Origin of the sequence: Streptomyces sp. cf386, assembly GCF_900103585.1 — a bacterium.
Taxonomy (GTDB): Bacteria; Actinomycetota; Actinomycetes; order Streptomycetales; family Streptomycetaceae; genus Streptomyces.
Window position 1 is genome coordinate 171515 of record NZ_FNHV01000004.1, and the last position, 57671, is coordinate 229185.

The window sequence follows — 57671 nt, forward strand, 5'->3', positions numbered from 1 at the left end:
TCACCATCGAACGCAACTGGTTCGCGGGTCTGTTCGCGACAGAGGACCGCGAGCGGGGGATGCGCAGCTTCGTCGAGGAAGGCCCTGGCAGGGCGACGTTTCTCTGAATGCTCCTTGGAACGGTTGGCGATGGGGCCGAGCCCGGCCGCCTGTTCGCCTCACTACAGGACTTCAACCAGCAGCTGCGCGAGTGGCTGGTGAGGGCGAACACGCGGACCGTCCGGGCGTTCCAGGGCCGTCCGGTGCAGGTCATCACCGACCCAGTCCACGCGGACACCGCCGCGAAGATGCGCGAGGGCCTCGCGACGGACCGCCACCGCCGTCAGGCAACCGTCCGCCAGCACACCGACGGTCACACCATCGCGCCGCGGGCAGTGGCTTGCGGATCGCCTCTCGCTGCCGGAACCGGTCTGCCTACCGCACGGTCCGTGCGCACGCGGACCTGGACTCCGGGCACGTCGCCGCTCTCCACGACCTTCTCGACACGCTTCCCCTGACCCCCGCCCAGCAGGGCGCGGTCCCTGTTCACCGCCAAGGGCCGTGTGGTGCCGGCCGCCGCGGCCGTGCTCCCGGCAGCCGAATACGTGTACAGATACGTGTTTCCACTGAGGTCCGTTTCGTCCCAGCCGTCTAGGTTCGACGAGTTGGACGGATCGAACGGTGTCGAGTACGCCGACGACTCCGTGCTCGAAGCAGGACAGTTCACCGAGGACGGGGGCGCCGCACAGCAGTACCTCTGGATGGTCGCCCGGCTGGGCACCGTGGTCGTGGCCGCCTCCGTGACCGGCGGCGCCGGACACACCCAGGAGGAACTCCAGCAGCTGGGCGGCAAGGCCCTGGCTCGGCGCGGGCGGCATGGGTGTGGTGTATCTGGCCCGCTCGGCCGGCGGGCAACTGGTCGCGCTGAAGGTGATCCACGCACCTCCAAGATCCCGACAGAGTCAAGCTCAGGAGGCTGGAGGTATAGCGGGGCATGCGACCGATAACCACGCTCGGCCCGGCGGCAGTTGGTGCGTACCGACTGCTCGCCGAGCTGGGACAAGGGGGGATGGGGCGGGTCCTGCTCGGCACCGGCCCCGACGGACGGCTCGTGGCCGTCAAGCAGATCCACGCCGAGTACGCCGACGAGGACGGCTTCCGGGCACGGTTCCGGCGGGAGGTGACCGCCTCCCGGAAGGTGTCCGGTGCCTGCACCGCGCCGGTCCTGGATGCCGATCCGGACGCCGAAACGCCCTGGCTGGCCTCGGTGTTCGTACCGGGGCCCTCGTTGAGCGACGCCCTGGACGCCTGCGGCGGGACCCTGCCCCAGGACACCGTACGGCGGCTGGCGGCCGGGCTGGCCACCGCGCTCGCCGACATCCACCGGGCCGGCCTGGTGCACCGGGACCTCAAGCCCTCCAACGTGCTGCTCGCGGAGGACGGCGTACGCGTCATCGACTTCGGCATCGCGCGCGCCGTGGAGGGCGCCACCAGGATCACGCACACCGGATCGCTCATCGGCTCGCCGTCCTTCATGGCTCCCGAGCAGGCCCTGGGGCAGGAAGCCACCCCGGCCGCCGACGTGTTCGCGCTCGGGTCCACCCTGGTCGTGGCCGCCACCGGGCGTCCGCCGTTCGCCGCCGAGTCCGTACCGCGCCTGCTGCACGAGATCGTGCACGCGGAGCCCGACCTGACCGGCGTACCGGACGCGCTGCGCGCCGTCATCGAGCCCTGCCTCGCCAAGGAACCGGCCGCACGGCCCGCCCCGGAGCAGCTGCTCGCCCTGATCGGGCCGGTCGAGCCGACGGCACGGCCCTGGCCCGGGGCCGTGGCGAGGCTGATTGCCGGCCAGCGGACCGAGGTGGAGCAGCTGACCTCGACCCTGCCGCTCGCTGCGGGTCCTGGGGCGCCCCCACCCCGGCGAAAGCGGATGTGGCCGCGGGCGGTGGCGTTGACCGTGGCCCTGGTCGCCCTGCACTTCGCGACCCTGGGCAGGTCGCAGGCGGCGTGGCTGTACTCCACCGCCTTCCTGGACAACGCGCCGCTGTCGTGGGTCGACGACGTGTACCAGGCGCGGGCGAGGACCTGCTACGACATCCGCGAGGAGGTCCGGATGCCGTCCGGCTTCGAGGTGGAGGACTTCGACGAGGTCGTCCTGAACGCGGCGGAGATCGTGCACCCCGGGACGTGCACGTGGGAGCGGGCCAACGGTGACCGGATCACCGTCACCTGGAAGGTGCACACGACCTCCCCGGCCTTCGGCACCGGCGCGGAGCGCGCCGCCCAAGACCACGAGTCGGACCTGCCCGAGGGAGAGACCGGTCGCGAGGCCGACCTCGACTTCGCCGACGAGGGGCTGTGGCTGCCGCTGAAGAGCGATGACACCGACAACTGCCTCCTGTCGCTGCGGGACGTGAACCTGCGGATGACGGTCGGGGTGAGCGGTACCGCCTACGCCGGGCGGGGCGCTTGCGAGGCGGAGGCCGTGAAGGCGGCCGGGGCCGCCATCAAGATCGTGGAGAAGAAGTGAGGGAGCTCAGGGCGACCGATCCGGTCGCGGTCGGGCCGTACCGGCTGCTCGCCGAGCTCGGCCGCGGAGGCATGGGCCGGGTGCTGCTGGGGGCCGGGCCGGACGGCCGGCTGGCCGCGGTCAAGCAGGTGCACGCGCGGATCGCGTCCGACGAGGAGTTCCGGGCCCGGTTCCGGCGGGAGGTGGCCGCCTCGCGGCGGGTGTCCGGTGCCTTCACCGCCGCCGTGACCGACGCCGACACCGAGGCCGAGACCCCGTGGCTGGCCTCGGTGTTCGTGACCGGGCCCTCGCTCGGCACGGTGGTCGACCGTACCGGCCCGCTGCCGGAGGAGACCGTACGGCGGATCGCCGCCGGACTGGCCACCGCCCTGGTGGAGATCCACCGGGCGGGGCTGGTGCACCGGGACCTCAAGCCGGACAACGTGCTGCTCGCCGATGACGGCGTACGCGTCATCGACTTCGGCATCGCCCGGGCCACCGAGGGGGCCGGGGCCACCGAGCTGACCGAGAGCGGGGTGGTCGTCGGCTCGCCCGCCTTCATGTCGCCGGAGCAGGCCGAGGCGAAGGAACTGACGGCGGCGAGCGACGTGTTCTCGTTCGGCTCGGTGCTCGCCATGGCGGCCACCGGGCGGAGTCCGTTCGCGCGGGAGTCCACGCTCGTGACGCTGTACGACCTGGTGCACGCCGAGCCGGACCTGTCGGACGTGCCGAGCGGACTGCGGGAGGTGGTCGCGGCCTGCCTGGCCAAGGACCCGGCCGAGCGGCCGGACCCGGAGCGACTGCTGGAGCTGCTCGGGCCGGTGGCGCCCGGGGGTGGCGGACGGTGGCCGGAAACTGTGCGCGGGCTGATCGCCGACCAGCAGGCGGAGGTCGACCGGGTGCTGGGCGCGCCGGAGCGCACCGTCCTCGACCTGGCGAGCCGCCCCGCGTCGGGTGGGACCGGGGCGTGGGTGGAGCCCACGGTGGCGACCACCGCGGTCGACGCCGTCGCGGCGGCCGCCGCCGACCCCGTACGGCGCCGGCTCCTGCGGCTGCTGGTGGCGGCGTCCGTCGTGCTCCTGGCGGGCATGATCCCCGGGATCTACACCCTGTGGCCCGAGGGGGAGGAAGGACCGAAGGGCGACGTGTACGCCATCGTGCCGACCTGCGAGGAGATGGCGGAGAAGCTGCCGCTGCCCACGTCGGACCTCGCGGAAAAGCACGACCTTGGCAGCGATTCCTGGATGTCCGATACCGGCGACTGTCTGTACACCGACGCCGCGGACGAGGAACACGCGTGGGTGAGCTGGTGGCTGTACCGCCCGGACACGTCGACCACCGGACCCCGGCCGAGCGCGACCACCGGGCTGTCCCCGGGCGCGGCGGCCGCCAAGGCGGATCTCCTGGACACCGTGAAGAAGGTCGGGGGCACCGCCGGACCCGGACCGGGTGAGGAGTCGTACTGGGACACCGCGTGGTCGGACGGCACGGGCTGCCGACTGGACCTGCGCGACGGCAACATGACGGTGCTGGTCAGACTCAGCGAACCGGAACACCCGGCGGACACGTGCAGGGACGAGGCCGAAAGGATCGCGGACGCTGTGCTGAGCGCGATGCCGCACTGAGCCGGCAGGGCGGTGGCCGGTCCCGGGTGGCGGCATCGGGAGTGGCCGGGGAGCGGTACCGTCTGGCCGGTCTCAGATCAGCGCCTGCTCGCCGGTACGGACCTCACCCACCAGCTGGGCCGGCTGCGTGAGCCCCGGCATCAGCACCCGGTTACGCAGCAGCCTCGTCACCGCCCGGTCGAACAACGCACGCGGCCCCCCGTTCGAAACGCGCACTCGCCCGGCGACGTACTCCCGCAGCGCCAGATCGCCGTCCTCGAATCCCGGACCTTCGGCAACTTCCGGATCCCCCGGCGTGCTCATGCTGGGTCGGCAGCCGCTCCGGATACAGCTTCAAACAGGACGGGCTCGGCGCTGTAAGGCCTCGCGACCCGCGCAGCCCCGGCCGGGGGTGCGTGACGAGGGAGTTCAGGCCGTGGCGTCCCGGTAGTCGCCCAGGCAGCGAAAGGCGCCCTCGGTCGCCTTGAACAGGTACATCGCCTCCGTGTAGCGGTAGGTGGAAGCGTCGTAGCGGAGCCGTTTGGTGATCCCCTGGTAGTCGGTCTCGCGCAACTGGCCCGCGATCGCGCCCCGTTCGGCGCGAGAGGCGCCCAGGGCCGTCATGGCACGGGCCACGAAGAGCGTCGCGTCGTAGGCCTCGGCCGCATACCAGGGCGGGGCGGTGCCGAAGCGCGCACGGTAGGCGGTGACGAACGACTTCGCGGCCGTCTCCCGGGCCGCGTCGCAGAAGGCGGTGGCGAACACCCAGCCCTCGGCGGCTTCGCCCGCCGAGCCGAGGAAACGTGCGTCGAGGGCGCGCTGGGCGGCCAGCCGCGCACCGGAGTAGCCAGCCGAGCGCAGCGCGCGGGCCAGCCGTGCGGCACGCGCGTACCCGCCGCCGAAGACCACCGCGTCCGCCCCCGCGTCCACCACCGACTCGGCGAGGGAACGGAAGGCCCCGTCGGAGTCGGCCCCGGCGGCGAGGGTGCGCCGGACGGTGCTGCTCTGTCCGGAACGCACGGCCTCGTCGACGCCCTCGCACAGCCGCCAGCTGACCTCGCCCTCGGCCGCGTCGTCGATCAGGACCGTCTTGCGCGCACCGGCGGTCCGCACGAGGTAGGCGACGACCGGCGCCGCCAGGACCGAGTCACCGGGGCGGGTGGCCGCGTACACCCGGTAGGAAGTGGGGGACACGTCGTCGAGCCCGACCGACACGGTGACCATCGCAAGGCGCGCCTGCTGGTAGATCCCGAGTGTGGCCTTCGCACAGGCGTCGGTGGTAGGCCCGAGCACCGCGCGGACCCGCTCGTCGGCGGCCAGCCGCTCGGCGACCTGCCGCGCGCCGGTCGCGGTGCCCCGGTCGTCGTGCACCTGGAGCGCGAGGTCGAAACCGCGCCCGGTACGGGAGTTGAAGCGGTCCACAGCGAGCCGTACACCGTTCTCCTGAGCCCGTCCTGTCGTACGACCGCTGCCGCTCAGGTCGGCGTGCAGGGCGACGGCCAGCCGGGGGCGCGCCCGGACCGGGGCCCCGCTGCCGCGAGCAGACCACCAGGAGGCCGCTCCGCCGACCGCCAGCACCCCGGCGACCGAGCTCAGGACCAGCAGACGGCGGCGCGTGGAACCCTGGCCGGCCTTGGGACCGGTGTCGACCGTCGTCGTGGCCCCGGACACCTCGGTGGCCTCGACGGCCGGCAGGGCCAGTGCGGCGGCTGAACGGCGGGCGATGAGCCGGGTCACGGGTTCCGGCAGCCAGCCCTCGCCCCCACCGTCCAGGGCCCGTCGTATCTCGGCCACGGCCGGCCGTGAGCCGGGCTCCTTCGCCAGGCACGCGCGCAGCAGCGGCAGCAACGACCCCGGTACGGTGCTCAGATACGGCTCGTCGTGGACGGTACGCACCAGCGTCTCGGCCGCGGAGCCCCACCCGAAGGGACGCTCGCCCGTCACGGCGTACGCCAGCAGGCAACCGAGGGAGAAGACGTCACTGGCCGGCCCGATCTCCCGGCCGCGGCCCTGTGCCTGCTCGGGGGAGAGGAACCCGGGGGAGCCGACCACCATCCCGCTGGCGGTGAGCGAGGTGTCCTCCGGTGTCCGGGCGATACCGAAGTCGATCATCCGGGGCCCGTCGACGGCGAGCAGGACATTGCCGGGCTTGACGTCCCGGTGCACCAGCCCCGCCCCGTGCACCGCGTCCAGCGCCTCGGCTAGCCGCGCCCCCAGGACGCGGACGCTCTCGTACGGCAGTGGCCCGCACTCCTCGACCGCCTCCGCGAGGGACGGCCCCGGCACGAACGCCGTGGCGAGCCACGGGGATTGCGCATCCGGGTCCGCGTCGAGCAGTGGCACCACCCAGGGGCTCGCGACCCGGCCCGCTGTCTCCACCTCCCGGCGGAAGCGGGCCCGGAACCCCACTTCGTCCGCGTACGCCGCCCGGATCACCTTCACCGCGGCGAGCGCGCCACCGGGGGAGCGAGCCAGATACACCACGCCCATGCCGCCCGCGCCCAGCCGCCGCAGCAGCCGGTGGCCCGCGATCCAGACCGGATCGCTGCCGCGCAACGGCTCCATCAGGCGGACACCTGATAGGGCGCCAGACCCTGGTACGCGAACCGGCCGCCGTCGACCTTCCACAGATAGACGCCGCTGCCGTCGACGACGAGGGCTCCGGTCTCCTTGTCGAACGCGAGGTTCCGGGCGATTCCCTTGTACGACCCGGAGCGCAGCGCCACCGTCAGGTTCCGCCGGCTGCGGCGCCCCGCACCCAGTCCACCGAGCGTCTTCGCGGCGAACCGCGCCACGTCGTACGTCTCGACGGCGTACCGCTCCGGCTCCGCACCGTAACGCTTGCGGTACACGGCCCTGAACGCCTTCGCCTCGGGCGCCACGGAGGCGTCCATCACCGGGGCGACGATCACCCACCCCTCGGCCGCGTCCCCGGCGGCGGACAGGAACCGGGCGTCCAGCACCCCGTGGGCGGCGGCCCGGGCGCCCGGGAAGCCACGGCTGGTCAGCTCACGGGCCAGCAGCGCGGCCCGGTCGTGATGGCCGGCGAAGACCACCGAGTCCGCACCCCCCTCCAGCAGGGCGTCCAGGGTCGGCCCGAAGTCGGTGCGCAGGGCGCTGACCACCTTCGGCACGGCCGGCTGCCGGACGTCCCGCAGGATGTTGACGAGGGTGCTGCTGATCTCCCAGGCGTACGCGTCCGCCGCCCGGTCGTCCACGATCCCGACCGTGCGCGACTTCGCGGTGCCCCGCAGATACGCGTCGAGATAGAACGGCAGGATCGTGTCCGTCACCCGGGCGTGGAGGAGGGACCGGCTGCCCATCACCGCCAGCGCGGTCGCGCCGGGCGACACCGCGATCAGGGGCAGTGAGACGGCGTCGTACGCCGCCAGCGAGGCGAGGGCGGTCGCGTCCGTGGTGGGCCCGATCACGGCCAGTACGGAACGGTCGGCGACCAGCTTCTTCGCCGCCTCCGGCGCACGGGCCGGATCGCCGCCGTCGTCCACCGTCTTCACGGCGAGCGTGAAGGGTCTGTCCGCACGGGAGTTGAACTCGTCGACCGCGAGCCGCAGCCCGCGCTCCTGAGCCCGGCCGACCGCCTTCTGATCGCCGGTCAGATCGGCGTGCAGACCGAGGGTGTACACGGGGCCCGTGGCCGTCGGGGCCGGGCTGTCGTCCTCCCCGTCACGGCCCAGCGCCGCCCAGGAGCCGAGTCCGCCCGCGGCCGCGACGACGGCCGCGCCCGCGGAGAGAAGAAGGAGACGGCGCCTGTTCACGGCAGCGGCGGGAGACTGCGCGGCCGTGGTGTCCACGGTCGCGGCGGGCACCTCGGTGTCCTCGACGGCGGGCAGCGCGAGCCCGGCCGCCGACCGCTCCGCGATCAATCGGACCAACGGCTCGGGCAGCCAGGCCTCCTCGTCACTGGCCCGCTCGTCGCCCTCGCGCGCCGGAGGACGTACGGCCATCAGGGCCTGCCGCGGATCGGGAGGCGAGGCGGGCGCGGCGGCCGTGAGGGCATCGGCCAGCGCCTCGGCGGTGGGGCGCGGCTCCGGATCCTTCCCCAGACAGCCGCCGACCACCCCGGCCAGCTCCGCCGGAACCCCCTCCAGGTCCGGCGCGTCGTGCACCGTCCGGTACAGCAGCGCGTCGAGCGAGCCGGTACCGAACGGAGGGCGGCCGGTCGCCGCGAAGGCCAGCACACAGCCCAACGAGAAGACGTCACCGGCAGGACCGGGAACCCCCGCACCCCGCGCCTGCTCAGGGGGCAGGAACCCGGGCGTGCCGACCACGACACCGGTCGAGGTCAGCGCCGTGTCCTCGCTGTCGCGGGCGATACCGAAGTCGATCAGCCGCGGACCGTCGAACGCCAGCAGCACATTGCCGGGCTTGACGTCCCGGTGCACGAGCCCGGCGGCATGGATCTCCCGCAGCGCCTCGGCGAGCCGTGCCCCCAGCACCCGCAGGCTCCGCACCGGCAGTGGCCCGTACTCGGCGACGGCCTCGCCGAGCGAGGGACCGGGAACGAACGCGGTCGCCAGCCACGGCTGCGCCGCCTCCGGATCCGCGTCCACCAGGGGCGCCACCCACGGGCTGGTCACCCGTCGAGCGGCATCCGCCTCCCGCCGGAACCGCTCCCGGAAACCGGAGTCCTCGGCGTACTCGGCGTGGATCACCTTCAGCGCGACCAGTTGCCCGCCGGCCGAGCGGGCCAGATACACCACACCCATGCCGCCCGCGCCGAGCCGTCCGAGCAGCCGGTGGCCCGCGAGCTTGGCGGGATCGGCGATACGCAGCGGTTCCATCACTTCCCCTTCAGCCGCTGCTCGACGCGCGTCAGCATCTGAGCCAGGGCCTTGCCGCCCAGCTGCTGGAGTTCCTCCTGGGTGTGTCCGGCGCCGCCGGTCACGGAGGCGGCCACGACCACGGTGCCCAGCCGGGCGACCATCCAGAGGTACTGCTGTGCGGCACCCCCGTCCTCGGTGAACTGTCCTGCTTCGAGCACGGAGTCGTCGGCGTACTCCTGCTCACGGGCGCCGAAGGGGGTACCCAGCGACATCAGACCCGTGATCCGCTCGTTCGACCGGGGCCGCTGCTCCGGGCAGCGCAGCACCTCCTCGAGCGTCGTGCTCAGCTGCTCGTCGGCGCCGAGGACCGAGGCGTGCACGGTGGCCACGGCGGTCACCTTGACCTCGCTCTTGCCAGAGCCTGCCAGCAGCCGGCTGTAGCGCGACGTGCTCGCCAGCACGCCACGCGGCAGCTTCTCACGCCGCCAACGGCAGCTCTCCTCCAGTACCGCCCAGGTTCCCGGGGCGCTCACGGCCGGAGACTGCGCGACGAAGCCTCGGCCCCAGTCGCCCGGCCCGAGCACGACGGACTCCGCCAGACGGGTCCCGTCCGTCGAGGATTCGGGGACGAGGGAGGGGTCGGGTGTGAAGACGGACGAAGCGGCGGACGAGCCGCTCGACGGTGTCGCCGCACCGCTCGCGCTCGGAGAGGCACCGGCCGAGGGCGAACCGCTCTGCCGGGAAGGCCCGGCGTCCGCCCCCTGCGCCGAACACCCGGTCAGTAGGACCCCCGCAGCCAGCAGGATCATCCAACTACCCCGTATTCCTTGGGCGTTGTCTGTCACTCGGTCCCCTCGACACCGTTCGATCCGTCCAACTCGTCGAACCTAGACGGCTGGGACGAAGCGGACCTCAGTGGAAACACGTATCTGCACACGTATTCGGCTGCCGGGCGCACGGTCACGGCGGCCGGACCTAAGTTCACAGGAGCTGGTCGAGGGCGATGGCGAAAGCGGTGCTCGCCACGCGCGTGGGGGCTTGTGAGCGTGCGTGACAGTGCTTCAGCGCGGATGCGATGGTGGACGAGATGTCCTCGAAGATCGACTCATCGGAGATGGTCAGGTTGCCCTGCATCAGGAGGGCGAAGGTGCGTGCCATGCCGCAGTTGGCGATGAAGTCCGGAACGACGGCGACGCTGTGGTCCGCGTGTTCGTAGACGGGGCCGTAGAAGATCTCGGGGTCGGCGAACGGCACGTTGGCGCCACTGGCGATGACTTCGAGGCCGTTCGCTGTCAGACGGTCGACGTGTTCGCGTGTGACCAGACGTGACGCCGCGCAGGGGAGGAAGACCTCCGCGCCGGTGTCCCAGATGGTGTCATTGACCTGGTCGAAGGGCACGAGGTCAGCGGCCTGCAGCGTGTTGCCCTGCTTGGCGAGGAACAGTTCGCGGACCTCGCCGGCGCTGTATCCGGCAGGGTTGATGAGCCCACCACTGCGGTCGATCACGCCGACCACGCGTGCACCGGACTGTGCCGCGTAGTAGGCGGCCGCGGCCCCGACGTTGCCCCATCCCTGGACGATGACGCGCTTGCCGGCGAGGTCACCGCCGTAGGTGGCGTAATAGTGTCGCGCCGATTCCGCCACGCCCCATCCCGTGATCAGGTCGGCGACGGTGTACTTGCCGTTCGGGTCGAGGGTGTAGCGGTGATCTTCCACGATCTTGGACACGCCCTGCCGGAGTTGTCCGACCCGCTGGACGAGATGCCTGTCGCCGGCATCACCGTAGTGGCCGTTGACCACGCCTTCCTGTGGATGCCACAGGCCGTGGCTCTCGGTGATGGGCGCGACCTCGTGCCTGTCGTCGATGTTGAGGTCACCACCGGTGCCGTAGTAGGACTTCAACAGTGGGGTGACCGCCTTGTACCAGCGGCGCAGCACCTCGTGTTTCCGGGGATCCCGGGGATCGAAGTCGATGCCGGACTTCGCCCCTCCGATGAGCGGGCCGGACACCGTGAACTTGATCTCCATGGTCTTCGCCAGCGACTCGACCTCGTTGCGGTCGAGTCCTTGGCGCATACGGGTTCCGCCGCCTGCGGCGCCTCCCCGCAGGGAGTTGATCACCACCCATCCCCTGGCGGACGTCTCCGTGTCGTTCCACTCGAAGACGATCTCCGGAGCCTTCTTCTCGAACTGGGCAAGCAGGGTTTTCATCGCGTTCCTTGAATGGGTTTTCGGTGCCAGGGCGACGCAAAGAGGGTGGGGCGGCCGTCAGACGAGGTCGACGGCGAAGTCCGGTTCCGTCCTCGCCCGCACCTGCTCCAGCGTCACGCCCGGTGCGAGTTCGCGCAGGACCAGGCCGGTTTCCGTGATGTCGAGGACAGCGAGGTCGGTGATGATCCGCTGGACCACTCGGCGTCCGGTGTAGGGAAGAGAGCACTTCCGCACGATCTTGCAGGCGCCGTCCTTGGCGTTGTGCTCCATGAGCACGATGACCTTCCTGGCTCCATGGACGAGGTCCATCGCGCCGCCCATGCCCTTGACCATCGAGCCGGGGATCATCCAGTTGGCGATGTCGCCATCGGCGGACACCTGCATCGCGCCGAGAATCGCCGCGTCGATCTTCCCGCCGCGGATCATCCCGAAGGACGTCGCGGAGTCGAAGAAGGAGGCGCCCTTGCGCACGGTCACGGTCTCTTTGCCGGCGTTGATGAGGTCCGGGTCCTCGTCCCCCACGGGGGGATATGCGCCGATGCCGAGGATGCCGTTCTCGGACTGCAGCACGATCTCGACGTCGTCGGGAATGTGGTTCGGCACCAGGGTGGGCAGTCCGATGCCGAGGTTGACGTAGTCGCCGTCGTACAGTTCCGCCGCGGCGCGGGCGGCCATCTGATCACGGGTCAGGGACATGGTTCACGCCTTGTGGTGTCAGCGGTCGCGGGGACCTTCCGGCCGTCGGCGGTTACCGCGTCGGGTCGGGGGCGGGTGGTGCGGCGTTCGATGCGTTTGGCGGAGGCCTGATCGGGGGGCAGGGGCAGCACGCGGTGGACGTAGATCCCGGGCACGTGGATCGCGTCCGGGTCGAGGTCGCCGGGCTCGACCAGGTGCTCGACCTCGGCGACCGCGATCCGCCCGGCCATGGCGCACAGTGGGTTGAAGTTCCGCGAGCTCCGGCGGAAGACCAGGTTGCCGTGCCGGTCGCCTTTCCAGGCTCGGACCAAGCCGTAGTCGGCGGTGATCGCTTCCTCGAGGATGTAGGTGCGGGTGACCCCGTCGACGTGGAAGTCTCTGGTCTTCTTCGGTGGCGAGGCCACCGCGACGCTGCCGTCCGGGTGGTAGCGCCAGGGCAGGCCGCCTTCGGCGACCTGTGTGCCGGTGCCCGCGAGGGTGTAGAAGCCCGGGATGCCGGCCCCGCCGGCCCGCAGCCGCTCGGCGAGGGTCCCCTGCGGGGTGAGCTCGACCTCCAGTTCGCCCGCCAGGTACTGCTGCGCGAACTCCTTGTTCTCACCCACGTACGAGGCGACGATCCGGCGGATCCGCCCGTCGTGCAGAAGGATTCCAAGACCCCAGTCGTCCACGCCGCAGTTGTTGGAGACGATCTCCAGATCGCTCACCCCCGCCTGGTGGAGCGCGGCGATCAGCACACTGGGGATGCCGCAGAGCCCGAATCCGCCGACCGCCACGCGCGCCCCGTCGCCGATACCGGCGATCGCTTCGGACGCGGAGGAGACAACCTTGTCCACTACCTCTGCCTTTCACCGTGTCGTGGTTCCCGCGGCGCGGCGCCCCGGCCAGCGCCCGGCGCCACCCTGCCTCTTACTTCGCCCAGACCCACGACCGTTCCGGCCGGGCCCGGGGCGGTCGCCGTGATGACCACCTCGTCGCCGTCTTCGAGGAAGGTGCGTCGACCGCCGTCGATCTCCAGCGGTTTCCGGCCGTTCCACGTGAGTTCGATGAGCGATCCCCGGCTCTGCTTGGTAGGACCGCTGATCGTTCCCGAGGCGAAGAGGTCCCCTGTTCGCAGACTCGCGCCGTTGAAGGTCATGTGGGCCAGTTGCTGGGCGGCGGTCCAGTACATGTCCGCGAAGCACGGCTCGCTGACCTCGGTGCCGTTGACGCTGACCCGGAGCCGTACATCCAGCCCCCAGGGGGCCTCACCGCTGTCGTCGAGATAGGCGACCGGTCGCGGATCGCGCGGCGGGGGTGCGGTACGTGCCTCCTGCAGGGCAGCGAGAGGCACGATCCACGGCGAGACGGAGGTGGCGAACGACTTGCCCAGGAACGGCCCGAGCGGGACGTACTCCCATGCCTGGATGTCGCGTGCGGACCAGTCGTTGACCAGGCAGACACCGAAGACGTGCTGGTCGAAGGCGCTGAGCGGGACCTGCTCGCCCAGGGTGGTGGGCACTCCTACGACGAAGCCGAGTTCGGCCTCGATGTCGAGCCGCAGGCTGGGACCGACCGTGACGGCGCCTTCCGCGGTGCGCCGCTGGCCTTGGGGCCGGGAGATGGGGGTTCCGGAGACGACGACGGTACCCGCGCGGCCGTGGTATCCGATCGGCATGTGCTTCCAGTTCGCCGTCAGGGGATCGGTCCCGGGCCGGAACATCCTCCCCAGGTTCGCGGCATGGTGCTCGGAGGCGTAGAAGTCGACGTAGTCGGCGACCGTGAAGGGCAGCAGCATCGTCGCTTCCGCTGCGGGCAGCAGGAAACCGTGGACGTGCTCACGTTCCCGCTCGTCGCCGAGCCACCCGGTGACGGTGGATCGGACGCGGTCCCACGACGAGGGTCCTGCGGCGAGGAACCGGTCCAGCGAGCCTGCGGAGAAGAGGTCCTCCTCAGCGGGGGCCAGCGCCGGCCAGGCCGCCGACAGGTCGAGGACGTGGTCGCCGATCGCGACACCAACCCGAGCGCGGCCGTCCGATCGCGTGAACGACCCGTAGGGCAGCGTCTGGATGCCGAAGGGGTGGTCCTGTCGCATCGGCACCCAGGACCGTGCGGGTCGCGGTGTGGAGTGAGATGGCATGTCAGTCCCTTCCCAGCAACCGCAGGGCGCTGAGGTCGGCCAGGGGTTCGTCGATACTGCAGGTTCCGAAAGAGGTGAACCAGGCTCGGGCCGCGGCCCGTTGGTGCGGCGTGCACCAACGCGCGACGCTCTCCGGTTCCCTGCAGGCCAGTACGGAGGCGAGGGCCTCCTCGCCCGCTCCGTCGTGAGCCGCGGCGACGGCGGCCAGCACGTTGAGGAAACCGTGGTGCTCGAAGCCGGTGCCCGACGCGGTGTGGCGGACGGCGTGGTGCAGACCGGCGGTGAGCTTGAACGGGACACCGAGCCGCAGAGCGCACACCAGTCCCTCGGCGAGCCGTGTCTCGTCGGGGAAGGCATCCGCCCGCGTTCCGCCCGTCCGGAACTTGACACGGAAACCGGCCCGGGCCACAGCCCGCACGGCCTCGTGCACACCCGGGCCGAGCCCCACCTCGGCGTAGACGGTCACGGTCCGGGGAACGGCCGCGGCGACGGTCTGGAGCAGTGCCTCCAGTCCACCGGGCGGGCTGCCTGTGACGGGCAGCTCCACCGCCCTGAGGCGGACGCGTGGGTGCGCCTGTGCGCGGGCCAGGCCGGCGGCAAGGGATTCCGGACCGCCGACGACGACCAGGGACAGGTCGAGCACGGGCCCCTCGGCGTCCAGTTGGCCGATGAGCTCGTCCCAGCGTCGATCGGGGCAGACGAAGGTCCCCACCGCCGGCCCGTACCACGCGTCGCGATGCTCCCAGTGACGGGCCACCGCCGTGACCATGGGGGCATTGCCTGGGGGGAACAGCGCGGCGTCGTCGAAGAATCCGCCGAACTCCTCCACCCACGGCATGCTCAGCCCGCCGGCGGCGGCGCCTGTGCCTGACGGCAGCACGGTCACGACGCGGCCCCCCGTCCGGCCCACGACCAGGCATACGTCCCGTCGTCGACCGCCCGTCCGCCTTCACCGAGTTCCAGCGGCCGGAAGGTGTCGACCATCACCGCCAGCTCATCGAAGAACTCCACCCCCAGACTGCGCTCGACAGCACCCGGCTGCGGCCCGTGCGCATGACCGCCGGGGTGAAGTGAGACCGAGCCCTGAGCGATACCGGAGCCCTTGCGTGCCTCGTAGTCACCGCCGACGTAGAACATGACCTCGTCGGAGTCCACATTGGCGTGGTAGTAGGGGACCGGTACGGCCAGGGGGTGGTAATCCACCTTGCGGGGAACGAAGTTGCAGATCACGAAGTTGTTGCCCTCGAACACCTGGTGTGCCGGCGGCGGTTGGTGGATACGCCCGGTGATCGGCTCGTAGTCGGAGATGTTGAAGACGTACGGGTACAGGCACCCGTCCCAACCCACCACGTCGAAGGGGTGCCGCGGCAGGACATGGACCGTACCCGCGAGCCCACCGGCACCATGGCCGCGGTGCTTGATGTAGACCTCGACGTCCTGCTCGTCGACCACCCGCGGTGCCGTCGGCACGCGCAGGTCACGCTCACAGTAGGGGGAGTGTTCCAGGAACTGCCCGTAGCGGGAGAGGAAGCGCCGGGGCGGGGTGATGTGGCTGTTCGCCTCGATGAAGTACAGCCGCAGCGGTACGTCGCCGCCCGGCACCCATCGGTGGGTGGTGGCCCGGGGCAGGACGACGTAGTCGCCCTGCCCCACCGTCAGATCACCGAAAACCGTCTCGACGACCCCTGAGCCGGATTCCACGTAGACGCACTCGTCGCCGGTGGCGTTCCGGTACAGCGGTGAGGGCCGGCCGACCGCGGCGTAGCCGAGCCGCACATCGGCGTTGCCCAGCACCAGACGCCGCCCGGTCACCGCATCGGTGGTCGTCCAGCTCTGGTCCGGGAACAGGTCGTGGAGCCTGAGGTGACGGGGCTTCAGGGGGTGGTTCGCCACGGTGCTCTGGTCCGGAAGCTCCCAGTGCCGCGCGCCCAGAATGGCCGACGGTATATGGGCGTGGTACAGCAGGGAGGAGTCCGAGGAGAACCCCTCCTCGCCCATCAACTCCTCGTAGTACAGCCCGCCCGTGGGAGTGCGGTGCTGGGTGTGACGCTTGGGTGGGACAGACCCGACGCTGAGGTAGTGAGCCATCTGTCGCTCCTTCGATGATGGTGGCCCGGGCGCAGGCGGCGGCTAGAGGTTGCCGCGCCGTTCCTGCTCGCGCTCCAGTGCCTCGAAGAGCGCCTTGAAGTTGCCCTTGCCGAAGCCGAGGGAGCCGTGACGCTCGATGAACTCGAAGAAGACGGTGGGACGGTCCCCGATCGGCTTGGTGAAGATCTGCAGGAGGTAGCCGTCCTCGTCACGGTCGACCAGGATGCCGCGCTTGTGCAGTTCCTCGATGGGGACGCGGACCTCACCGATGCGGGCGCGCAGCTCCGGGTCCTCGTAGTAGGAGTCCGGGGTGGCGAGGAACTCGATGCCTTCCTGCCGGAGGCAGTCCACGGTGCGCAGGATGTCGTTCGTCGCCAGGGCCAGGTGCTGCGCCCCCGGTCCCTGGTAGAACTCGAGGTACTCGTCGATCTGCGACTTCTTCTTGGCTACGGCCGGCTCGTTGAGCGGGAACTTCACCCGGTGGTTGCCGTTGGCCACCACCTTCGACATCAGGGCCGAGTAATCGGTCGCGATGTCGTCGCCGATGAACTCCGCCATGTTCGTGAAGCCCATGACGCGGCGGTAGAAGTCCACCCATTCGTCCATGCGGCCGAGTTCCACGTTGCCCACGACGTGGTCCAGAGCCTGGAACAGGCGCTTCGGCGCGCCCGGACGCTTGACGTACGACGAGGCCAGCTCGACATAGCCGGGCCGGTACACGCCTTCGTAGCGCGAGCGGTCCACCAGGCTGTGCCGGGTCTCGCCATAGGTGGCGATGGCCGCGACGCGAAGCACCCCGTGCTCGTCCGCGACGTCGTGGGGCTCCTCCAGCACCGTCGCACCCTGGCTGCGGGCGTGCTCGACGCAGCGATCCACATCCGGCACCTCCAGAGCGATGTCGACGACGCCGTCACCATGCCGGCGATGGTGGTCGTGCAGCGGGCTGTCGGGGGACACGCCACCCTTGACGACGAACCGGACGGCGCCGCTCCTGAGGACGTAGGCGTGGTGATCGCGATTGCCCTGCTCGGGGCCGGAGTAGGCCACGAGCTCCATTCCCAGGGCGGACTGGAAGAAGTGCGACGTCTGCTTGGCGTTGCCGACCACCCACTCGACGGCATCCCATCCGGTCACCGGAAAGGGGTCTGTGGTGTCGTCGTAGGAGACCAGGCCGACCAGCTGCTTCAGCTGCTCGAGGCCGAGGTCGGCCAGTCGTTCCTGGTCGGTGAGGGTGTGCTCGAGGCTCATGGTTCTCTCCGCTGGCTCGATGTCGCCGGGCGACACGGGTTGGCAAGCGGGAGTATGAGCGGGCGGCCCTGCAACTGCGCAACATACCCAGCATTCGCTAGTCGATCTGCCAAGCCAGCCTGGCAGTACGAAGCCTCTGCTATACGCTGCGCCTACTTACGGCGCTTGATCCTGGCACTGGGGAAAGGTAGCTGCATGAGTGGCCTCGACGAACTGGACGTCGCCCTGCTGAACGCCCTCCAGGGCCACCCCCGCGCGGGGCACCTGGAGCTGTCCCGACTGACCGGCGTAGCGCGAGCGACGGTCCAGTCCCGGATCGAGAAGATGGAATCCGCCGGCGTGATCACCGGATACGGGCCCGACATCGATCTGCATGCCGCGGGCTACACCGTCCAAGCCTTCGTGACGCTTGAGATCGCACAGGGCGCGCTGCACGAGGTCCGCGACGTACTCGAGCTCCATCCAGCCGTACTGGACGCCTTCGCGACCACCGGAACCGGCGATGTGCTCTGTCGCATGGCCGCCCGGAACCAGGAGGAACTGCAGGAGGCTCTCCTGGAAGTCACTCGCTCCCCGCACATCGCACGCTCGACCAGCGTCGTGGTCCTTTCCACGGTGGTGGAGCCCCGTACGCTGCCGCTGTTGGCGACGCACGCGCGCGGCGGCGGCAGGGCCCCGGCGTACCGCGACAGGAAGAGCAGCCGGCGGCAAAGCTGACAGCCCGCCTCTACTCGGTACAGGCCGCAGCGACGAGCCAGAGGGCTGGGCCGATGTGCAGACAGGCTGGCCCCCGTAGAGCGGCTCTGCAGCGAGAACCTCCTTTTCCGGACTAAGAAATGATCTCGCGTCGAGCCGCTCGACGAAGACGGCGACGTCGTCGGCGGCGGCGTCCACGATCGACAGTCCGCTCGGATCGAGATCACCGACACTCAAAACGGTGATGGGCACCTGGCGACGGGCGATGCGCTGCGCCGCGTCGTGCTTGGCCGCCACCGACTCGAACCCGCCGGAGCCGTAGACGGGCACGCCGTACTCCCTGGTGACGGCGGCGACCATCGGCATCATGCCCGTGGCCTCGATCCATACCTCGGCGACGCGGGGCTGCCCCTCGTCCAGCGGCCGGTGGTAGGTGCCGGCGCCCGCCTTCACCTCCGCCCAGAACGCGGCCGGGCCGGCGTAGCCCCCGACGTCGCCCATCGTCAGGGCGCGGTCATCGCGGATGGCTTCCATGGGGATCATCCCGGTCCTGCGGGCGCGGTTGAGGTACTCCTGCAGCCGGTCGTAGGCCTGTTCGTCCTTCGGGAAGCCGTAGCGGCCCACCAGCCGGTAGAACACCTGCCTGGCGGTCATCGGGAGGTGTTCGCGGTACTCGGCGAGCACGACCTGGACCTGCTCGATCACCCGGAGCGTCTTCGGCCTCGGCGACCAGGGCGCGAACCCCCGTACTCGGGTTCGGCGATAGGTGCGCCCGGAAACGGTGTCACGGCCTTGACCTCCTCGATCCCCGGCGCCTCTGCGGCCCCCGAGCCCCGCCGTACCGTGACCGCCGCCGTCGTCCAGGCAGCCGCCCCGCTGTTCGACACGCAGGCCGCGCCGTTCCGCGCCGGATGGCCGAGGAACCGAACCTTCCCCTCACGGACGTCCCATTCGTCCGGGGGCATGCGCAGCGGTCGGCTGTCTCCCGGAGAGCCTGGAGGTGCTGTTCGGGACTGGTGCCCGATGACCACCACGGTCGAGAACCACCCGCTCGCGGCATCGACACCAGCCACACCCGTCCGGCGTGCTACAGCGGCGTCGGCTTCACCCGGCCCTCCGGGCCGCAATCGCCCACGACGAGGTGATCCTCGTCGACCTGCAGCGGTTGTACGGCGGAGCGTGACGTCCTCGGACAGCGCTGCGGCATCACAGCGGCGAGGGACTGATCCTCACCGACCGCCGCCTGCCTTCTTGAGAACGGCCGCCAGCCGGATGTCGAGGAGCCCGCACACCGCAACGCCCGTCACCAGGAATCCGGCGAGGGCGGACAGCAGGGCCACCTCGTCGTACGACCTGGGGGTCAGTCGGACGGCCACGGCCGCGCCACCGGCTCCCGCCAGGATCGCGCATCCGATCCCGCCGGTCAGCAGCAGGGCAGACATCGGTCGCGCGGCTCCGCCTGGCGAGTCCCGCGTCTCGGTCAGCGTGTCGCGGCCGGCCTGCACGCACGCGACCGTGGCCGTCAGCCCGCCCGTCGCCAGAGCCAGTGACGGCGTCCCGAACAGCAGCCCGTAGCGCACCGCCAGGGCTGGCACGAAGAACAGGACCAACCAGCGCCGCAGGGCGTGGACCACGAACGACAGCGTCGGCGTGGACGTGGACCGGGCCCTCAGGCGGGACGCGGCCACGCGCAGACAGAGCAGGAGGCCCGCGGCCGCCAGGGCGAGCGGCAGACGGTCATCGAGCCGGCCCAAGTTGTACAGCAGCGCGGTGTCGTACACGACCAGGACCAGGCCGCCCAGCGCCCCCAGCGAGCCGATGAACACCAGCAGTCCCGCGACGGAGGCCGTCACCCGGGTCGTCCCCGTGTCACGCGCTGCCGCCCCAGCGATCAGCAGCGGGGTGATCACGGCCGAGAGGGCGCGGATCACCAGGTCGTCGGAGGTGTACGGATTGCGCAGGTCCCACTCGACCAGACAGAACACGGCCGTGTACGACATGGAGGCCAGGGGCAGCAGGACGGAGCGCGCGATCCGGCGGTACAGATCAGCGTCCAGCCAGCGCACCACCGTCGCGAACGCCAGCAGCACGAAGGGGAGTTCCAGGAAGGCCTGGATCCGCAGCACGCTCGGCGCAAGAAGCCCCGGCGCCGGGAAGTGCTCCGCCAGGCCGCGCAGGACGGGATGCGCCGACGCCATGTCGAACCACCCGGCGGGCAGATACCGCGCGATGAACGACGGGTCCCCGCCGCGCACGCGGAGCACATAGGCGGTGAACAGCACCTGGTTGACGTAGATCAGGCAGGTCACCAGCGCCAGCCAGACGGCCGGCGAGAAGACGCGGCGGTCCGCCGCCGCGACCGGGTCGGGGCGGCGGACGAGGACACGCGAGGCGATCGCGAGGTCCGGAACGACCGACGCGACCACCACGACATCCACAAGTACCCGCGTGTTCACCACGTGACTGGTACACCCCCCCAACTGGTACGCATGGGTCTGGTCCCCGACGAGCGCGCTCTGGTGCGCCGCAGACGCCGGGTGATCGCAGTGGAAGGCAAGTGCCTACGCGGCGCCAGGCGCCCACATTCGATGAAGGCATGACGTGGCCGCTCGCTCGCTGAGTTCACTTGGGTATGGCGTCGGGGAAGGATCTGTCGCCGAAGAGGACTCGGCTTGCCGCGGCCCGGCCGAACGGTGTGCGTAGCAGAGTGAATCCCGCTGCTGTGGTAGGCGTCCGTACCTGGGCCAATAGCCGGCGCAGCGTGAGTCGTCCGCGGAAGTGGGGGCGGAGTGCGGCTCCGTCGTAGTTGGTCATCGTGTTCGGTTCTCCGGTGCGCAGCGCATCCCCCACGAGAAGCCCGTCGGCGCAGCAGGCCACCGACGGGTATGGGGCCTGCGCGCCTTTCCACCGGGCCGTGGCCTGTTCGCTTTCGGTTCACCAAACACGTGGATCAACCGCACCCAATCAAACTACAGGGCGTACCGGTTGGCGTGGTGACTTGCAGTTTGGGACAGGACCCCTGGCGGAGCCCGAGCGCAACCTAGACCACGATCGCCGGTTAGCCAAACCGGCGATCGTGGCGACCATTGAGGGCGTCCGCACTCGGCTGTGCTTGGCGGTGGAGTCGTAGCGGACACAGCAGTAGGGCGGTAACACTGCGGCGTATTTGTCGAAACGGTTCTGCATCTCTGTGAATTTGACGTTCTCACGTCCTGAAGGAGAGTGAGTATTCCTGCCCGACCCGATCAAGAAGTTGCCACCGAACACAAAGGGGCAAGTCCGGTACCGGTTCGTGGTCGATGTGGGCATTGACCCCACCACCGGGAAGCGAAAGCAGCTAACCCGTACCTTCGGCACGCTGAAGGAAGCGAAGGCCGAATACGCGCGCATCACCAACCGTCGCCAGGAAGGGACGTTGGTACCGCCGAATAAGGTCACAGTGAATGAGTGGCTCGATCAGTGGCTGGCCATGGAGGCGGAGGACCTAGAAGAAACCACCATCTACAACTACCAGATCACCCTGGACCGGGTACGGGGGAGCCTGGGCCATATCCGTCTTCAGGAACTCACTGAAGAGGACGTAGAAGGGTGGATGCACTGGGCTCTGAAGCACGGGCGCGTACGAGGTGGTAAGGCCGGCACTCCGCTCGGAGTGACCAGCGTGGACATGAGTCTGGCTCGGCTGAAGGACGCTCTGAACCGAGCCGTGACGCGTCGGTTGGTGCCCATGAATGTGGCCCAGCACGTGACCATTCCGCGTAGGGCACGCAAGGCAGAGCGGAAGAACAAGCAGGAGGTGAAGCCCTGGAACGTCCTGGAGGTTCAGACGTTCGTCCGTGGCGTCAGCGACGAGCGGCTCTACGCTCCGCTTCTGCTGTCCCTCATGGGTCTGCGTCCGGCTGAAGTCTGCGGACTCCGGTGGGAAGACGTCGACCTGGACAACGCCACGATCACCATTGCCAACACGCGCACCATGATGGGCAACCGGTACGTGGTGGAGAAGGACACCAAGTCGCTGGCCGGTGAACGGGCACTCCCGTTGCCGGCTCCGGTGCTGGCTGCTCTCAAGTCGTTCAAGGCTCTTCAGGCCAAGGAGAAGCTGGCTCTGGGTGAGGCTTACGCGGATTCCGGCTACGTCCTGGTGCACGAGACCGGAGAAGCCTTCACGATCAAGCAGCTTCGGCGACGGGCGTACCGGCTCATGGAAATCCTCGGTCTTCGCCGCGTTCGTCTCTACGACGCTCGTTCGTCGTGCCTCACGTACCTGGCAAACAACGGTGTGCCAGATCACATCCTTGCGCGGTGGGCCGGACACACGAACGTGAAGACCACGAAGAAGTGGTATGTGAAGCCGGATGTCGAGGATCTTCGCGAAGTCGCCACAATGTGGGATGGATTGCATGGATCTTCGATAGATGCGATAGAGGGGCAAGCGTGAGCGCGGCGGCCTATCAGCCGAGCGATTTGCCCAGCCGTATGGCCAGCAAGATCGAGGTGGACCCGGAATCGGGCTGCTGGCTGTGGACCGGTAGCCGTAACAGACAGGGCCTGTCGGGCTACGGCACGGTCTCTTACGAGGGGAAGACCGACCTGGTGCATCGTGTGGTGTTCAGGCTCCTGGTGGGCGAGATTCCGGAAGGTTTCCAGGTGAGCCATGCCGAGCCTCGCTGGCCTCACCACACGCGATGCTGCAACCCGGACCACTTGGAAGCGGTGACGAGGGAGGAAGCTCTTGGGCACAGGGACTGGAAGCGGGCGCGCGCCCGGAGGACACACTGTCGGCACGGCCACGCGTACACGCCGGAGAACACATATTTGGACCCTCGAGGATTCCGGCAATGCCGGGCCTGTCGCAGCGGCAGGGACAAGAGCCGTTAGGTTAGGACCGGCCATGTGAGATCCCGTGAGAGATGAGAGGGTCTGACGGGTGAGTGAGAAGCCCCCGAACACCTTGCAATACCGCTTTGACGGGCCAGAAGAGGCTCCCGTCCTGATCCTGGGACCCTCCCTGGGTACCACATGGCACATGTGGGACCGGCAGGTCCCGGAGCTGGCCCAGCAGTGGCGCATCTTCCGGTTCGACCTGCCGGGACACGGCGGTGCGCCCGCGTACCCGGCGGGCTCGGTCGGCGATCTCGCCGAGCGGCTGCTCGCCACCCTCGACGGCCTCGGCGTGCAGCGCTTCGGCTACGCGGGCTGTGCGCTCGGCGGTGCTCTCGGCATCGAACTCGCCCTGCGTCACCCGGAGCGCCTCGCCTCGCTCGCCCTGATCGCCGCCTCGCCCCGCTTCGGCACGGCCGACGAGTTCCGGCAGCGGGGGGTGATCGTGCGCACGAACGGCCTCGACCCCATCGCCCGCACCTCGCCGGACCGCTGGTTCACGTCCGGCTTCGCCGCCGCCCAGCCGGCGATCACCGAGTGGGCGGTGCAGATGGTGCGCACCACCGACCCCGGCTGCTACATCGCCGCCTGCGAGGCGCTCGCCTCCTTCGACGTACGGTCACAACTCGGCGGCGTCACCGTGCCCACCCTCGTGCTCGTCGGCTCGGACGACCAGGTCACCGGTCCGGCCGAGGCCCGCACCCTGGTCGCCGGGATACCGGACGCCCGCCTCGCCGTCGTTCCCGGCGCCTCCCACCTCGTCCCCGTCGAACAGCCCGCCGCCGTCACCGACCTGCTGGTGCGGCACTTCTCCACCGCCTGGCAGCCCGCCTACGACTCCTCCACCGGCCAGATCGCCATCCCGGCCGCCCCGGTCAAGCCGGTCCTGGCCGCCGCGCCCCCGCAGCCCGCGCCCGTCGCCGAGATCGCCCCGGCCGTCGTACTGCCCCAGTCGGCGGGCCGGCCGGACCCGTACGACGCGGGGATCAAGGTCCGTCGCGAGGTGCTCGGCGACGCGCACGTGGACCGGGCGCTCGCGCAGGCGGACGAGTTCTCTGGGGACTTCCAGGAGTTCATCACCCGGTACGCGTGGGGCGAGATCTGGGACAGACCCGGCCTCGACCGGCGCTCCCGCAGCTGTGTCACCCTCACCGCCCTGGTCGCCGGCGGCCACCTGGACGAACTCGCCTTCCACATCCGTGCCGCCCTGCGCAACGGCCTCACTCCGGGCGAGATCAAGGAAGTGCTGCTCCAGGCGGCGGTCTACTGCGGCGTACCGGCGGCGAACAGCGCCTTCAAGGTGGCGCAGCAGGTCATAAGGGAGGAGACGACTCCCACGGAGTGATCGTCGGGGCGGTACGGAGTGATCGTCAGGCAGGTGTCGACGGCACCACGCTGAGCCGCCCGCCGGCCCGTCCGCGGAGGCAGGATGGTGCCATGAAGCTCACGAAGAAGTCGCACGCCTGCGTCCGTCTCGAGAAGGACGGACGCACGCTCGTCCTCGACCCCGGAGGTTTCAGCGAGGACGACGCCGCAGTCGGCGCGGATGCGATCCTCGTCACGCATGAGCACCCCGACCACTTCGACGAGGCGCGCCTGCGGGCGGCGCTGGAGGCCAACCCGGCCGCCGAGATCTGGACGCTCAGGTCCGTGGCCGAGCAGCTCTCGGCGGCCTTCCCGGGCCGTGTGCACACCGTCGGCCACGGCGACACCTTCACGGCGGCCGGATTCGACGTCCAGGTCCACGGCGAGCTGCACGCCGTCATTCACCCGGACATCCCGCGCATCACCAACGTCGGCTATCTCATCGACGGCGGCCGGGTCTTCCACCCGGGGGACGCCCTCACCGTTCCCGACCGCCCGGTCGAGACGCTGATGCTGCCGGTCATGGCTCCCTGGAACAAGATCGCGGAGGTCATCGACTACGTCCGCGAGGTCAAGCCGCAGCGCGCCTACGACATCCACGACGCCCTGCTCACGGACCTGGCCCGGCCGATCTACGACCGCCAGATCGGCGGCCTGGGCGGCGCGGAGCATCTGCGTCTGACGCCGGGGGACTCGGCGCAGGTGTGAGCGGCCCCACCCCGGGCGGGGCCGGGTTGTCAGTCCCGCCCGGTAGGTTGTCAGGCATGCGCATCGCGACCTGGAACGTGAACTCGATCACCGCCCGCCTGCCGAGGCTCCTCGCCTGGCTGGAGAGCAGCGGCACCGACGTGCTGTGCCTCCAGGAGGCCAAGGTCGCCGAGGAGCAGTTCCCGTTCGACCCGCTGCGCGACCTCGGCTACGAGGCCGCGGTCAACGCCACCGGCCGGTGGAACGGCGTGGCGGTGCTCTCCCGCGTCGGCCTCAAGGACGTCGTCAAGGGCGTGCCCGGCGATCCCGGCTACGACGGCGTCGTGGAGCCCCGCGCCATCTCCGCGACCTGTGGCCCGGTCCGCGTCTGGTCGGTCTATGTGCCGAACGGCCGTGAGGTGGACCACCCTCACTACGCCTACAAGCTCCAGTGGTTCGAGGCCCTCAAGGCGGCCGTCGCGGGCGACGCGGGCGGCAGCCGCCCGTTCGCGGTGATGGGCGACTACAACGTGGCCCCGACCGACGACGACGTCTACGACGTGGCCGCCTTCGAGGGCCTCACCCATGTCACCCCTGCCGAGCGCGCCGCCCTCGCCTCCCTGCGTGAGTCCGGCCTGTCCGACGTGGTCCCGCGCCCCCTCAAGTACGACCACCCGTACACCTACTGGGACTACCGCCAGCTCTGCTTCCCCAAGAACCGCGGCATGCGCATCGACCTGGTCTATGGCAACGAGCCGTTCGCCAAGGCGGTCACCGACTCCTACGTGGACCGCGAGGAGCGCAAGGGCAAGGGTGCGTCGGACCACGCGCCCGTGGTGGTCGACCTGGACGTGTAGCCCAGTTCGGCAGGACCAGCGCGTCCGGCGTTCGAGGTCACCTCACGAACGCCCGCAGATCGATCGACTCGGCCAGCGCGGCGAGCCCCGCGTCGCCGGGATGCAGATGGTCCCCGCTGTCGTAGGCGGGGAGCATCCGGGAGGGCTGTGCCGGGTCCCGGATCACGGCGTCGAAGTCGAGGACACCGTCGAACCCGGCGCTGGTGCGGATCCACTGGTTCACCTTGACGCGCTCCGCGTCCACGGCTGCCGTGCACCGGGCCTCGCCCGCGCACGGCAGGATCGTCGCGGCCAGCATCCGCAGCCCCCGCGCGTGCCCCCGGTCGGCGATCTCCCGCAGTCCCGCGATGACCTGCTCGGCCGTGGTCTGCCACCGCACATCGTTGATGCCCTCGAACACCACGGCGGTACGCGCCGAGGTCTGCGCCACGACATCCCGATCGAACCGGTACAGGGCGCTCACTCCGGCCGTGTCCGTCGACACCCCCTCACCGGGATAGCGGTCGCTGACCACACGGTTACCGGAAATCCCCTGGTTGAGCACCCCATAGTGCGGGACCACACTCTGGTTCAGCAGCCGTGTGGCCAGCACATTGGGCCACCGCCGGTTGGCGTCCATCGTGGACTTGTCGCCGTCGGTGATGGAGTCCCCCAGCAGCACCACGGACCCGGGCCCACCGCCCACATCGACGCCGGTCAGCAGCGGCCAGCTGGTCAGGACGGTGCCGTACGGTGCCGCCGAGCCGTCCGCCGTGTGGTCACCCGGCCCGCTCACGTACGACCGCTGCTGGGCGAGCCGGTGCACGGGCGCCGCCGGCACGGTCCCCGGCAGATGGAAGCTGACCAGCAGATTGGTGTCCGCGGGCACCACGAAGGCGAGCGGATCGCTGTACGCCTGCGCCCCTGCCGGGATCTCCACGCCCGCCGCGCCCCCGAAGGTCACCGCGGCCGGCGTGCCCCGCGCCGCCGCGCCCGCCTGCTGCACCGCCACCGTGGCGCTTCCGATCCGCACCGGCGCCGCCGCGAAGGTGTTGTCGAACCGCAGCCGCACCCGCGGCCCGCCCGCCGAGGTGTGCACCACCAGCCGCAACGTCCGGTCGGTCCACGGCCCCACGGTCGGATAGCCGCCCGTCGCGGCCGCCCAACTCCCCGTCCAGCCCGGAGCGGGGGCCCGTACCGAGACCGCGAACACATGCAGTCCGATCGCGTGCGGCAGCCGTACCGACGCGACCGCGCGCCCCACCACGAGCGGCACGGTGATGACGTACAGCCGGGCCCGCTCGGCGAGTTGACCGGCCGGTGTGTTGATGTGCGGCAGGGCGACCGCCTTGGTGGCGAGCGGGCCGGTGCGCCAGTCGGGGGCGGTCAGGCGGTAGGCGGACCGGGTGCCGTCGCCGTAGCGCACCGTCCCCGTTCCGCCGGTGTCCGTGCCGCCCGTGCCCGCCACGAGGAACGCGAGCGCGTCACCACGGCCACGCACCCGCACGTCCTGACCGCCGGCCCGGACGTTGTCCGGCTCGCCCGGTTGCCGCTTCGGCCACGTCAGCCGGGCCCCCTGCACGGTGAGCGCGCGACCGGACGTCCAGCCCGCCGCCGAGAGGTCCTGCGCCGACAGGGAGGCGCCCGCCCCGTCGAAGTTCGCCTCGGCGGGCCGGGAGTCGTCACTCACGGCCACGTTGTCGAAGAGCCGCTCCAGCGGGAGCGGCGCGGCTCTCTGCTCGGTGGCCGCCTGCACGGAGACCTCCGGCACCAGGGCCGCGAAGAGAGCGAGGACGACCGTGGAACCCCACACACATCGGCGCAACTCCGACTCCTCCCGTTCACGACCGTTCAGACGAGACGCAAGACGCACCGAGAAAGTAGAGAGGCACCCGTGACCCGTCAACGAGCCATGCCAGAAGTCGGCGTGAACTCGACCGGAATCGACGGCCCGCGCGCCTGTGGTGCGTTCGGCAGTACGAATGACACGCTTGGCGTATGAAGATCCCTTTTTTGGGCCACCGGCCCGAGAAGCGCGGAGCCCTCGATCCCGAGGGCATCGCCGAACTGCTCTCCGAGTGTGAACTCCTGCGTTCCCACGCGTCCCGGGCGGGGATCCAACTCGACGACACCGCAGCCTCGTTGGAGGCGCTGGATCAGATGGTGCCTCGTTGGCGGGACGACGAGGAGGTCCTGCCCTGGCTGGGCAATGACGCCGGGCTGTATCTCGGCACCGTCATCGTGCGCACCGTGCCCGGGGCCGCCTGGGAGATCTGGCCGGACGGCCAGCCGGTCGTCCGGCTTGCCTCCGGCCGTGAGTTCGATGTCGTGACCTCGGGGCAGGAATGGGCCGCGAACGGGGTGCCGGAGCTGTCGCAGTTGTACGCGGAGGTCGCGGAGGCGTGAGGCCCTCAGGCGTGAGCCCCTGAGGTGTGGATTGGCGTAAGAACCGCATAAATACGGCTTATGTCCGAAAAGTGCGTGTCATGCACTAAGTCTGCCCTTGTCTGGATAGTTTGCGGCCATCACCAAGCCGAAATCCTTGCCGTGTCCCACCTCGACTACGATGTTCCGTCCGTCCCCAAGGCCGTGGCGGTCGCCGCGGCCGCGACCAGGGACGCTGCTGCCGGGTGGGGATCCCCCCACGGCCCCTGGGTGCAGGGGCAGCAGGGGGCAGCAGTCATAGAGCCATACCCGTCCGGCGCCGGCCGGAGATCACTGTTCGCGCAGTGGAATCGACACGTATGACGGGTCGTTCGCCGGTGAGGAGAAGGTCAGCCGCGCGCCGGACGGGTTGTGCTCGATGTAGAGCGGGTCGACGGTGTCGACGACCAGGGCGAGCCGATGCCCCGCCGGGACGTCGTAGGCCGTGGAGTACAGCTCCAGGTCGACGCTGAACGGCTTTCCGGGTGTACGTCCGTGGAAGGTGTACGGCGCGTTGCTGACCAGCTTGCCGAGGCCGAGCGGGCCCACGTCGTAGAGGTAGGCGACGAGGGTGCCGCTCTCCTTGGTCGGGGTGACGGTGGTGTGCAACTTGGCCGTGCCGCGCACGTGTTGCGCCGTTGCGTACTTCTCCGACTGCCATACGCCCGCCCAGAACCGGGGGATCAGTGGGATCGAGGCCACCGGGGGCAGCTGGGCCACCTGGTCGAGGATGCTGGACAGGAAGACGACGCCGCCGTCCGCGCCCGAGTTGACGTTCGTGTGGATCGTGGTCGTGCCGCCGAGGGCGATCTTCCTGTTCGTCGCGCCGACCGACTTCCAGTCCGGGTAGCCCTCGTAGGCGCCCGTGGAGCGGGACTTGAGCCGGACGGGCAGTTCGCGGTTGATGCCACTGGCCTCGCCCTTGAGGTAGTGGTCGAACCAGCGCTCGGTGTCGGTCCACACGTCGTTGGGCAGGCCGAACAGGCCGGTCAGCTCGGCGGTGGCGTGGTCGCCGGGGCGGAACTCCAGCCGCTTCGGGCCGGTCAGTTTCTCGTAGAAGTCCGCGTACTGGTTGGGCGGGAAGATCGTGTCGCCCCAGGCGTTGGCCATCATGACCGCGGCGCCGTTCTTGTTCAGTTGATCCACGTATGTAGCGACCGAACGTTTCTTCCCCCAGTTGATCATGTCCTGTTCCTTGGACAGGTTGGAGGCGTAGAAGTCGTTGAAGATCTGCCGGACTTCGGCGCTCTGGCGCCCGGTGACGAGGCTCGCCCCGTCCAGCAGCCCGGCCGCCTGGACGTGCTGGGTCCGGCCGGAGTAGATCGAGCCGATGAGGTCGGCCCATCCGCTGAGGGCGGCGACCGCCCTGACGCGCTTGTCGTGCGCGGCGGTCAGCAGGCTGATGCCGGCGCCGTAGGAGACGCCCGCCATGCCGATGTGCTGGGCGTCGGCCGGGGTGTTGGCGAGCGCCCAGTCGATGACCTTGGACGCGTCGGCTATGTCGGGCGGGCCGGCCACTTCTATCTCGCCGCCCGACTGCCAGAAGCCGCGCACGTTGTAACTGACCACGACATAGCCCGAGTCCGCGAGCTTCTGCGCCTGGGCGACATACTCGACCTGGGGCAGACCCCAGCTCGTGGGCAGCACCAGCAGCGGGTAGCGGCGCGTGCCGTCGGTGCCGGCCGGCGTGATGACGTTCGCCTTGAGGATGGTTCCGCCGTCGCCGGCGATGTCGACGAAGCGGACGCTGTTCGGGGCCGCTTGGGCGGCGGGGGCGAGCCCGAGGGCGCTACCGGCGATCAGTGTCGCGGAGACGGCGCCCACGGCGGTCGTACGCAGGGCCTTGCGATGGTGTCCCACGGGTCACTCCTCACTCGTGTCAGTGCAAAGTGACCGAACGGTAACCTCGTCCTCTTACCGCAAGTAACCCGTCGGTAAGTTACGTGCCAGTAACGATTACCGGAATGTGATGAACCTCAGGAGGCTCGGTGGGTATTGCGCGGAGCCGCCGGTGTCGGCAGCGCCGTCTGCGCCGCCCGTGTCACATCCGCGACCAACTCCACCACATCCGGGCCGTACGCCTGCGAGTTGACCACCTTCAGCAGCAGGACGAAGGAGCTGTTGCCGTGCTTGCGGGACAGCCGCTCGTGGTTGCGGGCGAGATAGCGGGTGGCCGCCTGGTTGGTGATCGCGGTCTGCCCGCAGAAGAGGAAGACGGGGCGGCTCAGGCCGGGTTGTCCGGCCGTCAGGCGGGCCAGGAGTACGTACTCGGTCAGGCCCTTCTCCATGCGGTGGCGCTCGCTGCCGATCTGGAAGGCCAGTCGGTCCGGGCCCGGTTCCGGGTCGGTGTTGACGCGCACGCCGGGCAGCATGGCGTGCATATGGGCCGCCATGCGCCGGTTCGACCCCGGGCCTCCGACGCAGAACTCGGTGCGCTCGCCGAAGCCCTGCCGCGCCGCGTCCTGCGTGACCACGTCGGCGTGCGCGCCGCAGTCCTTGATGAGCGCGGAGAGTTCCAGGAGTGCGAACACGTCGTAGCGGTGCACCGCGAGGTCGGCGCTGCCCGCGTCCCGGTTGACGACGAGCAGGGACTCGGAGTTGGCGGGCAGCCCGAAGAACGCCTGCTTGCGCCGCAGCTTCCGCTTCCACAGATAGGTGCGGGCCAGCCAGCCGAGGGAGGCGCTGATGCCGGCCGCGACCACGCCCAGAACGATATTGCGCACGTCGTCATTCATGGGCGCGCATGCTAGCGGGCGAACACAAACCCGTGTTCGAAACGGGCATCTCGCGGCGCTCCTGACGTGGCCATGGTGATGGCATAGGCTGCGCGAACGGCCTTTCACTGGAGGTGCGGATGCGTCGCCCTGTCGCGCGGAAACTGTCGGTCCTGGCGGTCTCGGCCGCCATGGTCTCGGTGGGGGCGGCGGCGCCACCCGCCGCCGGTACCGACCCCGTTGAGAAGGCGCCGGTGGCCGTCGGCTACGGCGGTGCCGTGTCCAGCGTCGACGCGGACGCCTCCGCGGCCGGCATCGAGGTGCTGCGCAAGGGCGGCAACGCCGTCGACGCCGCCGTGGCCACGGCCGCCGCGCTCGGCGTCACCGAGCCCTACTCGGCGGGCATCGGCGGAGGCGGCTACTTCGTCTACTACGACGCCAAGTCCCGCACGGTGCGGACCATCGACGGCCGCGAGACCGCGCCGCTGACCGCCGACTCCGGCCTGTTCGTGGAGAACGGCACGGCGATCCCCTTCGCCGAGGCCGTCAGCAGCGGCCTGAGCGTCGGCACCCCGGGCACGCCCGCCACCTGGCAGCAGGCGCTGGACAAGTGGGGGAGCGAAGGGCTCGGCACCTTGCTGAAGCCCGCCGAGCGGCTCGCCCGGGACGGCTTCGTCGTCGACGACACCTTCCGCGCGCAGACCGCCTCGAACGAGACCCGGTTCCGCTACTTCCCGGACACCGCGCAGCTGTTCCTGCCGAACGGGGCGCTCCCCGTCGTCGGCTCCACCTTCAAGAACCCCGATCTCGCCCGCACCTACGCGGAGTTGGCGAGGAAGGGCGTGGGCGCGCTCTACCGGGGCGACCTCGCCGACGACATCGTCGACACGGTCAACCACCCGCCCGTGGACCCGAGTTCCGGCTGGAAGGCCCGCCCCGGCGACCTCTCCGCCGAGGACCTGGCCACCTACCGCACCAGGTCGCAGGCGCCCACCAGGACCTCGTACCACGGACTCGGCGTCTACTCCATGGCGCCCTCCTCCTCCGGCGGCACGACGGTTGGCGAGGCCCTCAACATCCTGGAGAACACGGACCTCTCGAAGGCGAGCGAGGTCCAGTACCTGCACCGCTACATCGAGGCCAGCCGCATCGCCTTCGCCGATCGCGGGCGCTGGGTCGGCGACCCCGCTTTCGAGGACGTACCGACGAAGGAGCTGCTGTCGCAGCGGTACGCCGACTCGCGGGAGTGCCTGATCAAGGACGACGCGGTGCTGACGAGCCCGGTCGCGCCGGGTGACCCGCGCAATCCGGCGAAGTGCGACGCGAGCGGTACGGCGGCTCCGACCACCTACGAGGGGGACAGTACGACCCACCTCACGGTGGCCGACAAGTGGGGCAACGTCGTCTCATACACGCTCACCATCGAGCAGACCGGTGGCAGCGGCATCACGGTCCCGGGCCGTGGCTTCATCCTCAACAACGAGCTGACGGACTTCTCCTTCGCCCCGGCCAGCCCGGCCGTCCACGACCCGAACCTGCCGGGCCCGGGCAAGCGGCCGCGCTCCTCGATGTCCCCGACGATCGTCCTCGACCAGCACAACAAGCCGGTCGTGGCGCTCGGTTCGCCCGGTGGCGCGACCATCATCACCACCGTGCTGCAGACGCTGACCGGGTTCCTGGACCGCGGCCTGCCGCTGGTCGACGCGATCGCCGCGCCCCGCGCCAGCCAGCGCAACGCGGCCCAGACGGAACTGGAACCCGGGCTCTACGACAGCAAGGTGAAGGCCGGGCTGGAGGCCATCGGGCACTCCTTCAAGCCGAACCCCGAGATCGGCGCGGCGACCGGTGTGCAGCGGCTGCCGGGCGGGAAGTGGCTGGCCGCCGCCGAGACCGTACGGCGCGGCGGCGGCTCGGCGATGGTGGTGCGGCCGGCGTCGTAGCGCATCGTCGCACCGGGCGTCGCAGTGCCTCCCGGTGTCTCACAGCTCCGGGGCGGGCGGCAGGTCTTCCGTGCGGAAGGCGAGCCGCCCGTCCTGCACGTCCACCGTGACCCGGCCGCCCTCGCCGACCCGGCCGTCCAGGAGGAGCCGGGAGAGCTGGTTGTCGACCTCCTTCTGGATGGTGCGGCGCAGCGGGCGGGCACCGTACTCGGGCTGGTAGCCGCGCTCGGAGAGCCAGTCGACGGCCGCGCCGGTGAAGTCCACCGAGACGCCCTGGGCGTGCAGCAGACGGCGGGTCTTGTCGAGGAGCAGGTTGGTGATCCGCTCCAACTGCTCGGGGGTCAGCTGGCGGAAGACCACGACCTCGTCGATGCGGTTGAGGAACTCGGGCCGGAAGTGCTCGCGCAGCGGTCGCAGGATCCGCTCGCGCCGCGCCTCCTCGTCGGCCTCCGCGTCACCCGCGCCGAATCCGATCCCGGCGCCGCCCCGGGTGATCGCCTCGGAGCCCAGGTTGCTGGTCATCACGATGACCGTGTTGGTGAAGTCGACGGTCCTGCCCTGGGAATCGGTGAGCCGGCCGTCGTCCAGGACCTGGAGCAGGATGTTGAAGACGTCCGGGTGGGCCTTCTCGACCTCGTCGAGCAGCAGCAGCGAGTACGGGTGCCGGCGGACGACCTCGGTGAGCTGGCCGGCCTCCTCGTGTCCGACGTAGCCGGGCGGGGCGCCGACCAGGCGGCTGACGGTGTGCCGTTCCTGGTACTCGCTCATGTCCAGCCTGACCATGCGCTCCTCGCTGCCGAACAGCGATTCGGCGAGCGCCCGCGCCAGCTCGGTCTTGCCGACGCCGGTCGGGCCGAGGAAGAAGAAGCTGCCGATCGGCCGGTCGGGGCTGGCGAGTCCCGCCCGGGAGCGCAGGACCGCGTCGGCGACCACGCGCACCGCCTCCTCCTGGCCGACGACCCGCTCGTGCAGGTGTTCCTCCAGACCGAGCAGCCGGTCCTTCTCCTCCTCGGTGAGGCTGCTCACCGGGATGCCGGTCTGCCGGGACACGACCTCGGCGATGGCCTCGGCGGTGACCTCCAGATTCAGGCCCTCGTCGACCTCCTCGTCGCCGGACGCGTCCGTGATGCGCTGCTTCAACTCGACGATACGGTCGCGCAGTTGCGTCGCCTGCTCGTACTGTTCGTCGGCGACCGCCTGGTCCTTGTCCCGGGTCAGCTGCTCGACCTCGCGCTCCATGGTCCGTACGTCCGTGCCCTTGGCCCGTGTGCGCAGCCGTACCCGCGCGCCCGCTTGGTCGATCAAATCGATGGCCTTGTCCGGCAGGCGGCGGTCGGTGAGATAGCGGTCGGAGAGCTCGACGGCGGCGACGAGCGCCTCGTCGGTGTAGCGGACCTGGTGGTGGGCCTCGTAGCGGTCGCGCAGGCCGCGCAGGATCTCGATGGCGTCCGCGGTGGTCGGCTCGGGGACGAGGATCGGCTGGAAGCGGCGGGAGAGCGCCGCGTCCTTCTCGATCCTGCGGTACTCCTCCAGCGTGGTCGCGCCCACGACGTGCAGTTCGCCGCGCGCGAGGGCCGGTTTGAGGATGTTCCCGGCGTCCATGGAGCCGCCCTCGCCGCCGCCTCCGGCGCCGACGACGGTGTGCAACTCGTCGATGAAGACGATCAGTTGGTCGGAGTGCGAGCGGATCTCGTCCACGATGTTGGTGAGCCGCTCCTCGAAGTCGCCCCGGTAGCGGGTGCCCGCGACCACGCCGGTCAGGTCCAGCGCGATCACCCGGCGGCCGCTGAGCACGTCCGGTACATCGCTCTCGGCGATCCGCTGGGCCAGGCCCTCCACGATCGCGGTCTTGCCGACGCCCGCGTCGCCGATCAGCACGGGGTTGTTCTTGCCGCGCCGGGAGAGCACCTCGATGGTCTGCTCGATCTCCTCGTCCCGGCCGATCACCGGGTCGATACGGCCCCGGCGGGCGAGGTCGGTGAGATCGCGGCCGTACTTGTCGAGGGTGGGCGTACCGGTGTCGACGCGCGGCCGTTGGTCGATGCGGGGCCGGGAATCGGCGGCGTCCGGAGCCTCGGGCGGCATGCCGGACGAGGCGAAGCGGGCCGCGCCCAGGATGTGCCCGGCGGCCGAGTCGGGGTTCGCGGCCAGAGCGCTGAGCACATGCTCCGGGCCGATGTAGCCGGTGCCCCGCGCGCGGGCCAGGTCGTGCGCGTCCAGCAGGGCGCGCTTGGCGGCCGGGGTGAGGGAGAGCGACGTCGGCGGCGGGGCCTCGCCCGGCGGGTGCTGGACCGGGCCCGAGCGCTCGTCGATCTCAGTCGCCAAGGAGTCGGGGTCCGCGCCGGCCCGGGTGAGCAGACTCCGGGTCGGCTCGGCGGACAGCGCGGCGCGCAGCAGGTGCTGGGTGTCCAGGTCACGGCTGCCGTGCTCGGCGGCGTACTGGGCGGCACCCCGCACCAGTTCCCGGGCCGGCTGGCTGAGCAGGCGGCCGATGTCGATCTGGCGGGGGCCGGGGCGCGGTCCGCCGAAGAAGCGGGCGAGGAATTCTCCGAAGGGGTCGTAGTCCTCCGGACCACCATTGAAGCCGCTGGTCATGGCGTTCCCATCCGGCGTCCCTGCGCGGGCAGGGTCGCCCTCGCTGATCGGCGTGCCGGAGTCGGGTAACCCGGGCGAAAGCCGGTTACACCTGGCCGTGCGTTCGTAGAACACCTTCGCACGAACGGTGGGCGGGGGCACCTTCAGGGAACGCGGGGGTGGGGCACGCAGGGCCCCGCTCGATCAGCGGCCGCCGGGCAGGGCGGACGCGCCGAGCGCCCGGCTGACGGCGACCTTGCCGCCCGGCTCCCCTCCCCTGGGGCCCCGGCGACGGCAACCGCACCGCCAGCTCCCCGCCAGGCCCCGGGCGCCACCTGGATCACCCTGTCCGGGGCCCCGTCGAACGCCGCGCGCCCTCTCAGCGAGCCGTCAGAATCCGTGGCCCCGACTCCGTGATCGCCACCGTGTGCTCCGCGTGGGCCGCGCGGGAGCCGTCGTTGGTGCACAGGGTCCAGCCGTCCGGGGCCGGGTGGTAGCCGTCGTCGCCGCTCGCGATGAGCATCGGCTCGATGGCGAGGACCATGCCGTGCCGCAGGGGCAGGCCCCGGCCCGGGCGGCCCTCGTTCGGCACCCCTGGGTCCTCGTGCATCTTGCGGCCGATGCCGTGCCCGCCGAAGCCGTCCGGGATGCCGTACCCGGCCGTCCGGCACACCGAGCCGATCGCGTGGGCGATGTCGCCGATGCGGTTGCCGACCACGGCCGCCTCGATGCCCGCCGCCAGCGCCCGCTCGGCCGTCTCGATCAGCCTTACGTCGGCGGGGCGCGCCCTGCCGACCGTGAAGCTGATCGCCGAGTCGCCCGCCCAGCCGCCCAGTTCGGCACCGCAGTCGATGGAGACCAGGTCGCCGTCGCGCAGGCGGTAGCCGGTCGGGATGCCGTGCACGATCGCGTCGTTCACCGATGCGCAGATGACGGCGGGGAAGGGGACGGGGGCGAAGGAGGGGCGGTAGCCGAGGAAGGGGGATGTGGCGCCCGCGCCGCGCAGTACCTCGCGCGCCACTTCGTCCAGCTCCAGCAGGGAAACCCCCACGTCAGCGGCCTTTTGTACGGCCGTGAGGGCCTGGCCCACGACCTGCCCGGTCGTGTACATCGCATCGATCGACGTGTCCGTCTTCAGCTCCACCATGCCAATTACTATACCGGTATTAGAATGACGGCATGGTGCGCACCCCTCTCACTCCCGAAGAACGCGAACGCGGCGAGCGGCTCGGCCGGTTCCTCCGCGAGGCCCGCGGCGGCCGCAGCATGACGGAGGTCGCGGCGAACGCCGGCATCTCCGCCGAGACGCTCCGCAAGATCGAGACGGGGCGTGCCCCGACTCCGGCCTTCTTCACCGTGGCCGCGCTGGCGCAGGCCCTCGGTCTGTCCATGGATGACCTGGCCGGGCGCTGCACGCCGGTCGTCGAAGCCGCCGCCTGACCGGTTCGCACGTCACGTTCCGACAGCTCCGGCGCACTCTGCGTTCAGTCCGAAATTGTCTCGTAGCGCGTTCGTAACATGGCTCGTGTTGCCTAACGGACCGGAGTACTCCGGTCTGGCGGGAGTTGGGCGATGTCAGTGGAACAACTCCCGGCCCGGGTACGGGAGTTCGTGGACTACCTGGACGGTCTTCTGGCGCGCCTGGATCAGGGCGGCGGATGGTGCGGGGTCTTCTGGCAGCGTGACCCGGAGGGCATGCAGGCCTGCCTCGACGGACGCGAGGTTCCGCCCTGGGACGTGGTGGAGTCACTCCTGCACGACCTCGCCGCCCAGTACGGTCCCGGCGGCGCCGGGACCGAGACGGAACGGGCCCGCGCCCTGCACGCCGCCGCCCTCGCCACGTACGACGCCCGGCCCGACGGCCGTGACGCCCTCGGCGACCGGCTCGACGTCATGCTCCGCGAGCAGCGGTACGCCGCCGAACGACAGGCTGAACTGGGTCGGTTGCTCGCCTCCGCCACCAGCCGGGAGGAGGCCGACAGCGTCCGCCTCGACCTCGCCTGGGCCCGAGACGACCACGAGCGAGCGACCGCCCGGTGCGCGGAACTCCGTTCCCGGATGGCCGACTTGGAACGACGGGCGGCCAGCGGACGGGCCGAGGCGATACGGCGGGACCGGGCGGGGGAGGGGTCCGTGTTCCGTGTGGACGACCGGCTCGGAGACGACCGGCTCGGAGACGACCGGCTCGGAGACGACCGGTTCGGGGACGGCCGGCTCGCAGACGACCGGTTCGGGGGTGGCGGGTTCAGAGGCCACCCGGGCAGGGGGGACGGGCCCGGATCGGCCGGCACCCAGCAGAGTGCAGCCGGTTCCCACGGCGGCGGATTCCCGAGCGGGCCGCATCAGCGCGACCCGCACAGCGCGGCCACCGCCGGGGGCCGCCCCGCCGGGCACCCCCTCGACCCCGCCGACCGAATCGCCGGGGTCGACGACCACCACCAGGTCCGGTCGGCCACCCCGGCCCCCGAGTCCGACCCCGCCCCCGCTCCCACCCCCAAGCAGCGCAAACGCCGCCGAGGCAGTGCCCGCTTCGCCGGGATGGTCGAGGAGGAGGCCGCCCCCGTCGTCGTACCGCCGACCGCCGAACCCGTCCTCCCCACCCTCCCCGCCCAGACCGGCACCACGCGCCGCACTCCGCGCGGTGCCCGCTTCGCCGGGGCCGCCGACGAGGTGCCCGCGAACTCGGAGCCGTCGCAGGTCGAAACCATGGACGGTGCGGACCGGCGGGAGGTCTCCCGGACCGTCGAGACGATCGTGCGGCTGCGCGCCGAGGGCCGTAGCGGCGAGGCGCATGTCCTGCTGGTGGAGGCCGCGTCCTGGCCCGCCGTCCGCCTTCCGGCGCTCGCGGCCGAGATGGAGCGCGCCGGACTCGCGGCCGACTGGGCGACCCTGCTGTGGGAGACCGCCTCGCTGTCGGCCGAGCGGCTCGTCGCCGCCGCCGACGCGCTGACCGCGGCCGGGCGGGCCGGCGACGGGGAGCAGATCCTGCGGCAGGGCGTGGCGCGGCCCGCGCACGAGATCGGGCAGGCCGTGGTGGCGCTGGTCGGCGAGGGACGGCACCGCGAGATCCGTGCGCTGCTGGACGCGTACGTCCGCGTCCGCACCCCGGAGGAGGCGGCCCGCAGCGTCGCGCCGGAGCCGCGGACCCTCCTGCCGCTCCTGCTGGAGGCCGCCCGGGGCGTCTCGGACGAGCGGCACTGGGATCTCGTGCACGCCCTGCGGGTGGCGGGCTTCGCGGCCTGACAACCCAGCCGCTCCAGCAGCCGCGCCACCGGCTCGCACCACCGGCCGCAACCATCCCACCGGCCGCATCCATCCCCCACCGGAGTGTGAAACGTGATCGACTCAGCGGGTTAACGACGATGGTCTTGGCAAGGCTGTTCCAGGGGCTTACTTTCAAGCCTCTACCGCCCCCTCTACGGGCGTAGAGGCTCTGACGTCCCGTCGAAGGAGCAGCTCATGGCCAACGTCGTACGTGCCGCCCTGGTCCAGGCCACCTGGACGGGCGACACCGAGTCCATGGTGGCGAAACACGAGGAGCACGCCCGGGTGGCGGCCCGGCAGGGCGCGAAGATCATCGGCTTCCAGGAGGTCTTCAACGCTCCCTACTTCTGTCAGGTCCAGGAGCCGGAGCACTACCGCTGGGCCGAGCCGGTCCCCGACGGGCCGACCGTGCGTCGTATGCAGGAGCTCGCCCGCGAGACCGGCATGGTGATCGTCGTTCCGGTCTTCGAGGTCGAGCAGTCGGGCTTCTACTACAACACCGCGGCCGTGATCGACGCCGACGGCACCGTCCTCGGCAAGTACCGCAAGCACCACATCCCGCAGGTCAAGGGCTTCTGGGAGAAGTACTACTTCAAGCCGGGCAATGTGGGGTGGCCGGTCTTCGACACCGCCGTCGGGAAGGTGGGTGTCTACATCTGCTACGACCGGCACTTCCCCGAGGGCTGGCGGCAACTCGGACTCAACGGCGCCCAGTTGGTGTACAACCCGTCGGCCACCTCACGGGGTCTGTCCGCCTACCTCTGGCAGCTGGAGCAGCCGGCGGCGGCCGTCGCCAACGAGTACTTCGTCGCCGCGATCAACCGCGTCGGGCAGGAGCCGTACGGCGACAACGACTTCTACGGGACGAGCTATTTCGTCAACCCGCGTGGGCAGGTTGTCGGGGAGGCCGCCAGCGACAAGAGCGAGGAACTCGTCGTCCGGGACCTCGACTTCGACCTCATCGATGAGGTGCGGCAGCAGTGGGCCTTCTACCGCGACCGCCGCCCCGACGCCTACGAAGGACTGGTACAGCCGTGACCAAGGACCTGCTGGGACGCCACCGCGCCGTCATGCCGGACTGGCTGGCCCTCTACTACGAGGACCCGCTGGAGATCACCCACGGCGAGGGCCGGCACGTCTGGGACGCCGCGGGCAACTGCTACCTCGACTTCTTCGGCGGCATCCTCACGACGATGACCGCGCACGCGCTGCCCGAGGTCACCAAGGCGGTGAGCGAGCAGGCCGGACGGATCATCCACTCCTCCACCCTGTACCTGAACCGGCCGATGGTCGAACTGGCCGAGCGCATCGCCCAGTTGAGCGGAATCCCGGACGCCCGCGTCTTCTTCACCACCTCCGGCACCGAGGCCAACGACACCGCCCTGCTGCTCGCGACGGCCTACCGGCAGAGCAACACGATCCTCGCGATGCGCAACAGCTACCACGGCCGTTCGTTCAGCGCGGTCGGCATCACCGGCAACCGCGGCTGGTCGCCGACCTCGCTGTCGCCGCTGCAGACGCTGTACGTCCATGGCGGGGTGCGCACGCGTGGCCCGTACGCCTCGCTCAGCGACGCGGACTTCATCGCCGCCTGCGTCGAGGACCTGAAGGACCTCCTCGGCCACACCCGCCCGCCCGCGGCCCTCATCGCCGAGCCCATCCAGGGTGTCGGCGGCTTCACCTCCGGTCCGGACGGGCTGTACGCCGCCTTCCGGGACGTCCTCGCCGAGCGCGGCATCCTGTGGATCGCCGACGAGGTGCAGACCGGGTGGGGCCGCACGGGCGACCACTTCTGGGGCTGGCAGGCGCACGGGCAGTCCGGTCCGCCGGACATGCTGACCTTCGCCAAGGGCATCGGCAACGGCAGCTCCATCGGCGGGGTCGTCGCCCGCGCCGAGATCATGAACTGCCTCGACTCCAACAGCATCTCGACCTTCGGCGGCACCCAGATCACCATGGCGGCCGGCCTCGCCAACCTGTCGTACCTGCTGGAACACGACCTCCAGGGCAACGCCCGGCGCGTCGGAGGGCTGCTCGTCGAGCGGCTGCGGGCCGTCGCGGCGCAGGTGCCGCACGTACGGGAGGTGCGCGGCCGGGGCCTGATGCTGGGCATCGAGCTCACCCGCCCTGGCACGGACGAGGCCGACCCGGCGGCGGCGTCCGCCGTGCTGGAGGCGGCTCGCGAGGGCGGCCTCCTGCTCGGCAAGGGCGGCGGCCACAACACCAGCTCGCTGCGGATCGCCCCGCCCCTGTCCCTCACCGTCGCGGAGGCCGAGGAGGGCGCCGCGATCCTCGAGAACGCTCTGAGGAGCATCTAGCAGGACTCACCTGAGCAAGGGAACGCCAGCATGACCACCACCTTGGAGCCCGCCCTGTCCGTCCGGCAGGTCCTCACCCTGGAGCGGGTGCTCGCCGGGGAGCCCGAGGTGGTGGCCGGCGCCGGTCACCTCGACCGGCCGGTGCGCTGGGTGCATGTCGCCGAGGCGCCGGACGTCGGGGTGATGCTCAGCGGCGGCGAGATGGTGCTCACCACCGGGGTGCTGCTCGCCGGGGACGAGGACAAGCAGGCCGAGTACATCCGCTCCCTGCACCGGGCGGAGGCCGCGGCGGTGGTCCTGGGCCTCGGCCGGGCGTTTCCCGCGCCGCCGGAGGTGATGCGCCGGGCGGCGGAGCGGTGCGGGCTGCCCATGGTCGTCCTGCACCGGCCCTTCCCCTTCGCCGAGCTGACCGAGGAGGTCCAGTCCCGGCTGGTCCGGCGGAAGTTCGCCGCCGTCAGCCTCTCCGAGGCCGTACGCACCGCGCTCACCGGACTCATCACCGCGGGCGCCCCGCTGCAACGCCTGCTCGACGAGGTCGCCGCGCACAGCGCCTGCCCCGTCGTCGTCACCAACCTCGCCCATCGCGTCCTCGCCACGGCGGGGGAGCGCTCGGCGGTGGACGACGTGCTGCGCGACTGGGAGCGCATCGCCCGGCAGGCCGGCGGCAGCGAGGGCGACGGCTGGATCCGGGCCGAACTGGGCGGGCGCGGGGAGCGCTGGGGCCGGATCGTGCTGTGCGGGCACCGTGGCGACACCGCCACCGGGCGGCTGCTCGCCGACCGCGCCGCCGAGGCGCTCGTCCTGCACCGCATGCTCGGCGGCACCTCCGCGCACACCTGGGAGGAACAGTCCGCGCAGAGCCTGCTGACCGACCTGGTCAGCGGGGTCGTACCGGCCAGGCAGCTGCTGCCACGCGCGCGTGCCGCCGGGCTGCCGGTCAACCGGCGCACCTTCGTGCCGCTGGTCGTGCGGGACGGCGAACCGGTCCAACTGGAGCGCGTGCTGCGGATGCTGGGGCTGCCCGGGATCGTCGCCGAGCTCGCCGACGGGGCCACCGCGGTGCTGCTGAGCCTCGCCCGGGACCAGGACGACGCCGTGCTCGCCGCGAACTTCGCCGCCCGGGTGCGCTCGGAGTCGGGGGACGCGCGGACCGTTGTCGCCGCCGCCGACGCGCGCACCGCCTGGGACGACGTACCCGCCGGGGTACGCGAGGCGCAGCACGTCGCCGATGCCGTCGCCGACTCCTCCACCGCCCTCGATCTCCCGGCCGTCGTACGCCTCAAGGACGTTCATCTGCGCGGCCTGATCAGGCTGCTGCGGGACGACCCGCAGGTGCAGTCCTTCGCGGAGCGCGAGCTGAACGGGCTGCTGGGCGGGCCGGACGACGAGGCGGGTGCTCTGCTCACCGTGCTGCGGACCTATCTCGCCACCGGCCGCAACAAGTCCCGCACCGCCCAGCTCCACCACGTCTCGCGGCCCGCGCTCTACCGCCGGCTGGAGGCGATACAGGCGCGCCTCGGCGTCGACCTCGACGACTTCGAGCAGGCTGCCTCCGTACACATCGCGCTCCTCGCGCACGACGCGCAACAGGGCTGAAACACCCAACGACCTGGGAAAACGGCGGTGAAACATGGGCCCACGACAGGGTGACACCGTGACACGCCGCACGCCCGCAGACGTGACACCGTGCAACTCAAAGCAGCCTTTCGGACTTCCTAGGCTCCTCGCACACCTAGCGACCGGAGGTCCCGATGAGCAGAGTGATTCGTGCCGCGATCTTCCAGACCGCCTGGACGGGCGACAAGGAATCGATGATCCAGGTGCACGAGCAGGCGGCGCGCGACGCGGCCGCGCAGGGCGCTCAGGTCCTGTGCTTCCAGGAGCTGTTCTACGGGCCGTACTTCTGCCAGGTCCAGGACAAGGCGTTCTACGAGTACGCCGAGCAGATCCCCGAGGGCCCCATCGTCAGGCGCTTCCAGGCGCTCGCCAAGGAGCTGGGCCTGGTCCTCGTGCTGCCGATGTACGAGGAGGAGCAGCCCGGCGTCCTCTACAACACGGCTGCCGTGATCGACGCGGACGGCTCGTACCTCGGCAAGTACCGCAAGCACCACATCCCCCAAGTGCCGGGATTCTGGGAGAAGTTCTACTTCCGTCCCGGGAACGTGGGCTGGCCGATCTTCGACACGGCCGTCGGGAAGATCGGCGTGTACATCTGCTACGACCGTCACTTCCCGGAGGGCTGGCGGGCGTTGGGCCTCGAAGGCGCCGAGATCGTGTTCAACCCGTCGGCCACCTCGCGCGGCCTCTCCCGCTACCTCTGGCAGCTGGAGCAGCCGGCGGCGGCAGTCGCCAACGAGTACTTCATCGGCGCGATCAACCGGGTCGGGGTCGAGGACCTCGGCGACAACGACTTCTACGGGACGAGCTACTTCGTCGACCCGGAGGCCCAGTTCGTCGGCGAGGTGGCGAGCGACAAGGAGACCGAACTCGTGGTCCGGGACCTGGACCTGGCCAAGCTGCGCGAGGTCCGCGACCGCTGGCAGTTCTACCGCGACCGCCGCCCCGAGGCCTACAGCCCGCTCACCGCTCCCTGACGGTCCCGTATCTCCGCGGGCCCGGCACACGGGGGTTGGGCCCGCGGGATCCATCGACGTACTGGACACCAGTGTTGATCACGGTAGGAGAGGGAGTATGAGCAGCCGTACCGTCATCCGTGGTGGTCTCGTCATCACCGCGTCCGACGAGATGCACGCCGACGTCCTGATCGAGGACGGCCGTATCGCCGCCCTCGCCGCGAGCGGCACCCCGGCCGCCGAGGCCTGGACGGCCGAACAGACCATCGACGCCACCGGGAAGTACGTCATCCCGGGCGGCGTCGACGCCCACACCCACATGGAGCTGCCGTTCGGCGGCACCTTCGCCTCCGACACCTTCGAGACCGGCACCCGGGCCGCCGCCTGGGGCGGTACGACCACGATCGTCGACTTCGCCGTGCAGAGCGTGGGCCACTCGCTGCGTGAGGGCCTCGACGCCTGGCACGCCAAGGCCGAGGGCAACTGCGCGATCGACTACGGCTTCCACATGATCGTCTCCGATGTGAACCAGGAGACGCTCAAGGAGATGGACCTCCTCGTCGAGGAAGGTGTCACCTCCTTCAAGCAGTTCATGGCCTACCCGGGTGTCTTCTACTCCGACGACGGCCAGATCCTGCGCGCCATGCAGCGCTCCGCCGAGAACGGCGGCCTGATCATGATGCACGCCGAGAACGGCATCGCGATCGACGTCCTGGTCGAGCAGGCGCTCGCCCGCGGGGAGACCGACCCGCGCTACCACGGCGAGGTCCGCAAGGCGCTCCTCGAAGCCGAGGCCACCCACCGGGCCATCAGGCTCGCCCAGGTCGCGGGCGCACCCCTGTACGTCGTGCACGTCTCGGCGATGGAGGCAGTCGCCGAGCTGGCCAAGGCACGCGACGAGGGGCTGAACGTCTTCGGCGAGACCTGCCCGCAGTACCTGTTCCTGTCCACCGACAACCTCGCCGAGCCGGACTTCGAGGGCGCGAAGTACGTCTGCTCGACTCCGCTGCGGCCCAAGGAGCACCAGGCTCACCTGTGGAAGGGGCTGCGGACGAACGACCTCCAGGTCGTCTCCACCGACCACTGCCCCTTCTGCTTCGTGGGCCAGAAGGAGCTGGGACGCGGGGACTTCTCGAAGATCCCCAACGGCCTGCCCGGCGTCGAGAACCGCATGGACCTGCTCCACCAGGCCGTCGTCGACGGCCACATCTCGCGCCGCCGCTGGATCGAGATCGCCTGCGCGACCCCGGCCCGGATGTTCGGCATGTACCCGAAGAAGGGCACGATCGCGCCGGGCGCCGACGCCGACGTCGTGATCTACGACCCGCAGGCCGAGCAGGTCATGTCCGCGGTCACCCACCACATGAACGTCGACTACTCGGCGTACGAGGGCAAGCGCACCACCGGCCGGGTCGAGACGGTCCTCTCGCGCGGCGAACTCGTCATCACCGAGCGGGAGTACACCGGTCGCGCCGGGCACGGCGTCTACACGCCCCGCTCCACCTGTCAGTACCTCAACTAGGAGCGGAGCACATGGACTTCGGACTCGTCCTGCAGACCGACCCGCCCGCCTCGCGGGTCGTGAGCCTGATGAAGCGCGCCGAGCGCAGCGGCTTCTCCTACGGCTGGACCTTCGACTCCGCCGTGCTGTGGCAGGAGCCGTTCGTGATCTACAGCCAGATCCTCGCGAACACCCAGAATTTGACGGTCGGCCCGATGGTCACCAACCCGGGCACCCGCACCTGGGAGGTCACCGCCTCCACGTTCGCCACCCTCAACGACATGTTCGGCAACCGCACGGTCTGCGGCATCGGCCGCGGTGACTCCGCGATGCGCGTCGCCGGCCGCAAGCCCAACACCCTGGCCCGGATCAGCGAGGCCATGAAGGTCATCCGGGCACTCGGCAGCGGCCAGGAGGCCGACCTCGGCGGCGGCACGGCCGTCAGGTTCCCGTGGATCAAGCCGGGCGCCGAACTCCCCGTGTGGATGGCGGCGTACGGGCCGAAGGCCCTGAAGATGACCGGCGAGGAGGCCGACGGGTTCATCCTGCAGCTCGCCGACCTGTATCTCACCGAGTACATGGTCAAGGCAGTGAAGGACGCGGCGGTGGCGGCCGGCCGTGACCCGTCCGAGGTCAAGATCTGCGTCGCCGCCCCCGCGTACGTCACCGAGGACGACTCGCCCGAGAAGCTCGCCCACGCGCGCGACCAGTGCCGGTGGTTCGGCGGGATGGTCGGCAACCATGTCGCCGACCTGGTCAGCAAGTACGGGGAGCACTCCGCCGCCGTACCCGACGAACTCACCGACTACATCAAGGCCCGCGAGGGGTACGACTACTCCCACCACGGACGCGCCGACAACCCCGACACCGCGTTCGTGCCCGACGAGATCGTCGACCGGTTCTGCGTCATCGGGCCGGTCGAGAAGCACATCGAGAAGCTGAACGCGCTGCGTGAGTTGGGCGTCGACCAGTTCGCCGTGTACGACATGCACGACGCGCAGGAGGCGGTCATCGACGCGTACGGCTCGGAGGTCATCCCCGCGATCAACGCCTGACCCTCGTCGCCGAGTGCACAGACACAGACACAGACACCGGCACCGGCACCGCTCCACCCCGACCCCCCACCTTGTTCCCCCTCCCCGCCGTCCCGGGGAGGGCCCAAGGCCCCGCACGGCCTGTCTCATCCCGTCCCGCTCTGTCGATTGGCCTGCTCATGACCGAAACAGTCCCTACGGGGTCTCCGATATCCCAGTTCGCCGGTGCCGACGGCCGGATCGAGCTCGCCCCCGAGGCGTACCCCGCCGACAGCCCCTTCGCCAACGACGACCTGCGTCCCGTCCCGGTCGCCGAGCGCAAGTGGACGACGTACAACTTCGCGGCCCTGTGGATCTCCATGGCCCACTGCATCCCCAGCTGGACCCTGGCCTCCGGCCTGGTCGCCCTCGGCATGGACTGGAAGCAGGCCGTCTTCACCATCGCCCTGGCCAATGTGATCGTGCTGCTGCCGATGCTGGCCACCGGGCACGCCGGGCCCAAGTACGGCATCCCGTTCCCGGTGCTGGCGCGGGCCTCGTTCGGGCTGCGCGGCGCCAACATCCCGGCGCTGATCCGGGCGGCCGTGGCCTGCGGCTGGTTCGGCATCCAGACCTGGATCGGGGGCAGCGGCATCTTCGCCCTCGGCTCCAAGCTCACCGGCGGCGAGTGGGAGAACGCGGGGAAGATCGCGGGCAACCCCTGGCCGCTGTGGCTCTGCTTCCTGCTGTTCTGGGCGCTGCAGATCGCCATCATCTACCGCGGCATGGATTTCCTGCGGCACTTCGAGAACTGGGCCGCGCCCTTCGTGATCGTCGGTGCCCTCGTGCTGCTGATCTGGATCGCGGTCAAGGCGGACGGGTTCGGTGCGCTGCTCGACCAGCCCTCGAAGCTGGGCTGGGGCCCCGACTTCTGGCCGGTCTTCTTCCCGTCCCTGATGGGAATGATCGGCTTCTGGGCGACTCTGTCCCTCAACATCCCTGACTTCACGCGCTTCGGCGCCAGCCAGAAGGCGCAGACCTGGGGGCAGGCCCTGGGGCTGCCCACGACGATGACGCTGTTCGCCGTCCTCGCCGTGCTGGTCACCTCCGGCTCCGAGGTCGTGTACGGCGAGGCGATCTGGGACCCGGTCGCGCTGGCCGCCAAGACGGACAGCGCCTTCGGTCTGCTGTTCGCGCTGATCATCGTGCTCGTCGCCACGATCTCCGTGAACATCGCGGCGAACGTGGTCTCCCCGGCGTACGACCTGGCGAACCTGGCGCCGAAGCTCATCAACTTCCGTACGGGCGCGCTGATCACGGGTGTCGTCGGCATCCTGATCTTCCCGTGGAAGCTGATCTCCACGCCGGAGTTCTACATCTTCACCTGGCTCGGCGTGGTCGGCGGCCTGCTCGGCACGGTCGCGGGGATCCTGATCGCCGACTACTGGATCGTCCGCCGCACGGTTCTGCACCTCGCCGACCTGTACACGCCCGGCGGACGCTACTGGTACTCGTCCGGCTGGAACTGGCGCGCGATCGTCGCGTTCCTGGTAGGCGGCGTCCTCGCGGTCGGCGGCTCGTACTCGGGCGTCGGTGCCGACGGCACGAAGACCGGGCCGTTCCCGACCGACGGACTGATCCCGTTCCTCAAGCCCCTCGCCGACTACGGCTGGGCGGTGGGCCTGGGCGCCTCGCTGGTGCTCTACGTGGTGCTCATGGGCGGCCGCAAGGAGCGCGCCGAAGCCTGATCCCGCGGGGGAGCGCGGCTGGGGAAGGTGGTCGTGGAGCAAGTACGTTCGTGGAGGGCGGTCGCGGAGGGGCTCAGCCCTTCTGGCCGTCCTCCAGGGCGGCGACCGCCTCCTTGGCCGCCTTGATCGCGCCCTTGTTGATCTCGTCCGTGTCGGGCGCCTTCTTCGACTCGAAGTCGCTGCCGCTGTAGGTGATGGACACCAGCGCGTTGGACGTGCGGACCAGCACCACGCCCTCACGGGTCTGCTGCTTGTCCTCAGTGGTGAGGTTCACGACGGAGTAGCCGGCGTCGCCGATGCCGGGGACGTCACCTCCGCCGCTCTTGGCCGCGACGCGCTCCTTGAAGGACTTCTGCGCCGCGTCGTCCGACGCCGTGATCTCGAAGGACACGTCCAGCCAGCGGTAGTCGTAGCCCTTGAGTGCGTTCCACGAGCAGGTGCGGCGCAGCTTCGAGTCGGTGGACGGGATCTCCTTGCCGGCCGTCTTGGCGCCCGGCACCAGCGACTTGATCGTCTTCGTGCCCAGACTGTCGCACGGGGCGGAAGCGGCGGCGTACGTCTTCGACACCGCGGCCGTCGCCGGGGCCGTGGGCGACTCACCCTCGCTCTGCTGCGTCGCCCCGTCGTCGGCGGCCGGCGCCGCGGCGAACGGGCCGGACGACAGCGCCCAGCCCGCCGCGGCGAGCACGACGACGGGCGACAGACGCGCGGTGAGAGCGAGCGGCAAGGGAAGAGAACGCACGGCGCACATTTCGTGGGGGACGGTGCGGAGGGAGTCCGCACTGCGGACGGGACGCCAGTGTCACATGACTCCCTGTGGGGCGGAAGGGCCAACTCGCTCCGTGCTGACGCCGTTACGGGAGGCCCGTAATTACGTGGTGTCCTGGGCGAGTTACAGCGTCTGATGGCTGATTTGAGTGGAAAGTGCGCTTTCGATGCGGTCAACGGCGACGAACGCCCCATACGCGACCAGGTGCACCAGACAGTGGTCGGTGTGCTCAGGCCGGCGCCAGGCCGCCACGTCCTCGTCGGTGATGCGGTACGGCGCGAGGGCGGCCAGCAGGGCGAGACGCGCGCCGGGACGCTCCCGTCGGTCCGGGAAGCCGCTCAGGTCGAGCGGCGGATGCGCCCCGTCCCAGTCCTGGATGACCTCCTCCACGAGGTCCTGGTCGTCGGTGTCGAGCAGGTCGGCGCCCGCAAGGGCCGCCCTGAGCAGCGCCGCGTATGCGAGGCCGACCGCTGTGCCGCCCGCCCATGCGGGGGCTTCGCCGGGATCGGCGTGGTCGAGCAGCGCCAGGGCGGTGCCGGGGCGGGCGGGGCGGCGCACGGACCGGGTGAGCGTGCGGCCCGCCAGGCTGCGCACCGCGCGGAACCGCTGGGCGCCCGCCGGCAGCAGGTTCTCGGTCAGCAGGGCCGACGCGATCCGGTTGATGAAGTGGAAGGAGAGCGCGGTGCCGAGGTAGGCGGGGGCGTGCGCGCGGGGGAAGGGGTACGGCGCGAGGGTGGCTCCGGGCACGCGCGTGTGCCGTCCCCAGGCGAGCATGCGCGCGTGCACCTCGTCCTTCGGAGCCTCCCCGCGCGCCACCCGCTCCGCCAGCGCATGGTCGCCGGTGGCGTGCAGCAGCACGGTGTGCGCGTCCACGCAGAAGGGGCACCTGTTGGCGAGCGACACTCCGAGGGCGACCAGTTCCTTGCCGGTACGGCTGCCCGCCCCCGCGATCAGCGACTCGCGCATCAACGCCCAGGCGGGGGCGAGGAGTTCGGGCGCGGAGGACAGGACCACGAAGGTGGAGGGTGCCGCGATGCCGAAGTCGAGGGCGATCTGCGTGTACACCTCGGCGACGGCGCCGGTGGACGACCTGGGCGGGAGGGGTTCGGTGTATCGGAAGGGTGAGGGCATGGGCAGCAGCGTGCGCTCTCCGGGCTGTCCGGGTCGTCGTACGGCCGAAGGGAGTTGAGGCTGCGCCGGCGGGGTCGGCGGGTGCCGGGCACTACTGCGGGGGGAGTAGTCGGGAGGCCGTCCACAGGGGTGACGTCACTGTCGGTGGGGCGGTCTAGTGTGCGGGCATGAGGGGGAATCGGATCACACGCGGGCTGCTCGTCGACGCGGCCCTCGCGGTCGTGGTCGGCGTGATCGTCGTGCTCGTCGCCCGGGCGGACGGCCGTGCGGGGGCGCTCGACCTCGCGTTGATCGCGGCCGGTTCGCTGGCCCTGGCCGCGCACCGCACCGCTCCGCGCGTCGTGCTCGCGATCACCACCGGCTGCCTGCTCGCCGCAGTCATCCACGCGGGTCCCGCCACCATCATGGCCGTCCCCGTCGTCGGCGCGGTGCACACGGCGGGGCGGACCGGGTACCGGGGTACGGCCGCGGCGGGCGCCGCCGTCTTCCTCGGCGGGTATGTGGCGGCGGGCTCGGCGAGCGCGGAGATCGCCCGGGAGGCGCTGCTCCTCGCCGGCTGGTTCCTGTGCGCGGTGGTGACGGGGCTGGCCGACAGCAACTGGCAGGCGTATCTGCGCCAGACCGAACAGCGCGCCCTGGAGGCCGAACGCACCCGGGAGGAGGCGGCCTTGCGCCGGGCGGGCGAGGAACGCCTGCGTATAGCCCGCGAGTTGCACGACTCGCTCACCCACAGCATCTCGATCGTCAAACTCCAGGCGGGCGTCGCCGTGCACCTGGCCCGCAAACGCGGCGAGGAGATACCGCCCGCGCTGCTCGCCATCCAGGAGGCGAGCGGCGAGGCGATGCGCGAACTGCGCGCCACGCTGGAGGTGCTGCGCACGGACGAGCCGACCGGCACCCCCGCGCTGCTCGTGGAGCGGGCCCGGGCGGCCGGACTCGCGGTCGAGCTGACGGTGACGGGGAAGGAGCGGCCACTGGCGGCGACGGTCGACCGGGCGACGTACCGCATCGTCCAGGAAGCCCTGACGAACGCTGCGCGTCACGCGGGGCCGGCGAAGGTGGCCGTGCAACTGACGTACGGGGAGGGTGAGTTGCTGATACGAGTCGAGGACGACGGCACGGCCGACCCATCCAGTCCGCCCACCCCCGGCATCGGCCTCACCGGCATGCGCGAACGCGTCACGGCCCTTGGCGGCACACTGGATGCCGGCCCGCGCGCGGAGGGCGGATTCGCGGTGCGGGCGAGGCTGCCGTTGGGGGAAGCGGGATGAGGGCGGGGGCGACGGGATGACGGACGGCGTGATCAGGGTGGCGCTCGTCGACGACCAGGCGCTGATGCGGGCCGGCTTCCGTGCCCTGCTGGACGCCGAGGACGGCATCGAAGTGGTCGGCGAGGCGGCGGACGGGGAGCGGGGCCTGGAGCTCATCCGCGCGCAGGTTCCCGACATCGCGCTGATCGACGTACAGATGCCGGTGATGACGGGCATCGAGGCGACCCGCCGTATCGCCGCGGACCCGGCGCTGGTGCCCGTCCGTGTGGTGATCCTGACGAACTACGGCCACGACGAGTATGTCTTCGAGGCCCTGCGCGCCGGCGCGAGCGGTTTTCTGCTGAAGGACACCGAACCGGCCGACCTGCTCCAGGCGATCGAGGTGGTGGCACGCGGGGAGGCGCTGCTGTCCCCGTCGGTCACCCGCACACTCATCGGCGAGTTCGTGTCGAGGCCACCGGACCGGGCCACCGCTCCCGGCCTGGAGGGCCTGACGCGCCGCGAACGCGAGGTGACGGCGCTGGCGGCGCGGGGCCTGACGAACGAGGAGATCGCCGAGCACATGGTGATCAGCCCGTTCACGGCGAAGACCCACATCAGCAGGGCGATGACCAAGCTGGGGGCGCGGGACCGGGCCCAACTGGTCGTGTTCGCCTATGAGTCGGGGCTGGTGGCTCCACGGAGTCCGGACGCGTCGGTGTCCTGAGCCTGACAGCGCCCTGCTCCTCGGAGCACACGTGATGCGCTGCCCCTATAGCCTGTATACAAGCGTGTATGCGGAAGGGTCGGCAAGGATCGGCGAGGAGTTCCATGGCCCGGGCGACTGGCAAGAGCGAAGCGGTCTACGAGCGGCTGAAGGGCGACATCGAGTCGCTGCGGCTGCGTCCGGGGGCCAGGCTGAGCGAGGTCCAGCTGGGGGAGGAACTGGGTGCCTCGCGCACGCCGGTGCGGGAGGCGATCCGGCGGCTGGCGCGGGAGGGGCTGGTCGACTTCGCGCCCGGTGAGGTGGCCAGGGTGGCGGCGATCTCGCTGGGCGGGGTGCGGGCGCTGTTCGAGTTCCGGATGCTGCTGGAACCGGAGGCCGTCGCGTCGGTGGCGGCGGCGGGGGTGGCCGACGGGCGGGTGCTGGTGCCGTTCGGTGAACTGCTCGCGCGGCTGGAGGAGTTCGACGAATCCTTCCGTGCGCTGGACGCCGCTGACCAGGCGCGCTCGTACCAGGACCTCTACGACATCTCCGAGGGCTTCGACCGGGCGGTCATCACCGCGTGCCGCAATCCGTACCTCGCCCGCACGATCGGCGACCTGCGCAGCCAGACCGTACGGCTGCGCCACCTCTCGCACAGCGGACCGCGCCGTATGCGCACGTCGCTGGAGGAGCACCGTGCGATGCTCCAGGCGATCACACAGGGGGACGCCCAGGCGGCGGAGGCGGCCTGCCGCCACCATCTGGCGCAGACCCTGCAGGCCCTCATCGACAGCCTGACCGGGCAGGACCTCGCGATGGGCGCGCATGTGCAGGTGGACGTCGCCCGTTGAGCAGGGGCGGCGCTGTACGACGGTTTGTCGGCGCGGCGGCAGGGAAGAAGGGGCGCAGGTGATCGACCGGCCGTAGTGCGGAAACAGCGAGATGAGAGGCCCTTGAGCGCGGTGTGGGTCGCGCAGGGCCCAGGCCGAGCACCAATCCCGGGCAACCAGGCTCTAGGTTCTTCGCCGGCTGCGGCGCCGCAGGCGCCCGACACCCTCGCGCTCGGTGAAGCCTTGGGCGTGCTGCATTCCTCTGCTTGGCTCCTTCCCGGAAGGCTGCGGTCCCGCCGGTCTGTAACAGCGTCTCGGCGCAGATATTCTTGCGAAGGAGGAACTCGTTCGCCTCCTTCGGGTTGTCCGGAATGATGTAGTCAGCATCGAGGTCAGGAAGGTCTCGCTCTGGCACACTGGCGGTGTGGAGTTCTCGGACGGTGTTCCCCGTGTTGAGATGCTCCCGGATTCGCTTCCAGCGCGAAGGGCGAAGCTGCACTGTGCGGAGAGCCAGCACGAGGTCGAGTGGCTGCCCGTCTTCCTCGCCGACGCCTACGGTCGGAGCGGTACGCATCGGCAGGTAGACCAACGATCGCGGCGACCGGGCTGCGAGCAGCCGCAAGGTGCCAATGCGCCTGCCGTCCGTTCGGTCCACATGCATCTCGTCATGGCTGTGAGCCTTGTAAAGTGCCCCGTTCCTCAGCGGTCTAGGCGGCCGAATCACACGGCCCAGTCGGTCATGCTGGTGAGTTCGTCTTCGCTCAGGCATCGGCTCAGACGCAGGTTGTCCGAGGTCGGTGCTCCCGCTGTTGGAGGACGCCCTTACGACCCCTGCGAAGGTCAACAGAGCAGTTCCAGAAGCCACGCGAGTTCAGAAACAAGCACGGACAGGCGCCATACGCGACTGTTGGCCGCGCACTTCAACGGCAAACCAGCAGAGAACTTAATTCGTGCCGGATCCGCACTCAAAGTGCAATTTGCGGCACTCCTCAAGAGCTATGACGGCTGAGCCGGCAAGCAGATTGGGCGCTTCATAAATGGCAATCACATACCTGGTTCTTGGAACTGCCCCGGCGGAGGAGGAGTTCGTCGACCTCATTGATGACTCGTTGGGCGACCTCGACGACGCCCTTGGAGTCGACCTCACATATGTCGACCTCCAGGATCGCGGCGAGCATCTCCTGGTTCATGTCTACGAGGCGCCGGACAACGAGGTTCGGGTCTCTGTAGTGAAGGACGACAGGACGCCTGTCGGCTATCTGGCCGTCGAAGCTCCGACCCAGGAGCTCCTGGACAATGTTTCGACATTCCTTCGTGACCGGCTTCCAGTGCAGGATCTAGAGACCCTCCGGTCCTCGGCTCGTCGCGATATTCCCGAGAATCCAGGTGCACTGGTAAAGCTTGCGATTGCATCCGATGAACCCGACGAGACGACAGAGGGAATCATTCGGGATGCGTTGAAGAGCGATGACCCGTCCGTACTTAGCGCTGCGGTCGAGGCGGCCGGCCTGACGCGCTGGCCATCTTTTGCAGGCGTGCTCGCCGATTACTACGCGCAGCACCCTGACAGGGAGATCAGGGAATTGTCGGGCAGGGCTTTGAACGCTCTCGTTATGGGCAATCCGTCGCGTTCTTGAAATCGTTCAGCCGCAGCGCTAAGGCGGAATGGAAGGGGAATTCGTGTCACCCAGAATCCATCGCGCTGCAACCGGCCTCCCGCGAAGGAAAACGGGACTGAGCGTCATGGCGGTGGTGACCACCACCGCCTCCCGGATCCCCGCCGCACGGCTCGGGTCCGGAACGATTTTTCCCATCGCCACCGCGATGCCGTCAGCGAAACCGTCGATGCCCGCGGCAATGCTCACCGCACGACCTCGCCCGGTCCATCCCGAGGCGCTCGTTCGAGTCCTGACCTGGGCTGACGCTCAACGGACCTTTGCAAGCAGGTACTCAGCGCGGGCGACATCTCTCTGGCCCCGCCCGGAGTGAGGTCAGAGCGGTGTCGCCGCGTGCAGGATCAGCACCATCGTCACCGCGGAGTTGGCGGACGACATGGCGGACACAGCCGCCCCGGCCGCCGCTGCCCCGGCGGCCGCACCCACCGCACTGAACACCGAGGGCCAACTGCGCGTCACCGGCGCGGGGCCCAGCAGCGCCGCCACCCGGCGGGGCACCGGCCCCGGAGCAGCGAAACCCGCGAGGGTGGGAATCGGCGTACCGCGGGAGACAAGCGCCGCCCTCCCGATCGCAGAGGCCACGGTCCTGCGGTCACCTACGACACGGGCCGCTTCCTCGTCAGCCCACCGCTCCGTCGTGTACGACACCGCGGTACGCAGGGGCCGCAGGAAGGGGTTGGTATGTGCGGACAACTGCACGACCAGCAGGAACCGGTGATGACGGGCCGCCAGGTGTGCCCGCTCGTGGGCGAACAGGGCGCGGTGTTCGGCGGGGCGAAGGCCGGCGGGGAGGGCTGTGGTCACCACGATCCGGCCCCGAGCACCCGCGCCGGGCAGGGCGTAGGCGTACGGCATCTCGTCGGGCAGGACGGCGACCTCCGTGCCGGGCAGCCCGGCGAGCGCCCGGTGGGCACGGCGCCGTACCCGACCGTGCCGCCACACTCGGACTCCGCTCAGCCGCTCCCGACCAGCGGCCGTGGGCCGCCACCGCCGAGTCCTCCCGCCCATTCCGCCCGGTGACCCACACCTCGACGTAGCGCGTGCCGCTCGCCGCGTGGCGTTCACGCACCGTCGTCACACCCTCTCGGCGCACGGGACGATCGCCTCCTGCCCTCCCTGCCGGGCGGTTACCAGCCTTCTCCTCGGCGACGACTCGGGCGCCGTACGGCGTGGGGGCGGCCGCGTCGGCGTCGGACACCGCCGGCAACAGGAAGAGGTCCGCGATCACTAGGGCGACGAGTAGACGTAAGCGTGCGGGGCTCCACGGCATGGCGAGATCTCCTTCCGTCCAAGGGTGTTTATGTGGGCCGTCGTCATGCGTCTCGGCTGCGCAGTGTTGCGGCCGCGAGCAGGAGCAGCGCCGCTGTGTACCCGGTGACCAGGAGCAGCGACGGCCAAGGGCCCAGGCTGCCGACCGTCTCCGCTGTGGCGTCTGAGGTCTGGGTGAGTTCGCGGCCGGCACCCTCATCCGTCATTCCCCGGGCGCCGTCACCAAGGTCATCGGCGTGCTTCTCCTCCCGTCCCTCCTTTCTGCAGTGCGGCCGTCGGCGTGAACCCGGCGACTCAGCGCTGGGCATCACGGTGAGAGCCGGTTGGGCCTGGACCAAGTGCCTTGTCCCACCCGTGAGTCGGCGGGGATCATGACGGGGTGCAGCACCGAGAGGAACTCCACGAACTACTCGCACGTGCCGGACTCACGGTCGTCGAGGACGTGCGCCCGGGCAGCCTGTTCCCGCCGGAGGCAGGCTGGCGGGTCGCGCGGGGGATCGCGGCGCCGGACGGCGTGGCCCTGCAAGCTCTCGATGCCGCGTGGTGGCGCCGTCTTTGCGATCCCGACGGCGAGTTCCTGGTGGCCGTCCTCGGGCATCGGATCGGCGGCAATGACTCCTGGTGGACCCGAGTCCGGAACGCCGGGAGCGGCGTGCCGGAGTTGACCGGCGACCCCGGGTTCGTGGCCCTCTCCCTCGACGGGCAGGTGCTGCTGGCGGCGGTGCCCGGCGCGGGCGGGCATCGGGTGACGGCCCTCGACCGACTGCCGGAGCGGCTGGAGGAAGCTGCCGAGGCCGCCGGGCTTGAGACGGAGGTCGAGCGCGCCGAGGTGTGGGCGGCGGTGCCCGGCCGGCCGGCATGGCCTTTGCACTGGGCGGAGGGGATCGGGTCCAATCCGGCCGCGCCGGACGAGCTGCTGATCCGGCTGATGGATGTGGAGGTTGGCTTCCTGCACGGCTGCGACCGGCCCGCCGTCCTCGACGCCGCCGTGGCGCATCCCGATCCGCGAGTGCGGTCAAGACCCGCGGACACCTTCCGGCCCAAGCTCACGTCCGATCAGTGGGTACGCCTGGTCCGCGCCGAGCCGTCGCCGAATCGACGCGTGCTCTGGGCGGAGCACGCCTGCGTCTGGGGCGCCGAACTCCCCGGGGACCTGTACGACGACCTCCTCGCCGGCCAGTCCCGCGCTCAGGCCGCCGAACTCCCGGGGCTCCCCGCACAGCACCTCCCTGGCCTCGCGGCCGACGCCGATCCCCGGGTGCGGGCGGCGGCCTGTGCCCGGTGGGAGGACCTGGCTGCGCCGCTGCGGGAGCGGCTGCTGGCCGACACCGACGACGCGGTGCGTACGGCGGCGCTGCTCGCCCACCACACCGGCCTACCCATGCCTCGCGAGGTTTTCGCCGTCCTGCCCGACCCGCGGCGAGCGCTCGAGCAATGCCGCTTCGTGCCCGAGTTGGAGGAAGAGCTGGTCAGGGACGGGGACGCGGAGGTACGTCGGGTGCTGGCCGCCAACCCGGGCCTGGTTGCGCACGGCGTCGCCGTGTTGGCGGAAGACCCCCAGGACGACATCCGCGCCGCGGTGGCGCTGCGCCCCGACCTCACCGAGGAGCAACGTGCCGCGGTGCGCCACGACTTCGACCCGACGCCGATGTCGCGCACTCTGCCCTGGGTCGAGGGTCTGCACGGCGACGTCGACGCGATGCGCCGCCTCGCCGCATCGTCCCACCCTCTGATCCGCCGTAGTGTGGCCCGAGCCCGGCACCTCCCACCGGATGTCGTCGAGCGTCTGGCGCGGGACGGGGACCGCGTGGTCCGCCTGTTCCTCGCCGAATCGTGCGAGGACGCGCCAGCCGAGATGCTCCTGGAGGTCTGGCGCTGGTGGGACGGCAGCTTCAGCCACCCCGACCGGCCCCGCAGCCACCCCAACTTCCCCCGTGCGGGCCTGCTGCGCTACATCGCCGACCCCAGCGGGCGGATGCGCCGCCTGGCCCTGGACGATCCGGAGTCGACACCGGCTCACGTCGCACACCTGGCCCGGGACCCCGAAGCCGAGGTGCGCCGCCGCGCGGCTGAGGACCCCAGGCTGTCACCGGCCGACGCGGTACAGCTGCTGAACGACCCGGAGGCCCACGTCCGCGGCACCGCGGTGCGCAATCCACGGCTGCCGGCCCAGGTCCTGGCCGGGCTGTTGCACGACCGCGACACGGCATGCGCAGCGGTCACCAACCCGGCGATCCCGGTTTCTGTCCTGCACCGCATCCTTACCGCGGC

At 70.5% G+C, this 57671-nt stretch carries 47 protein-coding genes and 2 pseudogenes (2 of these 49 running past the window's edge); 26 read left to right on the forward strand and 23 right to left on the reverse strand.

Annotated elements, in window-relative coordinates; translation table 11 throughout:
* The 4 genes from BLU79_RS11935 to BLU79_RS11950 form a co-directional block, all read left to right on the forward strand.
* Positions 1 to 107, forward strand: the 3' portion of a protein-coding gene (locus BLU79_RS11935; RefSeq protein ID WP_093905675.1) for an enoyl-CoA hydratase/isomerase family protein. Its footprint begins 661 nt before the window's first position; the window shows 107 of its 768 coding nt (coding positions 662-768); its start codon lies beyond the left edge, outside the window; the stop codon is at positions 105 to 107.
* Entirely contained in the window at positions 108 to 497 is a 390-nt protein-coding gene (locus BLU79_RS49925) for a hypothetical protein (RefSeq protein ID WP_093905676.1), read from the forward strand.
* A gap of 476 nt (positions 498 to 973) precedes the next feature.
* A complete protein-coding gene (locus tag BLU79_RS11945; protein WP_093905677.1) occupies positions 974 to 2509 on the forward strand; it encodes a serine/threonine-protein kinase in 1536 nt (511 codons plus the stop codon).
* The gene (locus tag BLU79_RS11950; protein ID WP_305657737.1) at positions 2506 to 4113 is read left to right on the forward strand and encodes a serine/threonine-protein kinase; all 1608 of its coding nucleotides are present in this window, start codon (positions 2506 to 2508) and stop codon (positions 4111 to 4113) included. Before BLU79_RS11945 ends, BLU79_RS11950 begins: the two co-directional genes overlap by 4 nt.
* A 72-nt stretch (positions 4114 to 4185) precedes the next feature.
* Here BLU79_RS11950 and BLU79_RS11955 read toward each other — a convergent pair whose 3' ends face one another.
* The 11 genes from BLU79_RS11955 to hppD form a co-directional block, all read right to left on the reverse strand.
* Entirely contained in the window at positions 4186 to 4416 is a 231-nt protein-coding gene (locus BLU79_RS11955; RefSeq protein WP_093905678.1) for a DUF4158 domain-containing protein, read from the reverse strand.
* Between the two features lie 105 nt (positions 4417 to 4521).
* Complete coding sequence (locus BLU79_RS11960) at positions 4522 to 6657, reverse strand: bifunctional serine/threonine-protein kinase/ABC transporter substrate-binding protein (protein ID WP_093905679.1); 2136 nt, start codon at positions 6655 to 6657, stop codon at positions 4522 to 4524.
* Entirely contained in the window at positions 6657 to 8894 is a 2238-nt protein-coding gene (locus BLU79_RS11965; protein ID WP_093905680.1) for a bifunctional serine/threonine-protein kinase/ABC transporter substrate-binding protein, read from the reverse strand. Before BLU79_RS11965 ends, BLU79_RS11960 begins: the two co-directional genes overlap by 1 nt.
* A complete protein-coding gene (locus BLU79_RS11970) occupies positions 8894 to 9685 on the reverse strand; it encodes a hypothetical protein (RefSeq protein ID WP_093905681.1) in 792 nt (263 codons plus the stop codon). The genes BLU79_RS11965 and BLU79_RS11970 overlap by 1 nt, the downstream gene beginning before the upstream one ends.
* A gap of 172 nt (positions 9686 to 9857) precedes the next feature.
* A complete protein-coding gene (locus tag BLU79_RS11975; protein ID WP_093905682.1) occupies positions 9858 to 11087 on the reverse strand; it encodes a Glu/Leu/Phe/Val dehydrogenase dimerization domain-containing protein in 1230 nt (409 codons plus the stop codon).
* Positions 11088 to 11144: 57 nt separating this feature from the next.
* On the reverse strand, positions 11145 to 11783 hold the full coding sequence (locus tag BLU79_RS11980; RefSeq protein WP_093905683.1) for a CoA transferase subunit B: 639 nt from the start codon (positions 11781 to 11783) through the stop codon (positions 11145 to 11147).
* On the reverse strand, positions 11774 to 12616 hold the full coding sequence (locus tag BLU79_RS11985) for a CoA transferase subunit A (protein ID WP_093905684.1): 843 nt from the start codon (positions 12614 to 12616) through the stop codon (positions 11774 to 11776). The genes BLU79_RS11980 and BLU79_RS11985 overlap by 10 nt, the downstream gene beginning before the upstream one ends.
* Positions 12616 to 13899, reverse strand: coding sequence for a fumarylacetoacetase (gene fahA / locus BLU79_RS11990; RefSeq protein WP_093905685.1), 1284 nt, complete (start codon positions 13897 to 13899; stop codon positions 12616 to 12618). Before fahA ends, BLU79_RS11985 begins: the two co-directional genes overlap by 1 nt.
* Before the next feature lies 1 nt (position 13900).
* Positions 13901 to 14785 carry a hypothetical protein gene (locus tag BLU79_RS11995; protein WP_218137766.1) on the reverse strand — a complete coding sequence of 295 codons (885 nt, stop codon included), beginning with the start codon at positions 14783 to 14785 and terminating at the stop codon, positions 13901 to 13903.
* Positions 14782 to 15987, reverse strand: a complete 1206-nt coding sequence (locus BLU79_RS12000) for a homogentisate 1,2-dioxygenase (protein WP_093905686.1) — start codon at positions 15985 to 15987, stop codon at positions 14782 to 14784. Before BLU79_RS12000 ends, BLU79_RS11995 begins: the two co-directional genes overlap by 4 nt.
* 42 nt (positions 15988 to 16029) lie before the next feature.
* Positions 16030 to 17235, reverse strand: coding sequence for a 4-hydroxyphenylpyruvate dioxygenase (gene hppD, locus BLU79_RS12005; protein WP_093905687.1), 1206 nt, complete (start codon positions 17233 to 17235; stop codon positions 16030 to 16032).
* Positions 17236 to 17430: 195 nt separating this feature from the next.
* On the opposite strand from hppD, the gene BLU79_RS12010 reads away from it, so the two are divergent.
* Positions 17431 to 17952, forward strand: a complete 522-nt coding sequence (locus BLU79_RS12010) for an Lrp/AsnC family transcriptional regulator (RefSeq protein ID WP_093906023.1) — start codon at positions 17431 to 17433, stop codon at positions 17950 to 17952.
* A 1208-nt stretch (positions 17953 to 19160) separates the two neighbouring features.
* Here BLU79_RS12010 and BLU79_RS12020 read toward each other — a convergent pair.
* A complete protein-coding gene (locus BLU79_RS12020; protein ID WP_143052491.1) occupies positions 19161 to 20387 on the reverse strand; it encodes a hypothetical protein in 1227 nt (408 codons plus the stop codon).
* A gap of 166 nt (positions 20388 to 20553) precedes the next feature.
* Positions 20554 to 20839: pseudogene (locus BLU79_RS48960) on the reverse strand (FAD-binding monooxygenase); the annotation flags it as partial.
* Between the two features lie 384 nt (positions 20840 to 21223).
* Here BLU79_RS48960 and BLU79_RS12030 point away from each other — a divergent pair.
* From BLU79_RS12030 to BLU79_RS12050, 5 genes are all read left to right on the forward strand, one after another.
* The gene (locus tag BLU79_RS12030) at positions 21224 to 22369 is read left to right on the forward strand and encodes a tyrosine-type recombinase/integrase (protein ID WP_256333269.1); all 1146 of its coding nucleotides are present in this window, start codon (positions 21224 to 21226) and stop codon (positions 22367 to 22369) included.
* A 38-nt stretch (positions 22370 to 22407) separates the two neighbouring features.
* Entirely contained in the window at positions 22408 to 22809 is a 402-nt protein-coding gene (locus BLU79_RS49930) for an HNH endonuclease signature motif containing protein (RefSeq protein ID WP_371131858.1), read from the forward strand.
* A gap of 49 nt (positions 22810 to 22858) precedes the next feature.
* Positions 22859 to 24157, forward strand: coding sequence for a bifunctional 3-oxoadipate enol-lactonase/4-carboxymuconolactone decarboxylase PcaDC (gene pcaC, locus BLU79_RS12040; RefSeq protein WP_093905691.1), 1299 nt, complete (start codon positions 22859 to 22861; stop codon positions 24155 to 24157).
* Positions 24158 to 24249: 92 nt separating this feature from the next.
* The gene (locus tag BLU79_RS12045) at positions 24250 to 24885 is read left to right on the forward strand and encodes an MBL fold metallo-hydrolase (RefSeq protein WP_093905692.1); all 636 of its coding nucleotides are present in this window, start codon (positions 24250 to 24252) and stop codon (positions 24883 to 24885) included.
* A gap of 56 nt (positions 24886 to 24941) precedes the next feature.
* Entirely contained in the window at positions 24942 to 25721 is a 780-nt protein-coding gene (locus BLU79_RS12050) for an exodeoxyribonuclease III (protein ID WP_093905693.1), read from the forward strand.
* Between the two features lie 37 nt (positions 25722 to 25758).
* Here BLU79_RS12050 and BLU79_RS12055 read toward each other — a convergent pair whose 3' ends face one another.
* Positions 25759 to 27525, reverse strand: a complete 1767-nt coding sequence (locus BLU79_RS12055; RefSeq protein ID WP_093905694.1) for an SGNH/GDSL hydrolase family protein — start codon at positions 27523 to 27525, stop codon at positions 25759 to 25761.
* 173 nt (positions 27526 to 27698) lie between these two features.
* Here BLU79_RS12055 and BLU79_RS12060 point away from each other — a divergent pair, with 173 nt between their 5' ends.
* Positions 27699 to 28106: a DUF6278 family protein gene (locus BLU79_RS12060; RefSeq protein WP_093905695.1), complete on the forward strand. Its 408-nt coding sequence runs from the start codon at positions 27699 to 27701 to the stop codon at positions 28104 to 28106.
* 309 nt (positions 28107 to 28415) lie between these two features.
* Here the strand turns inward: BLU79_RS12060 and BLU79_RS12065 are convergent, their stop codons facing one another.
* Together BLU79_RS12065 and BLU79_RS12070 are read right to left on the reverse strand one after the other, a co-directional pair.
* On the reverse strand, positions 28416 to 29984 hold the full coding sequence (locus tag BLU79_RS12065; RefSeq protein ID WP_093905696.1) for a CocE/NonD family hydrolase: 1569 nt from the start codon (positions 29982 to 29984) through the stop codon (positions 28416 to 28418).
* A gap of 116 nt (positions 29985 to 30100) precedes the next feature.
* Positions 30101 to 30859: a hypothetical protein gene (locus BLU79_RS12070; protein WP_177000989.1), complete on the reverse strand. Its 759-nt coding sequence runs from the start codon at positions 30857 to 30859 to the stop codon at positions 30101 to 30103.
* A 119-nt stretch (positions 30860 to 30978) separates the two neighbouring features.
* On the opposite strand from BLU79_RS12070, the gene ggt reads away from it, so the two are divergent.
* Positions 30979 to 32778, forward strand: a complete 1800-nt coding sequence (ggt, locus tag BLU79_RS12075) for a gamma-glutamyltransferase (protein WP_093905698.1) — start codon at positions 30979 to 30981, stop codon at positions 32776 to 32778.
* Between the two features lie 39 nt (positions 32779 to 32817).
* Here the strand turns inward: ggt and BLU79_RS12080 are convergent, their stop codons facing one another.
* A complete protein-coding gene (locus BLU79_RS12080; RefSeq protein ID WP_093905699.1) occupies positions 32818 to 35373 on the reverse strand; it encodes an ATP-dependent Clp protease ATP-binding subunit in 2556 nt (851 codons plus the stop codon).
* A gap of 358 nt (positions 35374 to 35731) precedes the next feature.
* On the reverse strand, positions 35732 to 36499 hold the full coding sequence (gene map / locus BLU79_RS12085) for a type I methionyl aminopeptidase (protein WP_093905700.1): 768 nt from the start codon (positions 36497 to 36499) through the stop codon (positions 35732 to 35734).
* A gap of 32 nt (positions 36500 to 36531) precedes the next feature.
* Here map and BLU79_RS12090 point away from each other — a divergent pair, with 32 nt between their 5' ends.
* The 9 genes from BLU79_RS12090 to BLU79_RS12130 all read left to right on the forward strand — a co-directional run bounded on the left by BLU79_RS12090 (position 36532) and on the right by BLU79_RS12130 (position 47769).
* Entirely contained in the window at positions 36532 to 36792 is a 261-nt protein-coding gene (locus tag BLU79_RS12090) for a helix-turn-helix domain-containing protein (protein WP_093905701.1), read from the forward strand.
* Between the two features lie 132 nt (positions 36793 to 36924).
* Entirely contained in the window at positions 36925 to 38595 is a 1671-nt protein-coding gene (locus BLU79_RS12095; protein ID WP_093905702.1) for a hypothetical protein, read from the forward strand.
* Positions 38596 to 38811: 216 nt separating this feature from the next.
* Positions 38812 to 39654 (forward strand): nitrilase-related carbon-nitrogen hydrolase, encoded by an 843-nt coding sequence (locus BLU79_RS12100; RefSeq protein ID WP_093905703.1) that lies wholly within the window; start codon positions 38812 to 38814, stop codon positions 39652 to 39654.
* The gene (locus tag BLU79_RS12105) at positions 39651 to 40934 is read left to right on the forward strand and encodes an aspartate aminotransferase family protein (RefSeq protein WP_093905704.1); all 1284 of its coding nucleotides are present in this window, start codon (positions 39651 to 39653) and stop codon (positions 40932 to 40934) included. The genes BLU79_RS12100 and BLU79_RS12105 overlap by 4 nt, the downstream gene beginning before the upstream one ends.
* Before the next feature lie 30 nt (positions 40935 to 40964).
* Complete coding sequence (locus BLU79_RS12110) at positions 40965 to 42530, forward strand: PucR family transcriptional regulator (RefSeq protein WP_093905705.1); 1566 nt, start codon at positions 40965 to 40967, stop codon at positions 42528 to 42530.
* Between the two features lie 155 nt (positions 42531 to 42685).
* Entirely contained in the window at positions 42686 to 43528 is an 843-nt protein-coding gene (locus tag BLU79_RS12115; RefSeq protein WP_093905706.1) for a nitrilase-related carbon-nitrogen hydrolase, read from the forward strand.
* A 97-nt stretch (positions 43529 to 43625) separates the two neighbouring features.
* Positions 43626 to 45029: a dihydropyrimidinase gene (gene hydA, locus BLU79_RS12120; RefSeq protein WP_093905707.1), complete on the forward strand. Its 1404-nt coding sequence runs from the start codon at positions 43626 to 43628 to the stop codon at positions 45027 to 45029.
* An 11-nt stretch (positions 45030 to 45040) separates the two neighbouring features.
* Entirely contained in the window at positions 45041 to 46063 is a 1023-nt protein-coding gene (locus BLU79_RS12125) for a TIGR03842 family LLM class F420-dependent oxidoreductase (RefSeq protein ID WP_093905708.1), read from the forward strand.
* A 158-nt stretch (positions 46064 to 46221) separates the two neighbouring features.
* Positions 46222 to 47769: an NCS1 family nucleobase:cation symporter-1 gene (locus BLU79_RS12130; protein WP_093905709.1), complete on the forward strand. Its 1548-nt coding sequence runs from the start codon at positions 46222 to 46224 to the stop codon at positions 47767 to 47769.
* A gap of 73 nt (positions 47770 to 47842) precedes the next feature.
* On the opposite strand, the gene BLU79_RS12135 is transcribed toward BLU79_RS12130, so the two are convergent.
* A complete protein-coding gene (locus tag BLU79_RS12135) occupies positions 47843 to 48511 on the reverse strand; it encodes a hypothetical protein (RefSeq protein WP_093906024.1) in 669 nt (222 codons plus the stop codon).
* 150 nt (positions 48512 to 48661) lie between these two features.
* Positions 48662 to 49669 (reverse strand): carboxymuconolactone decarboxylase family protein, encoded by a 1008-nt coding sequence (locus tag BLU79_RS12140; RefSeq protein WP_093905710.1) that lies wholly within the window; start codon positions 49667 to 49669, stop codon positions 48662 to 48664.
* A 167-nt stretch (positions 49670 to 49836) separates the two neighbouring features.
* Here BLU79_RS12140 and BLU79_RS12145 point away from each other — a divergent pair, with 167 nt between their 5' ends.
* From BLU79_RS12145 to BLU79_RS12165, 4 genes are all read left to right on the forward strand, one after another.
* A complete protein-coding gene (locus tag BLU79_RS12145) occupies positions 49837 to 50940 on the forward strand; it encodes a sensor histidine kinase (protein ID WP_093905711.1) in 1104 nt (367 codons plus the stop codon).
* Positions 50941 to 50956: 16 nt separating this feature from the next.
* On the forward strand, positions 50957 to 51646 hold the full coding sequence (locus BLU79_RS12150; protein ID WP_093905712.1) for a response regulator: 690 nt from the start codon (positions 50957 to 50959) through the stop codon (positions 51644 to 51646).
* Between the two features lie 104 nt (positions 51647 to 51750).
* Positions 51751 to 52476: a GntR family transcriptional regulator gene (locus tag BLU79_RS12155; RefSeq protein ID WP_093905713.1), complete on the forward strand. Its 726-nt coding sequence runs from the start codon at positions 51751 to 51753 to the stop codon at positions 52474 to 52476.
* A 1016-nt stretch (positions 52477 to 53492) separates the two neighbouring features.
* Entirely contained in the window at positions 53493 to 54092 is a 600-nt protein-coding gene (locus tag BLU79_RS12165; protein ID WP_093905714.1) for a hypothetical protein, read from the forward strand.
* Between the two features lie 18 nt (positions 54093 to 54110).
* Here the strand turns inward: BLU79_RS12165 and BLU79_RS47850 are convergent, their stop codons facing one another.
* The 3 genes and pseudogenes from BLU79_RS47850 to BLU79_RS12175 all read right to left on the reverse strand — a co-directional run bounded on the left by BLU79_RS47850 (position 54111) and on the right by BLU79_RS12175 (position 55606).
* Positions 54111 to 54320, reverse strand: coding sequence for a hypothetical protein (locus BLU79_RS47850; protein ID WP_143052492.1), 210 nt, complete (start codon positions 54318 to 54320; stop codon positions 54111 to 54113).
* 126 nt (positions 54321 to 54446) lie between these two features.
* Positions 54447 to 55073: pseudogene (locus BLU79_RS12170) on the reverse strand (M56 family metallopeptidase); the annotation flags it as partial.
* A 371-nt stretch (positions 55074 to 55444) separates the two neighbouring features.
* Positions 55445 to 55606 (reverse strand): hypothetical protein, encoded by a 162-nt coding sequence (locus BLU79_RS12175; RefSeq protein ID WP_256333270.1) that lies wholly within the window; start codon positions 55604 to 55606, stop codon positions 55445 to 55447.
* Positions 55607 to 55779: 173 nt separating this feature from the next.
* Between BLU79_RS12175 and BLU79_RS12180 the strand changes: the two genes are divergently transcribed.
* Positions 55780 to 57671 carry the 5' portion of a hypothetical protein gene (locus BLU79_RS12180; protein WP_093905715.1) on the forward strand. It continues 19 nt past the right edge of the window, so the window shows 1892 of its 1911 coding nt (coding positions 1-1892); it begins with the start codon at positions 55780 to 55782; its stop codon lies beyond the right edge, outside the window.

What these genes read in the sequence shown, in the direction of transcription:
- BLU79_RS49925 (WP_093905676.1), top strand. Translation starts at nt 108, where the DNA reads ATGCTCCTTGGAACGGTTGGCGATGGGGCCGAGCCCGGCCGCCTGTTC.
- BLU79_RS11945 (WP_093905677.1), top strand. Translation starts at nt 974, where the DNA reads ATGCGACCGATAACCACGCTCGGCCCGGCGGCAGTTGGTGCGTACCGA.
- BLU79_RS11955 (WP_093905678.1), bottom strand. Translation starts at nt 4,416, where the DNA reads ATGAGCACGCCGGGGGATCCGGAAGTTGCCGAAGGTCCGGGATTCGAG.
- BLU79_RS11960 (WP_093905679.1), bottom strand. Translation starts at nt 6,657, where the DNA reads ATGGAGCCGTTGCGCGGCAGCGATCCGGTCTGGATCGCGGGCCACCGG.
- BLU79_RS11965 (WP_093905680.1), bottom strand. Translation starts at nt 8,894, where the DNA reads ATGGAACCGCTGCGTATCGCCGATCCCGCCAAGCTCGCGGGCCACCGG.
- BLU79_RS11970 (WP_093905681.1), bottom strand. Translation starts at nt 9,685, where the DNA reads ATGATCCTGCTGGCTGCGGGGGTCCTACTGACCGGGTGTTCGGCGCAG.
- BLU79_RS11975 (WP_093905682.1), bottom strand. Translation starts at nt 11,087, where the DNA reads ATGAAAACCCTGCTTGCCCAGTTCGAGAAGAAGGCTCCGGAGATCGTC.
- BLU79_RS11980 (WP_093905683.1), bottom strand. Translation starts at nt 11,783, where the DNA reads ATGTCCCTGACCCGTGATCAGATGGCCGCCCGCGCCGCGGCGGAACTG.
- fahA (WP_093905685.1), bottom strand. Translation starts at nt 13,899, where the DNA reads ATGCCATCTCACTCCACACCGCGACCCGCACGGTCCTGGGTGCCGATG.
- BLU79_RS12000 (WP_093905686.1), bottom strand. Translation starts at nt 15,987, where the DNA reads ATGGCTCACTACCTCAGCGTCGGGTCTGTCCCACCCAAGCGTCACACC.
- hppD (WP_093905687.1), bottom strand. Translation starts at nt 17,235, where the DNA reads ATGAGCCTCGAGCACACCCTCACCGACCAGGAACGACTGGCCGACCTC.
- BLU79_RS12010 (WP_093906023.1), top strand. Translation starts at nt 17,431, where the DNA reads ATGAGTGGCCTCGACGAACTGGACGTCGCCCTGCTGAACGCCCTCCAG.
- BLU79_RS49930 (WP_371131858.1), top strand. Translation starts at nt 22,408, where the DNA reads ATGGCCAGCAAGATCGAGGTGGACCCGGAATCGGGCTGCTGGCTGTGG.
- BLU79_RS12045 (WP_093905692.1), top strand. Translation starts at nt 24,250, where the DNA reads ATGAAGCTCACGAAGAAGTCGCACGCCTGCGTCCGTCTCGAGAAGGAC.
- BLU79_RS12050 (WP_093905693.1), top strand. Translation starts at nt 24,942, where the DNA reads ATGCGCATCGCGACCTGGAACGTGAACTCGATCACCGCCCGCCTGCCG.
- BLU79_RS12060 (WP_093905695.1), top strand. Translation starts at nt 27,699, where the DNA reads ATGAAGATCCCTTTTTTGGGCCACCGGCCCGAGAAGCGCGGAGCCCTC.
- BLU79_RS12070 (WP_177000989.1), bottom strand. Translation starts at nt 30,859, where the DNA reads ATGAATGACGACGTGCGCAATATCGTTCTGGGCGTGGTCGCGGCCGGC.
- ggt (WP_093905698.1), top strand. Translation starts at nt 30,979, where the DNA reads ATGCGTCGCCCTGTCGCGCGGAAACTGTCGGTCCTGGCGGTCTCGGCC.
- BLU79_RS12080 (WP_093905699.1), bottom strand. Translation starts at nt 35,373, where the DNA reads ATGACCAGCGGCTTCAATGGTGGTCCGGAGGACTACGACCCCTTCGGA.
- map (WP_093905700.1), bottom strand. Translation starts at nt 36,499, where the DNA reads ATGGTGGAGCTGAAGACGGACACGTCGATCGATGCGATGTACACGACC.
- BLU79_RS12090 (WP_093905701.1), top strand. Translation starts at nt 36,532, where the DNA reads ATGGTGCGCACCCCTCTCACTCCCGAAGAACGCGAACGCGGCGAGCGG.
- BLU79_RS12095 (WP_093905702.1), top strand. Translation starts at nt 36,925, where the DNA reads ATGTCAGTGGAACAACTCCCGGCCCGGGTACGGGAGTTCGTGGACTAC.
- BLU79_RS12100 (WP_093905703.1), top strand. Translation starts at nt 38,812, where the DNA reads ATGGCCAACGTCGTACGTGCCGCCCTGGTCCAGGCCACCTGGACGGGC.
- BLU79_RS12110 (WP_093905705.1), top strand. Translation starts at nt 40,965, where the DNA reads ATGACCACCACCTTGGAGCCCGCCCTGTCCGTCCGGCAGGTCCTCACC.
- BLU79_RS12115 (WP_093905706.1), top strand. Translation starts at nt 42,686, where the DNA reads ATGAGCAGAGTGATTCGTGCCGCGATCTTCCAGACCGCCTGGACGGGC.
- hydA (WP_093905707.1), top strand. Translation starts at nt 43,626, where the DNA reads ATGAGCAGCCGTACCGTCATCCGTGGTGGTCTCGTCATCACCGCGTCC.
- BLU79_RS12125 (WP_093905708.1), top strand. Translation starts at nt 45,041, where the DNA reads ATGGACTTCGGACTCGTCCTGCAGACCGACCCGCCCGCCTCGCGGGTC.
- BLU79_RS12130 (WP_093905709.1), top strand. Translation starts at nt 46,222, where the DNA reads ATGACCGAAACAGTCCCTACGGGGTCTCCGATATCCCAGTTCGCCGGT.
- BLU79_RS12140 (WP_093905710.1), bottom strand. Translation starts at nt 49,669, where the DNA reads ATGCCCTCACCCTTCCGATACACCGAACCCCTCCCGCCCAGGTCGTCC.
- BLU79_RS12145 (WP_093905711.1), top strand. Translation starts at nt 49,837, where the DNA reads ATGAGGGGGAATCGGATCACACGCGGGCTGCTCGTCGACGCGGCCCTC.
- BLU79_RS12150 (WP_093905712.1), top strand. Translation starts at nt 50,957, where the DNA reads ATGACGGACGGCGTGATCAGGGTGGCGCTCGTCGACGACCAGGCGCTG.
- BLU79_RS12155 (WP_093905713.1), top strand. Translation starts at nt 51,751, where the DNA reads ATGGCCCGGGCGACTGGCAAGAGCGAAGCGGTCTACGAGCGGCTGAAG.
- BLU79_RS12165 (WP_093905714.1), top strand. Translation starts at nt 53,493, where the DNA reads ATGGCAATCACATACCTGGTTCTTGGAACTGCCCCGGCGGAGGAGGAG.
- BLU79_RS12175 (WP_256333270.1), bottom strand. Translation starts at nt 55,606, where the DNA reads ATGACGGATGAGGGTGCCGGCCGCGAACTCACCCAGACCTCAGACGCC.